We start from the raw sequence: 57,671 nt of genomic DNA, 5'->3' as shown, positions 1-57,671 counted from the left end.
ATGCCGAACGAGGTCCGCCCGCTCGCGGAGGCGATCAACGACCTGCTCACGCGGCTCGACCGCTCGTTCACGCTGCAGCGGCACTTCATCGCCGATGCCGCGCACGAGTTGCGCACGCCGATCATGGGGCTGTCGATCCAGTCGCAGCTGCTGCGGCGCGCGGCGACCGCGGAGGAACGCGAACATATCCTCGCGCAGATCCATGCGGGCACGACACGCCTCGGCCATCTCGCCGAGCAGTTGCTGACGCTCGCGCGCCTCGAACCCGATGCGCAGGCGGCCGCATCGGCGTCGGCGCCCGTCGATCTCGCCGCGCTGTGCCGGTCGGTGGTGTCGGACCGCGCGCGCGTCGCCGACGCGCATCGGATCGATCTCGGCGCGATCGTCGCCGCGCCCGTGATGGCGGCAGGCAACGCCGACACGCTGCGCGTGCTGCTGAACAACCTCGTCGACAATGCGATCCGCTATGCGGGCGACGGCTCGCGTGTCGACGTGTCCGCGCGCATCGACGGCACGACGCCCGTGCTCGAAGTCGCCGACGACGGCCCCGGGATTCCGGAAGCCGAACGCACGGACGTGTGGGAACGCTTCTATCGCGGCGAAGGGGCGCAAGCCGTCACGTCGTCGGGCAGCGGGCTCGGGCTGTCGATCGTCAAGCGGATCGCCGAACAGCATCGCGCGACGGTTGCACTCGGCACCACGCAAGGCGGACGCGGGCTGACCGTCACGGTGCGGTTTCCCGCACCGGCCTGATGCACGCGTGACCGCCGGCTTTTCCACAGATTATGTTGGCAAGCTTGTGGACAACCTTCCATTAACGGCACCAAGCCCTTGATCGAAAAGGGATTGTCCGGGCTGCGCGGCAAATGCGCCAGGTGGCCGCAAACCGGTGCGTGATGCACCGCGCCCGGTCAGCCACGCACCCTGCGCGACTCAATTGTCGTCAACGATCTGTTCGACCCGCAGGCCGGTCGAGGTTTCGAGAATGCTGGCGTGCTGCGCCACGCGGCAATACAGACGCCCTTTCGGATAGTCGTCCGGCTTCGGGCGCGTGCGATCCTCGACGTGAACGACGACGGTCCCGTCGCTCGGGAAGGCACCGACATGCTCGCCCATGTAATAGAGCTGACCGTTCAACTGGTAATAGCCCTGCCCGAGGTACCAGAACGAATCCTTTCCCGTTGCGATCGGCTTGTCGCGGAGATAGATCGCCTCCCCCTTCCTGACGATCGGGAAGAACAACAAGCCGATTTGCGATTCGATGATCGTGTAGTGATTGGCACGGATGTCGTCGATCACCTTGTCGCGGAGTTCGTCGCTCATGTGCTGGGCCTTGCCGAAATACGCGGTCCGATAGTTGGCCGGGATGCACGCATGGGCACTCGTGCCGCATACCGCCGCCAGCAACGACACGGCGATCATCTTCCTGATCGTTCTCACTGATTTCTCTCCAGGTTCCTTGTTGTTGGCCAGCAATCCGTCGCAACCGATGCTTTCGGTGCCGGATCGCGCCCCAAGTGTACCGATCCACCGTCGTGTGGCGACGTTCACCCATCAACTTGACAACCAGTTGTCCATTACGTAAAGTAGTTGTCAATTTACGATGCGAGTGGGACATGACGAAATCCGCGAAGTTGACCGCCGTCGCGCTGTCCGTATTCCGGTTGAACGGGCTGCTGATCGAATGGGGCAACACTTTTTCCGGGCCACATGGCCTGACCAGTGCGCGCTGGCAGGTGCTGGGCGCGATCTCGATGGCGCCGGACGCGCCGAACATCCCGCAGATTGCCGATGCAATGGGTATCACGCGGCAAGCGGTGCTGAAACAGATCAACGTGCTGACCGAAGAAGGGCTGGTCCTGTCCTTGCCCAACCCGGCGCACAAGCGCTCGCCCCTTTATGCGCTGACGCCGCGCGGCGAAGCGGCCTATCAGGCCGTGGTCGAGCAGTGGCAACGGCATGTCCGCGACATCGCCGGCGAATTCAGTTCGGCCGACGTCGATGCCGCCATTCGCGTGCTGTCGGCGATGTCCAGCGCACATGGCCAGGACGGCCACGCGTAACCACCCGCCAGCCCGCTACCTCACCAGGAGTTCCCGTGCCTCACTTCAAGCCGATGGATCCGGCCTTTCCGATCCAGCAACAGATAACGATCGACGCGGAGCCGGTCGTTCTCGTCAACGTGTTCACGCTGGAACCCGCGGACGAAGCCGATTTTCTCGCCGTATGGAAGGACGACGCGGAATTCATGAAGCGGAAGCCGGGCTTCATCTCGACCCAGCTTCATCGCGCGCTCGGCGACAGTCCGACCTACCTGAACTACGCGATCTGGGAATCGACCGGAACGTTTCGCGCGGCCTTCACGCATCCGGAGTTCGTCGCCAAGCTGTCGGCCTATCCGTCGTCCGCGGTCGCCAGCCCGCACCTGTTCCGGAAAGTCGGCGTCGCCGGTATCTGCACCGCGTAAGTGCGCGTGCGGGACGTGGCAGCGCGTGGCATCCACCGGTGCCGCACCGACCCATCGCGAACGCGGACTTCTCCACAGAAAATGTTGGCAAGCTTGTGGATATCCTGCGCACCGCGTCGCTAAACCCTTGATCCGATGGACTTAGGCACGCGTGATGCAGACGAGGCCCGGGCGGCGGCCGTCACGCGTGTCGCGTCGCCCCAGTTCGCATCACGACGCCACGGCGATGCACGCCGCGACCGCCCCACGCGGGTCGGTCGGCTGCCGCGCCACTTACCCACAGATTGTGTTGGCAAGCTTGTGGATATCCTGCGCAAGCATGCGCTAACCCGTTGATCGGCCTGCCATTCATGCGTGGCGCCACCGTTTCGGCAACGCGCGGCGCAAGCGTGTGCGGAAGCGGACGACCCGGCGCTACGACACCATCCGCCCGCGCCTTGACGCCCGTGCACGTCACGCATCAAGATCATGCGAGCCGCACGCGGCCGCGCATCGTCGGCGTCGCGGCCGGCCTGACGGGACGGCCGCTGCGCCGGCGCCGCACCACGACACATCACTCCGAGGAAGACCATGGAACACTTCACCGCGTGGCAGTTGCTCGTCTCGCTCGTGCTCGTCGCCATCGTCGTGTATCCGTACGTTCGCATCGTCCGGCGCACCGGACATTCGGGCTGGTGGATCCTGACGATGTTCGTCCCGGTCCTGAACTTCATCATGCTGTGGGTGTTCGCGTTTGCGCGCTGGCCCACGGTCGACGATCGGCAGCGCTGAACGTCGCGGCGACGGCCCGCGGGCTTGTCCACAGATTTTGTTGGCAAGCATGTGGATAGCCTGCGCATACCGCGACCAAGCGCTTGATCCGAAAGACTTTGTCCGCGCCGCTTCGAATGCGGCACACGGCCGGTCAATCGCCGGTTGCGTGCCCTTCCGTGCCGTGACGAGTCGCCCGCCGCGCCGGCCTGCACGCTTGTCCACAGATTTTGTTGGCAAGCATGTGGATAGCCTGCGCATACCGCAGCCAAGCGCTTGATCCGAAAGACTTTGTCCGCGCCGCTTCAAACGCGGCACGGCGGCTCGCGCCACGGCAAACGCGGCAGCACGCTGGCTTGTCCACAATTTTTGTTGGCAAGCATGTGGATATCCTGAGCATGCGTGACCTAAGTCGTTGATCGCACAACGTTTGGTCATGCGGATCACGACTGCGGCACGGCGTGCAGGCGGATCGCGCCGCGCACGCCGTACCGCCCGGCTCAGCCGAGCGTCTGCGCGACGATGCGGGCGACCGACGCGATCACCGCGTCCTTCGCCCGCGCATCGGCTTGCGCCTGCGTGTAGTACACGACCAGCACGATCGGTGCGCCCGACGCCGGCCAGATCACGCCGGCATCGTTCGTCGTCCCGTAGTCGCCGGTGCCCGTCTTGTCGCCCACCTGCCACCCGGCCGGCACGCCCGCGCGGATCCGCTTGTCGCCGACCTTGTTGCCGCGCAGCCAGGTAACGAGCTGCGCACGCTGCGCGGCCGGCAGTGCCTCGCCGAGCGTGAGCGCACGCATGCTCGCGGCCATCGCAGCGGGCGTCGTCGTGTCGCGCGGGTCGCCCGGCAGCGCGGTATTCAGTTCGGTCTCCCATCGATCGAGCCGGAATGTGTCGTCGCCGATCGAGCGCGCGAACGCGGTCACGGCGGACGGGCCGCCGATCAGCTTCATCAGCAGGTTCGCGGCCGAGTTGTCGCTGTACTGGATCGCGGCCTCGCACAGCGCGGCGACCGTCATGCCCGCGCCGACATGCTTCTCCGACACCGGCGAATAGTTGACGAGGTCGGCCTTCGTGTAGGTCACGCGCTGTTGCAGCAGGCCCGGGCGATCGACGCTCTGTGCAAGCACCGCCGCACTCAGCATCGCCTTGAACGTACTGCAGAACGGAAAGCGCTCGCCCGAGCGATGCTCGATGATCCGGCCGCTCGCGGTATCGATCGCGCACACGCCGAGACGGCCGCCCGCGTCGCGCTCGAGATCGGCAATCGCCTCCGCGGCTGCCGCCGGCGCCACGGCGTCCGCGGCAGCAGCCGCTGCCGAATTGGCCTCGCCCGGCACGGCGGCTCGCGACGCGCACGCGGTGACGGTGAGAACGAGCGGCGCCGTCGCGGCGGCCAGCAACAGGGTTCGACGTTTCGATGAGTAGGTCATGTCGGTTGTCTCGTGGTGGAATGGAGGCGAATCGATGTTGAAAACGGCCGGCCGCCGAGACAGCACTATCGGGACTTTACGGTTGACTGACAAGCAACGATAATTGAGCGCTGACAAAAGAAAATCTTATGACCAAGCTCCGCCCTCATCTTCCGCTCAATGCGTTGCGCGCGTTCGAATCGTCGGCGCGCCACCTGAACTTCACACGCGCCGGCCTCGAGCTGAGCGTGACCCAGGCCGCGGTCAGCCAGCAGGTGCGCTCGCTCGAGGAGCGGCTCGGCTGTACGCTGTTTACGCGGTTGCCGCGCGGCCTCGGGCTCACCGACGAGGGCCGTGCGCTGCTGCCCGTGCTGAGCGACGCGTTCAGCCGCATCGAGACGGTGCTCAAGCAGTTCGACGGCGGGCGCTTCCGCGAGGTGCTGACGCTCGGTGTCGTCGGCACCTTTGCCCTAGGCTGGCTAATGCCACGGCTGAAGCAGTTCGGCGATACGCACCCGTTCGTCGAGCTGCGGCTGCGCACCAACAACAACGTCGTCGATCTCGCCGCCGAGGGCCTCGACTTCGCGATCCGCTTCGGAGAAGGCAACTGGCCGGCGACGCGCAACGAGCGCTTGCTCGACGCGCCGCTCACCGCGCTGTGCGCGCCGGAGATCGCGCGGCGCCTCGCGCAGCCGGCCGATCTCGCGAACGAAACGCTGCTGCGCTCGTACCGCACCGACGAATGGCACGGCTGGTTCGACGCCGCGCAGCTCGAGCCGTGGGCGGCCAACGGGCCTGTGTTCGATTCGTCGCGGCTGATGATCGAGGCCGCGATGCAGGGTGCGGGGGTCGCGCTCGCGCCGGCCTGCATGTTCGCGCGCGAACTGCAGCTCGGCCTGCTCGCGCGGCCGCTCGACATCGACGTGTGTGCGGGCGGTTACTGGATCACGTCGCTGAAATCGAAACCGCTGACACCCGCGATGACGCTGTTTCGCGACTGGATCGTGGCCGAAGCGGCCGGCACGATGCCGGGCGCGTAACGCGCGCGCTTGTCCACAGAAAGTGTTGGCAAGGATGTGGATATCCTGGGCACCCGGCACCTAAGCCATTGATCGTGCACGAATTTACTTTCCGACACACACATCGGGCAGCCTTTGCGCACGGGCTTCGCACGCCTGTCGCATTCGGGCCCGATACTCAACCAATGCGACGCAATCGATTGCGAGTTGTCCACAGAATATGTTGGCAAGCCTGTGGATATCCCTCAGATCCGGCGCGTAACATATTGATACACAAGGGGATTCAATATCCGGACCTTGACCGGTCAATGGTGTGGCACCGGAAAGGCATTCGCACCGCACTCCGGACAATCTCCAGGCACGCGCCGCGCGCGTGATCGAAGGCCGGGCGGTTCTCCACAGATTGTGTTGGCAAGCTTGTGGATATCCTGCGCACCGGCCACCTAACTCATTGAGCGCACGGGGTTTTGTGCTTCATCTGCAGAATCGGGCAGCGCCGGCGCAGCGCGTGCGGCTGGCGCCGGCGCAAGCCGTGCCTCAATGCCGATCGAGCCCGCCGCGCAGTTCGCTGGCCTTGTCGCGCAGCGCTTCGTAACCCGAGCGCGCATGCTCGGGCAGGTCGGGATCGCCGATCAGTGCGCCGAGCGTTTCGATCAGGCTGAACAAAATGCCCTTCGCCGCGCCGACCGCGATGCTCTGCGATTCGATCGACTTGTGCAGGTGGTCGACCGCCGCTTCGAGATTCTCGAGCTTGTGCTCGCCGTCGTCGGGCCGGTTGTCGGTCGTCATCGTCTACCTCCGCCATCGTTCAAGGGTCATGTCACGATTCTATGCCGCTGCGCGCGAACGTGGCGCGACATCGCGCAACGTTCGCGCAGCACGGCGCTACAGCACCGCGACCACCTTCACGCGGCCGGGCTGCTCCGCCGCCGCGACGACCTGGCCGTCGACCCGGCGGAACGTCAGCGACACGGTTTCGTCGCCGACGCGCAGCGCGTCGATCCGCAGCCAGTCGACGCCTTCCGGCAGCGCCGGGCGCTCGACGCGCACCTCGTGGCGAGACGCGTCGATGCTCACGCCGAGGCACGCCTGCAGCATCATGAACGGCGCACCGGCCGCCCATGCCTGCGGCAGGCAGGCCACCGGATACGCGGTCGGCGGTTCGCCGCGCCGGCGCGGGAACCCGCAGAACAGCTCCGGCAAGCGCATCTCGAAACTCACCGCCGCCTCGAACAGCGCGCGCAGCAGGTTCACCGCAGCCGTCTTGTCGCCGTAGCGCGCGAGCCCACGTGCGATGAGCGCATTGTCGTGCGGCCATACCGAGCCATTGTGATAGGCCATCGGGTTGAAGCGCGGCTGGCCGGCCGCGAGCGTGCGGATGCCCCACCCCGTCTGGAACAGCGCCGAGCCGAGCACACCGGCCACCGCCGCGCCGCGCTCGGCGTCGGGCAGCCCGAACGCGAGCAGGTGCCCCGCGTTCGACGCGAACACACGACACAAATCGCCATGGCCGTCGAGCGCGATCCCGTAGAAATCGCCTTCCGGCATCCAGAACAGCGCGTCGACCTGTTCACGCAGCGTCTTCGCGCGCAGGGCGTAGCGCGTCGCATCGGCCGCGTGGCCGCGCCGGTGCGAGCACGCCGACATCGCATCGAGCGCGGCGCACGCATAGGCCTGCACTTCGACGAGCGCGATCGGCCCGTCGGGGAAGCGACCGTCCGCATGGAACACCGAATCGTGGCTGTCCTTCCAGCCCTGGTTCGCGAGGCCGCGCTCCGACGTGCGCTGGTAATCGAGGAGTCCGTACGGATTGCGGTCGCACTTGTCGATCACCCATTGCGCGGCGCGTTCGAGCGCGGGCCACAGCTCGTCGATCAACGCGTCGTCGCCGGTACGTTCGACATAGGCGCCGGCCAGCACGATGAACAGCGGCGTCGTGTCGACACCGCCGTAGTACAGCGCGAACGGTACTTCGCCCGTCGCGGCCATCTCGCTGCGGCGGAACTCGTGCATGATCTTGCCGGGCTCCGCGTCGCGGAACGCGGACGTTTCGCGCGCCTGGTGCTCGGCAAGAAACCGCAGCACGCCGCGCGCGAGCGACGGCTGCAGCCACAGCATCTGCAGCGACGTGATCACGGCGTCGCGGCCGAACGGCGTCGAGAACCACGGAATGCCGGCATATGGGTACGGCCCCGTGTCGAGCTGCGTCGTGAGGAGCCCGAGATCCGCGAGCGAGCGGTCGAGCCACGCGTCGAACAGCGGATTGCCGGTGTTCACGCGCGCCATCGATTCGCGCCGCGCGCGCATCTCGCGATGCACGCCGACGAGCGCGGTGCGCAGCGCGACGCGACCGCATCCGGGCCCTTCGACATGCACCGGGCCGAGCGTCGCATCGACGGTCAGGTAGATCGACACGCAGGCCTGCGCGGCGATCGTCAGCGTGTAGTCGGCGCGATCGACCGACAACGCGTCGGGCGCCGGCGAGAAATGCACGGTCACGTTGCGCTCGACGCTGTCGAGGCCGTCGTAACGCAGCCGCACCGCGCCTGCGTCGACGCGCGGAGCCACGACCGTGCCGCGCTTCGGGCGCTGCGTGCCGCGCACCTCGAACATGTCCTTGAAATCGGCCGCGAACGACAGCGACAGCGGCACCTCGGCTTCGCTCGCACCGTAGTTCGTCAGCGTCAGCGCTTCATAAAGCACGTCGCCCGCGAGCACGCGCATCCGCTCGATATGGATCACGCCCTCGGGTGTCTCGTGGCCGCCGAGCGGCGGCAACGGGCGGTTGGTCAGGTGCGCGGTGAACGACGCGTTGTCGGCGCTCGTCGCGCCCGACAGCAGCGACGGCGCGCGGCCGCCGAACGTCAGGCGCCATTTCGACAGTACGCGCATGTCGTCGACGAACAGGCCGTCGTCATGCCCGCCGATGTCGCCGAGCGCGTCGCTGACCACGAACGCGTCGCCGGATTTCAGTACGTACTGGTTGTTGCGCGCGAGGGCCTGCGGATCGGCTTCGGGCGCGATGAAGGCGGGACCCGACGCGGCGGTCGGGGCAGCAGGCGCGACTTGCGGCGCCTGCGTCGTGGCGGCTTCGGCGTGATTCGGCATCGATGCTCCTGTGTCGAGGCGCAACGCGCGGCGCGCGTCGCGTATTTCGCACAGGATAGGCCAGAACGGGGTACGTGCGCAGCGACGAAAAAGACGCGACGCCCCGCGACGTTACCGTCGCCGCCGGGCATCGCGCACAGGCACATCACGTGCAGCTCAGAACTTCCACAGGATGTTGCCGAGGATTGCGTTGTCGCGCACGCCGCTGCCGTACTGGCCGCTGTACGTGAGGCCGAGCGTCAGGCGCTTCGTGATGTTCGCGTCGATACCGGCTTCGAGCACCGCGCTGTCGCGAGCAATCGGCACACCCGACACCTGGAACGACGTGCCGCCGTTCGCGAACGTGAACGCCGACGACGGCCTCACGTTGCCAAACGCATGCCGCCAGCCGACCGTCCCGCGCGCGGTGAACGTGCCGCTCGCGATCGAGCCGAGCTGCGACGCCGCGCGCAAACCGAGGGTCGAGAAGCCGACGTGGGTGGTCTCGCCGCCGGCACGCAGCGCGGCCGCGCCACCTGTTTCCGTATAGCCGTCGGTATGCAGGTTCACATACGCGAGGCCAGCGAACGGTTCGATCGCCACGGGCCCGACCGGCAGCGCGTAGCCTACTTCGCCGAACACCTGCGCCGAATTCGCGTCGTAGCCGGCCGAATCGTGATCCGAGAATCCCGCGAAGCCCGGATTGCGATCGCTGTTGATCCGGTACCACGTGTACGACGCGCCACCGCGCACACCGAGCGCACCGTACTGCGCGCCGCCGTACAGCGACAGGTAGTAGCTGTTCACCGCCGCCGACGAGCTCTGGTCATTGTCGAGCGAGCCATGCGTGACGCCCGCGGCCAGACCCGCACGCCACTTGTCGTTGAGCGCCATGTCGGCGCCGGCGATGAAGCCCGTCATGCTGCGGTTGATCGTCGACGCGTTGCCGTCGCCGGTGAGCCGGCTGCGGCCGCCGAACGCCTGCCCCCAGACGACCGGTTGATAAGGCGTGCCGCCGTAGCAACCCTCGCGCGAACCGATCCGGCGTTCCGGCGGCAGTGTCGGGTCGACCGCGCCGGCCGTGTTGTCGCCGCACAGCGCGGCGCCGCCCGACGACAGCGCGGCGAGCGGGCCCGACCCGGGCGCGAGGCCCTGGCGGACGCGATCGGTCACCGCGTCGCGCACATAGCGGCTATCGAGCAGCAGCATGCTCTTCATGCTGGCCTGCAGTTCGCCGTCGAGCATCCCGTACGCGCGGCGTGCGGTGGGCGCGTCGGTCGTCAGCACCGCGTCGTACAGCGGGTTGCCGGCGCCGAGCCCGCCGAGCGCGGTCGCGACCGACCGCTGGTTTGGCGTCGTCGCGACGTCCGGCAGCGACGTGCCGTTTTCGACGAGTCGCAGGTACACGTGATTCGGGTCGTAGCTGAGCGTCGGCATCAGGAACGCGTAGTTCGCGTTCACCTGGCTGAACGCGCCCTGCACGCCCGATGCCGCCGTCACGATCGTGTAGGTCGTGCTCGGCTGGTAGCCGCTCTGGTTCGCGATCACCTGCACGGTGCCGCCGTTCAGCGTCGCCGTGCCGCCCGCCGCGAGGCTGCCGCTTTGCTGCGGCGAGGCCGCGACCTGGAACGTCGAACCCGGCTGGAACGTGACATTGCCGCCCACGTTCAGCGCCGCGCCCGGCTGCGACGCGGCCGCCGTCGCACCGCCCTGCACCACGAGGCCGCCGATCGTGCCGGTGCCCGTGACCGTCGCACCGTTCTGCACGGTCACGGTCGACTGGCCGAGCGCCCCGTTCACGGCGAGCGTGCCCGCGCTGACCGTGGTCGGGCCGCTCAAGGTGCTGGCGCCCGTCAACGTCAGTTGCCCGCTGCCGGCCTGCGTCAGCGAGCCCGCGCCGGACAGCACGCTTGCAATCGTCACGTTGCCGGATTGATTGACGATCAGCGCGCCGTTGTCGACGACATTGCCGGCGACGCTGCCCGACGTGCCGCCGTTGCCGAGTTGCAGCGCGCTACCGGCCGCGATCGTGGTGCCGCCCGTGTAGGTATTCGCGCCCGTCAGCGTCTGAACACCCGTGCCGGCGATCGTCACACCGCCCGCGCCGCCGATCGCGCCGCCGAACGTGCCGTTGCCGCTGCCGTTCAACGTCAGCGCATTCGCGCCGAGATTGACGGTCGCGCCGGTCGCGCCGTTCAACGTGCCGATCGTCTGCGCGCCCGACGCACCACTGACATCGAACGTCGCACCCGTGCCCGCGAGATTCACCGCGCCCGTCGACGCGAGGCCGCCACCCGCGCCGAGCGCCAGCGTGCTGCCGCCGTTGATGGTCGTGCCGCCGGTGTAGGTGTTCGCGCCCGTCAGCGTTTGCGTGCCGCTACCGGCAACCGTCACGCCGCCCGCACCGCCGATCGTCCCGCCGAACGCCGCGTTGCCGCTGCCGTTCAGCGTCAGCGCATTCGTGCCCAGGTTCACGCTGGTGCCGATGCCGCCGGACAGCGCACCAATCGTCTGTGCGCCCGTCGCACCCCCGACGTTGAACGTCGCACCCGTGCCGGCGAGATTCACCGCGCTGCCCGACGCGAGGCTGCCGCCCGCACCCAGCGCGAGCGTGCTGCCGGTACCGATCGTCGTGCCACCCGTGTACGTATTCGCGCCGGTCAGCGTTTGCGTACCGGTGCCCGCGAACGTCACACCGCCCGTGCCGCCGATCGCACCGCCGAACGTGCTGCCGCTGCCGTTCAGCGTCAGTGCGTTCGCGCCGAGAGTCACGTTCGTACCGGCGCCGCCGGACAGCGTGCCGAGCGTCTGCGCGCCCGATGCACCGCTCAGGTTGAACGTCGCGCCCGTGCCGGCGAGATTCACCGCGCTGCCCGCTGCGAGGCTGCCACCCGCACCCAGCGCCAGCGTGCTGCCGCCGTTGATGGTCGTGCCACCCGTGTAGGTGTTCGCACCCGTCAGCGTTTGTGTCCCCGTGCCCGCGAACGTCACGCCGCCCGTGCCGCCGATCGCACCGCCGAAAGTGCCGCCGCTGCCGTTCAACGTCAGCGCGTTCGCGCCGAGGTTCACGTTCGTGCCGGTCGCGCCGGTCAGCGTGCCGAGCGTCTGCGCGCCGGTCGCGCCGCCCAGGTTGAGCGTCGCGCCCGTGCCGGCGAGATTCACCGCGCTGCCCGACGCGAGACTGCCGCCGGCACCCAGCGCGAGTGTGCTGCCGCCGTTGATCGTCGTGCCACCCGTGTAGGTATTCGCGCCCGTCAGCGTTTGCGTGCCGGCACCTGCGAACGTCACACCACCCGTGCCGCCGATCGCGCCGCCGAACGTGTTGTTGCCGCTGCCGTTCAACGTCAGCGCGTTCGCGCCGAGGTTCACGTTCGTGCCGGTCGCGCCGGTCAGCGTACCGAGCGTCTGCGCGCCCGTCGCGCCACTGAGGTTGAACGTCGCGCCCGTGCCGGCGAGATTCACCGCGCTGCCCGATGCGAGGCTGCCGCCCGCGCCCAGCGCGAGTGTGCTGCCGCCGTTGATCGTCGTGCCGCCCGTGTACGTATTCGCACCGGTCAGTGTCTGCGTGCCGGTGCCCGCGAACGTCACGCCACTGGTGCCGGCGATCACGCCGCCAAACGTGCCGTTGGTGCTGCCGTTCAACGTCAGCGCATTCGCACCGAGGTTCACGTTCGTGCCGGTGGCGCCACTCAGCGTGCCGAGCATCTGTGCGCCCGATGCACCGCTCAGGTTGAACGTCGCGCCCGTGCCGGCAAGGTTCACGGCACTGCCGGACGCCAGGCTGCCGCCTGCGCCCAGCGCGAGCGTGCTGCCGCCGTTGATCGTCGTGCCACCGGTATAGGTGTTCGCGCCGGTCAGCGTTTGCGTCCCGGTGCCCCCGAACGTCACGCTGCCCGTACCGCTGATCGCACCGCCGAACGTGCCGCTGGCGGTTCCGCTCAGCGTCAGTCCGTTCGCGCCAAGATCCACGTTCGTGCCGGCCGCGCCGTTCAGCGTGCCGATCGTCTGCGCGCCCGACGCACCGCTCAGGTTGAACGTTGCGCCTGCTCCGGCAAGGTTCACGGAACCGCCGGACGCCAGGCTGCCACCCGCACCCAGCGCCAGCGTGCTGCCGCCGTTGATGGTCGTGCCACCCGTGTAGGTGTTCGCACCCGTCAGCGTTTGCGTGCCGGCACCTGCGAACGTCACGCCGCCCGTGCCGCCAATCGCACCGGCGAACGTACCGTTGGTGCTGCCGTTCAGCGTCAGCGCGTTCGCGCCGAGGTTCACGTTCGTGCCGCCGATGCCGCTCAGCGTGCCGAGCGTCTGCGCGCCCGATGCGCCGCTCACGTCGAACGTCGCACCCGTGCCTGCAAGATTCACTGCGCTACCCGAAGCCAGGCTGCCGCCCGCGACGAGCGCAAGCGTGCTGCCGCCGTTGATCGTCGTGCCGCCCGTGTACGTGTTCGCACCCGTCAGCGTCTGCGTGCCGGTACCCGCGTACGTCACGCTGCCCGTGCCGCCGATCGCGCCGCCGAACGTGCCGCTGGCGGTCCCGCTCAGCGTCAGCCCGTTCGCGCCAAGATCCACGTTCGTACTGGCCGCGCCGTTCAACGCGCCGATCGTCTGCGCGCCCGATGCGCCGCTCAGGTTGAACGTCGCGCCGGCGCCAGCGAGATTCACCGCCCCTGTCGAGGCCAGGCTACCGCCCGCACCGAGCGCCAGCGTACCGCCGGCGCCGATTGTCGTACCGCCCGTGTAGGTGTTCGTGCCCGTCAGCGTTTGCGTGCCGGTACCCGCGAACGTCACGCCAGCCGTACCGTCGATCGTCCCGCCGAACGTATGGTTGCCGTTGCCGCTCAACGTCAGCGCGTTCGCGCCGAGGTTCACGTTCGTGCCGGCCGCACCGCTCAGCGCGCCGATCGTCTGCGCGCCCGATGCGCCGCCCAGGTTGAACGTCGCGCCCGCAGCGGCGAGGTTCACCGTCCCGGTCGCCGCGAGACTGCCGCCCGAGCCGAGCGCCAGCGTGCTGCCGCCGTTGATCGTCGTGCCGCCCGTGTACGTATTCGCGCCGGTCAGCGTCTGCGTGCCCGTGCCGGCCACGGTCAGGCCGCCGGTGCCGCCGATCGTGCCGCCGAAATTGCCGCTGGCCGTCCCGCTCAGCGTCAGGCCGTTCGCGCCGAGGTTCACGGCCGCACCGGCGACGCCGCTCAGTGCGCCGATCGTCTGCGCGCCCGTCGCACCGCTCAGGTCGAATGTCGCGCCCGCGCCGGCCACGTTCACCGCGCCCGTCGCCGCGAGGCTGCCGCCGGCACCGAGCGCCAGCGTGCCGGCATTGATCGTCGTGCCGCCCGTGTAAGCGTTCGCCCCCGTCAACGTCGTGGTCGCCGCACCGTCCTTCACCAGCCCGCCCGCGCCGGTGATGCCACCGTTCAGCGTGAGCGCGTTGCTGCCGCCGAGCGTCAGCGTCGCGCCCGCGCCGAGATTGACCGCGTTGTTGACCGACAGGCTCGCGGTGGTGTCGAGCGTCGCCGCGCCGCCGACGTTCAGCGCGCCGGAACCGAGCGCCCCGCCGTTGCCGAGCACGACGCCGCCGCTGTTCAGATTCGTGCCGCCCGTATAGACGTTCGCGCCCGTCAGCGTCTGCGTGCCGGTGCCGGCCAGCGTCAGGCTGCCCGCCCCGCCAATCACGCCGCCGAAGGTGCCGCTGGCGGTGCCGCCGAGCGTCAGCCCGTTGCCGCCCATGTTGACGTTCGTCCCGGCGACACCCGACAGCGCGCCGATCGTCTGCGCGCTCGTCGCGCCGCTCAGGTCGAGCGCCGCGCCCGCGTTGGCCAGGTTCACCGCACCGGTCGCCGCCAGGCTGCCGCCCGCGCCCACCGCCAGCGTGCCGGCATTGATCGTCGTGCCGCCCGTGTAGGTGTTCGTGCCCGTCAGCGTCGTGGTCGCCGCGCCGTTCTTCACGAGACCGCCCGCGCCGGCAATGCCGCCGCTCAGGGTGAGCGCATTGCTGCCGCCAAGCGTCAGCGTCGAGCCGTTACCAAGATTGACCGCGTTGGCGACCGACAGGCTTGCGTTCGTGTCGAGCGTGGCCGCGCCTGCGACGTTCAGCGCGCCCGTGCCGAGCGCCGCATTGTTGCCGAGCACCACGCTGCTGCCGCCGTTCAGGTTGGTGCCGCCCGAGTAGGTGCTCGCGCCGTTCAGCGTCTGCGTACCGGTACCGGCCAGCGTCAGGCTGCCGGTACCGGCGATCGCGCCGCTGAAGGCGCCACTGGCGGTTCCGCCCAGTGTCAGCCCGTTGTTGCCCAGCGCGACATTCGTCCCGCCCACCCCCGACAGCGCGCCGATCGACTGGGCACCGGCCGCACCGCTCAGGTCGAGCGCGGCGCCCGCGCCGGCCAGGTTCACCGCACCGGTCGCCGCCAGGCTGCCGGCCCCGCTGATCGCCAGCGTGCCCGCGTTGATCGTCGTGCCGCCCGTGTAGGTGTTCGCGGCCGTCAACGTCGTGGTCGCCGCGCCGTCCTTCACGAGGCCGCCCACGCCGGTGATGCCGCCGTTCAGCGTGAGCGCATTGCTGCCGCCCAGTGTCAGCGTCGAACCGGTCGCGAGGTTGACCGCGTTGTTGACCGACAGGTTCGTGCTCGTGTCGAGCGTCGCCGCGCCGCCGACGGTCAACGCGCCCGTGCCGAGTGCTGCGTTGTTGCCGAGCACGAGGCCGCCGGCATTCAGCGCCGTGCCACCGCTGTAGTTGTTCGCACCGGACAGCGTCACGGTCGCCGCGCCGTTCTTCACGAGACCGCCGCCGCCCGAGACCGTGCCGCTCAGGCCCAGATTGGTGGTGCCGCCGAGCGTCAGCGTCGTGCCGGTGGCGATGTTGACATTGTTCGCGAGCGACGCGTTGGTGGTCGCATCGAGCGACGCCGAGCCGTTGACGTTCATCGCGCCCGTGCCGAGCGCCGTATTGCTGCCGACCACGAGGGTGCCGCCGTTCAAGTTCGTGCCGCCCGAGTACGTGTTCGCGCCCGTCAGCGTTTGCGTGCCGGTGCCGGCCAGCGTGACGCTGCCCGCGCCGCCGATCGAGCCGGCGTACGTCGCATTGACGCTGCCGTTCAGCGTCAGCGAATTGCCGCCGAGGTTCACGCTGGTACCGGCCGAGCCCGCCAGCGCACCGATCGCCTGCGCACCCGATGCGTTGCTCAGGTCGAACGTCGCGCCGGCGCCGGTCAGGCTCACCGTGCCGGTCGAGGCCAGGCTGCCGCCCGCGCCCAGCGCGAGCGTGCCGCTGTTGATCGTCGTGTTGCCGGTGTAGGTATTCGTGCCGGTCAGCGTCAGCGTCGCCGCGCCGTTCTTCACGAGGCCGCCGTTGCCGTTGATGGCGCCGGCCAGCCCGAGGTTGTTGCTGCCGCCGACCGTCAGCGTCGAATTGTTGGCAAGATTGACCGTATTGCCGAGCGTCGTGTTCGTACTCGTGTCGAGCGAGGCCGAGCCGTTGACGTTCAGCGCACCGCTGCCGAGCGACGCGTTGTTGCCGACGACGATGCCGCCGTCGTTCAGGTTCGTGCCGCCCGTGTAGCTGTTCGCGCCCGTCAACGTCAGCGTGCCGCCGTCGTTCTTCGTCAGCGCGCCGCCGCCCGTCACCGTGCCCGACAGCGTGAGCCCGGTCGCCCCCTGCACCGTCAAACCGCCGCCGCCGAGGGTCACGGTGTTGCCGACATTGAGCCCGGCCACACCCGCCTGCAGCGCCGCGCCATTGGCCGTGACGTTGCCGGTGCCGAGCGACGCGTTGTTGCCGATGATCGCGACACCGCCGTTCAGCGTCGCGTCCTGCGCGGTGGACGCACCGTTGATCGTCCAGTTGCCGCTGTTGACGTCGAGGTGATTGAAGTTGACGTAGTTGTTGACCGCGATCGTGCCGTTCGCGCTGGCGCCCTGCTGCAGGTTGAGCGTGTTGTTGCCGCCCGCGCCGCCGTCGACGATACCCGTCGCCGCCACGTTCAGCGTAACCGGGCCGACCGTGATGTTGAACGCGCCGCCGGTGCCGCCCGCCGAGTTGACCGACGAGCCCGTCACGGCATTGAACGTGTTGGTGCTGTTCGCGCCCATCGACACGCCGCCATTGATCGTGCCCGAGTTGGTAAACGTATTGCCCTGCCCGGGCGTGCCGTTCGAGCCGAACGCGACGCGGCCGTTGATCGTTCCGCTGTTCGACATGTTGACCGCGGCGCCGCCGTATGCGGCGACCACGGGCGAATCCGCGCCGACGAGGGTCGCACCGACCAGCGGGTTGGACCCGATCGTGCCGGTGTTCGTGATGTTCGACGTGCCGCCCGTGCCGTTCTGGACCGACAGCGCCATGCCCGTCACGCCGCTGATCGCCACGCCGGTCGAGCCGTTCATCGTGCCGTTGTTAGTGACGGTGGTATTCGCGCTCGCCGATGCATTGCCGACGACCGCGCCGCTCGACAGCACGCCGAGCCCGCTACCAAGCGCGGAAGGGTCGATCGTGCCGTTGTTGGTCAGCGTGACGCCGTTGCCCGTCAGCGACATCGCGGTGCCGCCGACGCCGAGCAGCACGCCGACGCTCGCACCGGGATTGACGGTGGCGTTGATGTTGTTCGCGCTGTTCGAATAGCTCGGCGCAAGCGGATTGGCGACGCCGGAGCAGGTCACCGTCGTGCCTGCCGCGCTGCAGATCGCATGCGCAGGCACGATACCCGCGCCGGAAAGTGCCAGGAAAACGCCCGTGGGTAACAGCAGTCTCGGAAACGGCTCACCGGCTTTTTTCGAACGCGCAAGGTTCATGCTTTCCCTCGTTTTTGGCTTTGGTTTTGGTATTGGTATTGCGGCCGCACCGGACGGCGCGCAGCAGAAAATCACGGACAAAAGCGTCCGCCCCGGCAATCGCGATGCGACGTCGGTTTATTCAAGGATGGTTTTTTAATCAGCCCGGGATCGGGATTGCAGACGCAAGACTAGTCGAACGACATGATGGCGGCCCCTGTTTTTTCTGCAGCGACTTTCTGGTTGATTTGATTACTGCCCTGCTTTTATCAGACAAGGCTATATCAAACTCAAACCGTTTTCCAGTCGATATTTATCCATCGGCTCAAGGGTTGGCGAGCATGTATTTTTTACTTGGCAAAAGGCGTCCGGCGACGAGACTCCGCAAGTTTTTCGTCTTTTTGATTTGATTTTTCGCAAAAACAACGGAATCACCGTATCCGTGAAAACGCTGATGCGCAGTCTTGATTCAAGGTATATGAATCCCGCAGTGCAATATTTTAACTCTCACAAATCGCCGACACGAATAATCAGCACCCACTTAATAATTGGATTAAACCCGGATTTTCGAATGCCTTACGAATTTACTTCGATTTACGCCTTGCATCGAAACTGCAATGCGAATCGTTATCGCTTGCCCAATGTCGAAGACATTCGGGCTGCGGGCAGGAAACGGCCGAAACCGAAAGGAAAAAAAGAACCACGCGCACGCGGAAGCATTCGCCCCGCGGCGTGTTACGAAAACAGGCTCATCAGATAAAGCATCGGCCGGAACGAAACAGGCCGCGCATCGGGGTTCACCCACAACCGCACCGCATACACCGCGTAGGCCGGCACTTCGCGCCAGCTCGAATAGACATCGCGCAACTGGAAACGGCCCGGATACGCGGCGGAGATGTTCGCCCTTGCGATGCCGACGCGCTCGAATGCGAGGCGCGCTCGCGCGAGGTGGTAGTACTGGCTGACGATCAGCACGCGCGACACGTTGTGCGCCTGCAGGTACGCGAGCGTGTGCTGCGCCGTCGCGAGCGTGTTGTCGCCCTGGTCGTCGACGGCGATCCGGTCGGCCGGCACGCCGTGCGCCACCAGATAGTCGCGCATCGCGGTCGCCTCGTTGAGCCCGGGGCCGTCAATCGCGCCGCTGACCAGGAACGCCGGGCACTGCCCCGAGCGGTAGCAGCGCACGCCGACATCGAGCCTGGCGGCGAGCACCGGCTTCGGCGCACCGGTCTCGTCGAGCGCGTTGCCGAAGATCACGGCGACATCGGCCGGCTCGCTCGGCATCCGCATCCCGTACGTGACGAGCGCAACGGCTGCGACGATCCAGAGGCAGGCAACGACGGCCAGCAGGCGGCCCGTTCGGGCAACGAAGCCCCGTTTGGTGTGGTTTTTCAAGGTTTTCGGTCTCTCTCAGGTCGTCGGGCTCGTCGTGCGTTTCGGCTTGCCCGGCCCCGCACGGGCGCGTAACGCTAGCACGGTGCGCGTTCAGGTGTCCACGCGACGGGCCAATGCCGGACGGCGGCCCGCCTTGGCGGCAAGTCGACCGGAGATGCGTGCCCGGCGCAGCGGGCAGGCAATACGGTGGTTTGCGGAGATCTACGGAGATCGAAACAATGTAAACGGCCGCGCCGCGATGCACGGCCCGGCAGGGCCCGAATCAGTCGACCGGGCACATCGCGAGCCGCCCCATCGCCTCGCCGGCGCCGCGCACCGCGCAGGTGGCCGGTTCGTCGGCGATCCGGGCGACCAGTCCCGTCTCGTCGTGCAGCAGGCGTTCGAGACCGGCGAGCAGCGCGCCGCCGCCCGTCAGCACCACACCGCGATGCGCGATGTCGGTCACGAGCTCGGCCGGTGCGTTTTCCAGCACCGACTTCACCGCGCCGATCACCTGCTTGAGCGGCGCGGCCAGCGCATCCGCGACGTCGTGGTTGGACAGCTCGACCGAGCGCGGCAGGCCGTCGCCGATGCTGCGCCCGACCGCGCGCGTCGACGTGCGCGGCACCGCGCTGGTGGCCGAGCCGATCGTCTTCTTCACGTGCTCGGCCGTCTGCTCGCCGAGCAGCACGCCATACAGGTTGCGGACATGGTTGACGATCGCCGCGTCGAACTGGCTGCCGCCGACGCGGATCGCCTCGCGGTAGACGATCCCGCCGAGCGCGATCACCGCGACTTCGGTCGTGCCGCCACCGATGTCGATGACCATCGAGCCGACCGGCTCCGTTACCGGCAGACCGGCGCCGAGCCCGGCCGCGAGCGACTCCTCGATCAGTTCGACGTCCGATACACCGGCCGCGAATGCGGCCTCGCGGATCGCGCGGCGCTCGACGGCCGTCGCGTCGGACGGCACGCACAGCGTGACCTCGACACGGCGGCCGAAGCGCGAGCGCGTGCGCGACATGTCGATGAAGCTGCGGATCATCTGCTCGGCCGCGTGCGCGTCGGCGATCACGCCATGGCGCATCGGCCGCACGGCTTCGAGATGCCCCGGTTCGCGGCCGAGCAGCGCCTTCGCGAGCTCGCCGACCGCCTCGAGCGTCGGCCGCGCGTCGGTCGCGCCGCCCTTGCGGAAGCAGACGACCGACGGCTGGTTCAGCACCACGCCGCGCTCGTGCGTATAAATCCGCGTACTCGCCGTTCCAGGGTCGATCGCAACGGGTTGCGCAAACAACTTTCCGAACAGCGGTGTCGACATATCAAACCTTTGTGAACGAACGGGCCGGGACAGCCGCGTCGCATTTTTTGCGGCGCGTCCATGCCGCCCCATCACGAGCTTAGCGGCAAATCGTTCCGATACTTTAGGCAATTCCGATGATTTTTTCGCGACGCAATTGTCAAATGTACCGCTCCGGACGCATCCGGCTACGCAACGGCCTCTCGCATTGCCTCTGTAAAACACGGTAATCTCTCGGTCTTGCCTGCTCCCTGCAGGCCTCAGACGCCCGATCACGCCAGGTATTTCCACCATGACAGCGACCGTTTCCTCCCGCTGGGCGCGGGTGCGCCCGCTCTGCACGACGCTCGTCGCCGTCTGGTGCTGCACGGTCGCCGCGCAGCCGCTGCCGGCCACCGCACCCGCCGCCGCAACAGCCGCCGCCCCGGCCGACACCGCAGCCGCCTCCGCGCCGGCTGCCGCGCCCGCTGCGCCGGCGAACGCCTGCACGGCCGACGGCGGCCCGGCCGGCCGCCCGTCGATCGGCCTCGTGCTGTCCGGCGGCGGTGCGCGCGGCTACGCACACCTCGGTGTCCTGAAGGTGCTGGAAGACAACCGCATCCCGATCGACTGCATCGCGGGCACCAGCATGGGCGCCGTCGTCGGCGGCCTGTACGCGAGCGGGATGGCGGCCGACGAGATGCAAAAACGGCTGTCGGAGGTCAACCTCGCGGATATCGCGTTCGACGTGACCGAGCGCGCGGACCTGCCGCAAACCAGCCGGGAAGACGAACGGCTGTACATCAACGGGCTGACGCTCGGGTTCGGCAAGAAAGGCGTGAAGGCGCCGGTCGGCCTCGTGCAGGGCAACCGGCTGCAGGCGCTGCTCGCGAACTGGACGGCCGCCGTGCCGACCAACCAGCCGTTCGACCACCTGCCGATCCCGTACCGTGCGGTCGCGACCGACCTACAGACGGGCCAGATGGTCGTGCTCGACCACGGCTCGCTGCCGCTCGCGGTCCGCGCGAGCATGGCGATGCCCGGCCTGTTCGCCCCGGCCGAGATCAACGGGCGCGCGCTCGTGGACGGCGGGCTCGTCAGCAACCTGCCCGTCGACACCGCGCGGCAGATGGGCGCGCACGTCGTGATCGCAGTCGACATCGGCTCGCAACTGCGCCCGCTCGACGCGCTTGCGTCGCCCGCCGACGTGATGCAGCAGATGGTCGGCATCCTGATCCGCCAGAACGTGACCGCCCAGCGCAAGCAGCTCGACGCACAGGACGTGCTGCTCACGCCGGACCTCGGCGGGCTCGCGTTTACCGATTTCCAGAACGCGAAGCAGGCGATCGCCGCCGGCGCGGCCGCCGCGACCGCCGCGCTGCCGACGCTGAAGCGATTCGCGCTCACGCCGGAGCAGTACGCGGCCTACCGGTCCGCGCATGCGCAGCCGCTGCCGCCGCCGATCCGGATCACGCGCATCGACATCAAGACCAGCGGCGGCGTGCCGAAGCGCGTCGTCAGCAACGCGCTGCACGTGAAGCCCGGCGATACCTACGATCCGCAGACCGTCAGCCAGGATCTGCTCGGCCTCACGACGGGTGGCAATTTCGAGAGCGTCACGCAGCAGATCGTGAGCCGCGGCGACGACAACGTGCTCGAGATCAACGCGCGCGAGAAGTACTGGGGGCCGAATTTCCTGCTGTTCGGGCTCGGCATGTCGAGCAGCTCGACCGACGAGGGCGGTTTCCGCCTGCACGTCGGCTACCGGCGGCCGTGGCTCACCGAATCGGGGCTCGAATTCCGCGCGGACACGACGATCGGCAGCGACCTGCAGTCGGCGCGCATCGAATTCCGCCAGCCGCTGTCGATGGCCTACGGCGTCTACCTGTCGCCCTACGCGGAGTACCAGCGTCGCTACGCGAACCTGTACGACGACACCGGCGACGTGAAGATCACGCAGTACCTGATGCAGACGGCGCGTGCCGGCATCGATTTCGGCCTGCCGATCGCGCGGCTCGGCGATTTCCGGATCGGTATCGGTTACGTGACCGGGCACGGCTCGCCGACGTACAACCTGCCGTTCGACGACGGCAGCGGCCAGAACCTGCTGTGGCCGAGCTTCACCTCCCAGGCGCTGACCGCGCGCGCACGCCTCGTCATCGACCAGCTCGACGATCCGCTGTTTCCGCGCAAGGGCTATTTCACCGAACTGCGCGTCGAGCGCTCGCTGGTGTCGCGCAACGGGGGCTCGGCGAGCCAATTCGACGACAGCATCAACAACGCGCCCTACACCGAGATCTACGGCAAGGCGATGGTGGCGCAGCAGTTCGGCCGCCACAGCGTCAGCGCGACGATCGAAGGCGGCAAGAGCATCGGCGGCACCAACCTGATCAACGCGTTCAACTTCACGCTCGGCGGCTTCCAGCACCTGTCCGCGTATGCGGCCGACCAGCTGAACGGCAACGAGCTCGCGTACGGTCAGATCACCTACATGAACCAGTTGATGACGTTCAACGCGTCGCCGATCAAGGCGCTGTCGGTCGGCGCCAGCGCGGAAGTCGGCAACGTGTGGTCGAGCGGGCAGCAGATCGGCGGCGGCGCGCTCAAGCAGAGCTATACGTTCTTCACGAGCCTGTCGACCGCGTTCGGGCCCGTCTACATCGGCGTGGCGCTCGCGCCGGGCGGCCGTCGCAACTTCTACCTGCAGCTCGGCCGCACGTACTGAGCATGCGCGGATGCCGTTTCGGCGGCATCCGTGTTGCCGTGTTGCCGTGTTGCCTTCGCAGTCCCGATTAGAAATCCCCGGCCATCGCCACCGCCCGCGCCTGTGCGCGCTCGATACTGTCGTGCGCCCTCGCATTCCGCGTGCAAGCGCGCCGCCATCGCGGCGATCGGGGATCGAACCTCATGTACGGATGGGCTAGACCGGCCAGCTGATTTCGAAGCGCGCGCCGCAGAGTTCGACCGGATCGACGACCGCGATCCGGCCGTTGTGCGCATGGAGCACCTGCCGCGTGATCGACAGGCCGAGCCCGTAGCCGCCGGTGCGGCGGTCGAGGCGCACGAAGGCATCGAAGATCCGCTCGCGCTCGCTCTCGGGCACGCCGGGGCCGTCGTCCTCGACGAAGATCCCGATGTTGCCGTGCACGAGCGAGATCCCGACGACGATCCGCGATCTCGCGTACTTGCTCGCGTTGCGCAACAGGTTGCGCATCGCGTACGACATCAACCGCCGGTCCATCTTCACGCGCAGGTCCGATGCGATCGCGATGCGCGACTCGATCGCGCGCTCCGGATACAGCAGCTGCGCGTCGTTAATCTGGTGTTCGAACCACGCGACGGGCGCGGTCATCTCGAGGTTCGACTGCAGCGAGCTGTACTCGAGCCGCGCGAACGTCAGGCTCATGTCGATCAATTCCTCGAGTTCCGTCACGTCCTGCGCGATGCTCTCGAGCGCGCCCTGGTATTCGGCGGCCGACGCCGGTTCGCGCAGCATTTCGAGCGCGAAGCGCACGCGCGCGAGCGGCGTACGCAACTCGTGCGAGATGCCGTTCGTCAGGTCGCGCTGCGCGGCGATCAAGCGCTCCATGCGCATCGCGAGCGCATTCAGCGTGCGCGCGAGCGGGCCGATGATCACGCTGTGCGATTCGCGCGCACGCGTGTTGAAGCGCCCGCCCGTGAAGTCGATCGCGCGCTCGCGCACCATCACGAGATCCGACCAGACGGGCCGCATCCACCGGTACGCCGCCAATGCGGGCGCGGCGAACACGAACGCAAGCACGATATAGATATCGCCCGGCAGCGAATCGAACGCATGCCACACGACCTGCGGCGACAATTCGACGCACAGCGCGAGCGCCGGCACGAGTGCGGTCAGCAGGACGAGGCCAAGCAGGTGCAGGTAGGTGCGCACATAGAGGCGCGACCAGCTCGGAATGCGGTCGGCGCGCGTGTCGGTCCACGCGCGGCGGAAATGCAGCCAGCGCCATTTGACGTAGCGCAGTGTCGGCAGTGGCGGTGCATCGGGGTGCGAACGGGTTCGTCGGATCATCGCGGCTCCCGGCCGGCGGGTGGAATGCCCGCGCGGAACGTGACGACGTCGCCCGAAGGCCGCGTCATTCCCACGCGTGCTTGCTGAATTGATAACCCTTGCTGCGGATCGTCTTGATCCGCTGCGGGTTGCTCGCGTCGTCGCGCAGCTTGCGGCGCAGCTTCGAGATGCGCCCGTCGATCGTGCGGTCGAGGCCGTCGAATTCGACGCCGCGCAGCTGCAGCATCAGGTCGTCGCGGCTGACGACTTCGCCCGCATGGCACACGAGCGCCCACAGCAGGTCGAATTCGGCCGACGTCAGGTCGGGCGTGCTGCCGTCGGGCAGCACGACGGTGCGGTCGGTACGGTCGATCGAGAACTTGCCGAACGCGTAGCGCTCCGGCTGCGGCGCGGCGCTCTCGGTCGCGCGCGCGGGCGCGCGGCGCAGCTGCGCCTTGATCCGCGCGAGCAGGATGCGCGGCTCGACCGGCTTGTGCACATAGTCGTCCGCGCCGAACTCGAGGCCAAGCAGCTCGTCGAAGGGCTCGTCGCGCGCCGTCACCATGATGATCACGCCGTCGTACTGCTTGCGCGCCTCGCGGCAGATTTCGAAGCCGTCCTTGCCCGGCAGGTTCACGTCGAGGATGACGAGATCGGGACGAAGGGACAGGATCGCCGGCACCGCGGCGTCGCCGTGCAGCACAGTGTCGACTTCATAGTCGTTCTTGCGCAGGTAGCCGGCGATCAGCGTGGACAGGCGGGTGTCGTCTTCGACGAGCAGGATACGAAAAGACATGGGCAGCGGTCGGATCATCAGGTAGGCCGCGGCGGCGCCGGCCGGTGCCGGACGCCGGCCATCGGCCGAAACGTACCGCATGATACTGCGACCGCCGCTTGCCCGTTTGACGGTCTTGAAAATAAGGGCGCGATACCATCCGCGCTTGACGAATCGGCGCCGGGACGGTTCCATACGGGCTCGCCGGAATCCGGGCCGCGCCTCTACCCTGCCTCACGTGATGAATTACCAGACGATCCTCGAACGCATCCACACCGAACTCGCCCCCTGGATTGGCCAGGGACGGGTTGCCGACTACATTCCCGAACTCGCGAAAGTGCCTGCCGACAAGTTCGGGATGGCCGTCGTGACGCTCGACGGGAACGTTTACACGGTCGGCGACGCGCACGAGCGTTTCTCGATCCAGAGCATCTCGAAGCTGTTCGCGTGCACGCTCGCGTTCCAGTTGCTGGGCGACGACCTGTGGGAACGGGTCGGCCGCGAGCCGTCCGGCAACGCGTTCAATTCGCTGGTCCAGCTCGAGAGCGAACGCGGCAAACCGCGCAATCCGTTCATCAACGCGGGCGCGCTGGTCGTCACCGATGTGCTGTGCCGTCGCTTCGTGAAGGCCGAAACGGCGCTCGTCGAGTTCGTCCGGCGGATGATCGGCACGAACGACATCGACTACGATTCGCGCGTCGCGCAGTCGGAGTTGCAGCATGCCGAGCGCAACCGCGCGATGGCGCATTTCATGGCGAGCTTCGGCAACATGCAGATGCCGCCCGACACGGTGATCGACGCGTATTGCCGCCAGTGCGCGATCACGATGAACTGCGTCGAACTTGCCAGCGCCGCGCTGTTCCTCGCGAACGGCGGCGTCGCGCCGGTGACGGGCGAGCGGATCGTCGATTCGAGTTCGGCGAAGCGGCTGTCGGCGCTGATGCTGACCTGCGGCACTTACGATGCAGCCGGCGATTTCGTGTATCGCGTCGGGCTGCCGGCGAAGAGCGGCGTCGGCGGCGGGATCGTTGCGGTGCTGCCGGGGGAGATGGCCGTGTGCGTGTGGGCGCCGGGGCTGGATGCGAACGGGAACTCGCTGGCCGGCACGTTGGCGCTGGAGTGGTTGACGACTTATACCGGAAGGTCGATTTTTTGAGGTGGGGAAGTTTGGCGTGCTTAATCTGGTGTGACGGCGGCAGGTGAATATCGGTACACTCGGCAGGCGATCCCAAAGAGACATTCACAAGTTTATAAAAATACCAAAAGATGAAAATATTCCTCGCCGCCGCATTAGGGGTTTTATTGTGTTCCCAAACGTCACCGACCTTTGCGGATAGTGACAACGGGAAAAAGATCTTCCTGGCGAGATGTGCCATGTGTCACGGAGCAGATGCCAGAGGAACAGGGCCATTGGCCAACAAAAGCAGCCCGCCCACCCCCGACCTGACGACGCCCGCCTTCAAAAAACGACTCAGCGACTATCCGGGCGTCATCGTTTCATCAATCATACTTCGCCCGAATGGCGACCTGATTCCAAAAACTTTGCGAGAAAACGGTATAAAACTACCGCCCCACCCCTGGTCGGTTAAAGATTTTCGCGATTTGAATCAATATCTGAGCAGCCTGATTTTAAAAAATTGAAGACTTGCGTGTTGCCGGCCGCGCTCACGGATATTCTCACGATGCATTCAAATTTGCTTACGCTGACTCGTGGTGTTCAAGCGGGTGTGCAGATCCGGCCGCGCTGGCCCGCACGACATATCCGCGTGGAGGCCCGCGTGCTGGAGAAACTGCAGGTGATCCGGTCCGAGTTGCCCGCGGAAATCAATCTGATCCTGACACGCGGCTACGAGCCGCGAGCATCCGGCCTGGGCTTTGCACGTCGCGGGTTTCGCGCATTGGGCATCGGCATGTTCCGCTTGCTCTATCCCGCCAGAGGCGACGAACTGGCCGATATTTTCGGCAGCAACGGACACGATGTCGACGGAACGCATATCGACGTTTCATTCAGTCTGAACGGGCGGCGCATACGGATGTTGCCGCTGGGCGTATTCACGCCGCCTTTCTGGCAGCGGCGCCGCGTGCGGCGATGCGCGTCGGCCCTCGCGCAAATCCAGGCCGCGCTGATGCAGCACGGGTTTCAAATTCACCGCAACGCAACGGAAAGCCTGCAGATTCATTGTGATCTGCTGCACTAGCGGAGATGATCGTCGGCACCACCGCAAACGTTCCGCAAAACAATCGAACGATCGACCTTCCGTGAATCGGGCGCTCGAAAACTCAAGCACCACCTTCGAGTGCAGGAGCCGAGCGCTCCAGCTCCTGCCGCTCCGCTACCTGTACCCGAAAAGCAAGCGCCAGCCCGATCACACGATCACGCAGCCGCGATATGAGAATTGAACACGATTGCCGATGCAAGTTCGAGCGACGTCGGCTCTTCGAATTCCTTTTCCATGAAGTCGAACATGGCAGGCGAAACCTCGAACGAAAACGTCTCGCCCTTTTCTGAATTCCTCGCCAAAACACGACCGCGGCGGATGTCATGCGGTGCGGTGACAAAGTGCAATTCACTCGAAATACCGGCGCCCCTGGCTCGATCGACAAACGCCGAACGGTTTCGCGCCTTCATGAAACCGAGATCGAGAATGACGTTCCCGCCATTTTTCGCGATCTGCTCCGCAGTGCGCCAGATTTGACTCTCGCAGCGCTGCACTCGCTCCATGAGCCAGCTCAATTGAAGCGGCTCCGGAAGATCCGGCCCGTACAGCTGTGCCATCCACTCGTCGATCGAGAAACGCGTCGCGCCGGACGAGGCTGCGAGCGTACGCGCGTAAGTCGACTTGCCGGCACCTTGCGGCCCAAAAACGATATGTACCGCCCCCATGAAATCCTCTTTCTCCAGGTCGAGCGCCAAAGTGGCGCCTGGCTATTGTGTCCGGCGTTGTCGAGGCAGCACGGCCCGACCGCCGGATGTCGTTGATTTCGATGCCGCCGTCCAACCATCCGCGTCGACTCCGGATTCGAGCCGTCGCCGAACATGGCGAAGCGATCGGTCTTCCGAAACGATCAGCCCCGACGCAAACCCAATGAGGCATGCGTCGCTTGAACGCAAACGCCCTGCGCGCTCATTCAGCTTGCGCGAAGTTCAACTCGACGCCGTTGCCGCACGGATCGTTGAAGAAAATCCGCACCCGGCCCATGAGCGGAACGTACTCGCGCGTGAATGCCACGTTGGCGTCGGTCAGGTGACGCGCCATTTCGCCGGCATCCGCGCAGAAAACGCGACGTGATCGAACGTATCGGCAACGTTCGGCGGACGCGACTCGTCCGGCAGCGCTTCCGTCAGATGCAGCACGTCCCGCTTACCCGCATACAACCCATACCCGAAGCGCATGAGCGGCGGGCGAAACCCTTCATGCAGGCCGACGATGTCGACATGGAAATCGCGGAGCACATCGCGTGTCGATCGATCCGCCCGCGGATTGTAGTGATTGAATCCGGCAACTGGCATGACGTGTCGCTCGTGTTGGCGCAACGTGACATGAAATGGCATCGCCGCTCCGGACACGATCCACGCGAAACCGGCCAACCGGCAGCGGCGAACGGTTGCAGCCGACCATCAACATCGGCGTCGCGCTACCGCGACCGACCGTTGGTCGATCACGCGCTCGCCAGTACATTGCGGCCGTGCGTAAACCTGGCGTCGCCATGACGAAAACTGCCGCGCGACGCAGCAAAATGCCCCTACGAAAATCGCATCGGCAGCCGACCCGATTTTCCGGTACAAATCGGGGACGCTGAAATTCCCCGCGGGCTATCGGAGACCCTCGCTCATGACTCGGCAAAACGCACCGGATATCGCATCGACACCCCGCACGAACCCCGGCGACGACCCATCCGCCCCGATTCCCGCCATCGTGCCGTCAAGCACGGCGCTACTCGTCATGCACTACCAGACCGATATCCTCGGCCTCTTTCCGTCGGTCGCGCCCGGGCTGCTCGCCAATACGCGCCGACTCTGCGATGCGGCGCGGGCAAGCAGCATCGGCGTCTGGTTCGCGAACCTCCGGTTCAGCCCCGGCTATCCGGAAGTCAGCCCGCGCAACAAGAACGGCCAGGGGATCAAACAGCTCGGCCTCTTCATCGACGACGGCACGTCGCCGGAGCTCGGCCGGCAGGCCGACGAGCCGCTGATCGTCGCGCACCGCGCCAGCGTGTTCTTCGGCACCGATCTGCAAGCGCGGCTGGTTGAGCAAGGCGTCGATTCGCTGATCATGGTCGGTATCGCATCGACGGGCGTGATGCTGTCGTCGATCGCCCACGCGAGCGACGCGGACTTCCGCCTGTATACGGTCAAGGACTGCTGCTACGACCCGGACCCGGTGGTTCACGAGCACCTGTTCTCCACCGCCTTCGAATCGCGCACGACGGTGCTGTCGCTCGAGGACGCGTTGCGGCTGCTCGCGTAAGCGCACGCGCACACGAGCCGAGCCGCAGCGCGACGCACTGAAACCGGCCCGGCTGCCGTGGTCGGGCATTCCACCGAAGGTGCAACGGGCGACGGCGTGCGCGATGACGCACGCGCCGCCCCCCTCCCCGTTACTTCGCGATGTACACGCCCGACGTCGGGCACGTGCCCTGCGTGTTGCCGTCCGTCACGAGCGACGCCGTGCTCGGGAACTGCGCGGCCGCGTTCGTCTTCACCGCGATCCAGGCTTCGGTGAAGTAGCTCACGCCGTTCGTCTTCGTGCACTTCAGCGACACCGCGCTGCGCGTATTGCTGCCGAATGCGCCTTCGAATGCGGACAGCAACTGGTTGCGCGTAACCGTCTTGCCCGCGTTCGCCTGCAGGAATGCGTTGAACGACGTATTGCCGAGCCGGCTGATCATGCCCGACGCCTGGTTCCAGTAAGCATCGGGCGTCGCCGAATTCGAGCAGGTGCCGTGTTTGAACCATTCGTGCTTGTCGAGACACGACGCGACGCCCGGCATGTACGTCGACAGCGTGTTGCGGGTCGCGCTGCTGATCGGGTAGGCGTCCATGCTGCACCACTGGTGCGCGTTGTCGAGGTCGATGTCGTTCTGCGGCACGCTGCAGTAGAACGGCTGGTTGCCGTCATAGCGGTTCGGCCACAGGCCATGCAGCGACAGGCTCGTCGCCGCATACGAGCCGGCGAGGTTCGTGCATTCCGGCGTGTCGTGCGACGCGCAGAAGCCGGGCTCCCACGATGCGGCGAGCAACAGGTAGTCGTAGCTGGTCTGCGCGGCGGCGTGCAGCGACACGGAAGCGACGGCGAGTGCGGCAGCGGCGCGGGCGAGCGTCTTGAGCATGGCGTGTTTCCTCGGAAAAGGCATGCGGTCGCGGGATGCGCCGCACGGTTGTCGAATGTCTGCCCGCGATTGTTGCCGTCGCAACGTGGCACGAATATGAAGGTGGACGAAAGAATTCGCGGGTCGCCCGGACACTCGGCAAGCCGATACGGGTCAGGCCGGGCACGATCGCGCGCGGCTGACCGTCCCGCCGCGCGCCGGGCACCGCACTAGCGATCCCGGCACGTCAACGGCCGCGCGACACGCATCCGCGGCAAGCGGGCACTCACGACCCCGTGCCGAGTTGCGTGCACGCGCGGGCGGACGCTTCGGGGCCTTCGAGCGCGAGAATCTGCCACACCCCGATGCTGACGCGCTGGCGCGCGGCCGTCGACGCATCGGCCAGCAACGCCTCGACGCGCGGTGCGGCATCGGGCGCCTTCTGCTGCAGCGCCGCGTGATGCCGCGCGCGCGACGCCGGCTCGGATTCGTACACGTCGCAGAGGCGCACCATGCCAGCGAGCCCGGCCACGTCGTCGTCCTTGTCGATCGCGCCCGGCTCGACGGGCGCGAGCCCCTTGCGCTCTTCCGGCGGCAGCTTGTTGCGCGCGCCTTCGTCGATCGCCGTGGCGGACGCCGGCGGCAAGCCGCCGATCGCCGCGACGATCCGGCTGCCCGCGGCGATCATGTCGCCCTGGCACTCGATCTTCTCGGCGGCCGCGACGTTCGAGCAGAACGATACCGACGTCCGGTACACGTCGTTGCTCATGCGCGGCACTTCGTCCGTGCTCGCCTGCGCGAGGCCGGTGCTGGCCAGCACGAGCGCAGCGGGAATCAGGATACGGAAAGCTCTCGTCTCGTTCATTGTCGTCGTCTGTGGGTTGTTATGGCGGGCACACTCGCCGGGCCGCACGGTGGCGCCCCCTGTAACGCCGGGCCCTCGTCCGGCGCCACGCGATCACTTCATCGACGCCGCCTCCGATCCGCCGGGCGACAGCGCCGCGCTGTCCTGCTCGCGCCACGCGCGGCGCGACGCCATGATCGCCTTCACCGCCGAGCGCGCGACCTTCCACCACGCGAACGGCCGCGGATCGGCGAGCATGCTGAGCGCGCGCGCATAGTCGAGCGTGAGGCCGGGCGTCCACGCCATCGTCACCGCGCGCTTGCGGATCTGCGCGGCCACCCACAGCTCGGGCGTCAGCAACAGCCGCACGAACGCGCCCCACCCGGCCCGCGTGCCCTTCAGCCGCCACACCGCGCCGTCGAGCGCGGCTTCGAGCGCATTCGACACGGTGCTCGAGCAGTTGCGGTGCGTGAGGTTGTACGTGACGTCCTGCCGGTACGACGACCAGAATGCGCCGAGCTTCGCAGGATCGTAGTTGCGGATGCGCACGCGCACGGTCGACGGACACCACGCGTTCGACTCGGTCGCGTAGTCGGGCTGGAACAGGCCCGGCACGTCGTTCTCGCGCGTCGCACGCAGGATGCGCGTGAATTCATCCGGAGAACGATCGATTTCGACGCCCGGATACAGGCTGATATAGATACCTTCGGGCGACTCCAGCGCCGCATGCCCGGTCGAGATCACGCCGTTGACGTCCACCGCCGCGATATAGCGGTCGATCACCGGATAGCGCTGTGCTTCCGCCTTCGACGTGCCGGTCGGCGTCCACACATGCACGGTGAGCGCATGCTCGCCGTCGGCCGGCGGGCCGTCCCATTCGGATTGCGCGAACCGCGGCCGGTCGCGCGCATCGTCGAGATCGGGCACGAGCGCGGGCGCGGGCGAGGTCGCAAACGCGGGATTGCGCGTCAGCCGCCGCACGCGCGCGGCGAGGCTCAGCATGTGCATCCCGCCGAACATCAGCAGCAGGCCGAGGCAGTACGGCACGGTGCCGACGTAATGCGTCGGGTACGGCTGGAAGAAGAAGACCGCCAGCAGGATCTCGATGACACCCCACGCGAACGCGACGTTCCAGCGGCGGTAGCGCACCATCCACGCGGACGTGCACTGCAGCAGCCCGTCGACGAGGAACAGCGTGCCGAAGATCATCGACAGCAGGAAATGGCCGTGGTGATGGCCGGCGAACACGAGCCCCGCGGCCACCACGACCACGATGCCCTTCACGTAGCGCAGGATGCGCTGCCCGCCGACGCCGCTGCCGGCCACCGCGAGCGTCGCGAGCCCCTCGATCAGGAACAGCCACGCGAACAGCTCGATCGGGAAATGCAGCGCACCGTCGAGCGCGTCGACGAAAATGCCGACGCCTGCTGCCACCCACACCCAGCCGAGCACGGTCAGGCCGCGCCAGCGGGTTCGCAAGTATTCGATGCCCAGCAACAGCAACACCAGTCGTACCATCGCGCCCTCGTGTCGTTTTTCGGGATACGCACGGCCTTGCGTTCCCGGTCATGTCGGCCAGGCGTCGTGCGAGGCGGCGGCCGGAAGGCGATCATCGTTGCCGGCGCGTCATGCCTCGACATGACCGATGGCGGCCGGCACGTGCCGCTCTGGCCGAATAATAAGATATGGCGGAGCCGGTTGAAAGCAGGACGAAAACGTTTTCGCCCGGGCGCGGGTCGGTCCGGCCGGCCGCTGCCATGGCAGATTTCCCGTTCGACAACCTGCCGCGGATACGCGAGAATCCAGCTTCCGAGGGCGAAAGCCACTAAACCGAACCGCACAGACGGGACAACAAGAAATGAGCACATTCATCACGCGCCGGCGCCTGCTGTTCGCTGGCATGGCCGCGAGCAGCCTCGCGCTGTCGGGCTGCTTCACGCCGAAGCTGTACAAGGACGACGCATACCGCGAATACGTCACGAGCTTCATGATCACCCAGGACGGCAAGAAGCTGGTCGTTCTCGGCACCGACTACCACTACATCTTCGATCTGCCGGCGCAATTGCGGCCGGTACTGTTGTCCGGCTACCGGAAATCGCTGCATACGACGTTTGCCGACTTCCACGCGCGCGGCGGCAGCATCACCGGGCACTACCGGATCGTCTTGCCGAAGGACGCGCCGGACGACGCCCGCCAGGCCGCGAGCACCGACGGATTCACCGCCGAGCCGGCCGGCCTCGTGCTCGAAGGCGACATCGAAGGCAAGCGCTATTCGACGGAAGGTTTCGCCGAGAAGGACAAGGGCGCCGCGCAACCGTTCAACCAGCGGTACTCGGTGTACATCAGGGAATCGCCGTCCGTCGTCGGCATGGGCCTGCGGATCCTCGCCACGCCAATCACGGTGGCCGCCGATGGCGTGCTCGTGCTGGGCGGCATCGTGCTCGTACCGTTCGCGGCCATCGCGATCGAGGCAAACGGCGGCCTCAAGATCATGTAACGGTGCAAGCGTCGCCGTCGTTGCGCCGGTGACGGCAGACCACGGCGCGCGAGCGCAACCCACGACCGCAACCGGAGCGCCGCCATGACCGCGTCACCGCTACACACGCCGCCGCTCGGCCCGCAGCTCAAGCGCTGGCGCGCGCTGCACCGCGTCAAGCAAAGCCATGCGGCCGAATTGTTCGGCGTCGCGCAGTCGACGATCTCGCGCTGGGAAGCCGGCCGCCAGCAGATGTCGCCCGACGAACGCGCGACGGCCGAGCGGTTGCTCGCCGCCCACCTCGATTCCGCCGGCGATCACGCGCTCGCGCGGCTGATCGCGGGCAGCGCGGGCTGCATGCATCTCGTGTGCGATCTCACGCACCGCCTGCTTGCCTGTTCGCCGGCGCGCGCAGCCGAATTCTCGCAACCGCTTTCGATGCTGCTCGGTACATCGCTGTGGCGCTTCGCGACGCCGGAGATCGTCCGCATGGAAGCCGCGCTCGACCCGCTCGGCTGGCATGACCGCGCGGGGCCGCCGAGCGTCGAGTTCGACACGGGCGCGAACGCGTCGCGCGTCGTGCCGATCCGCGGCAGCCGGTGCCGGTGGACCCGAATGACGCTGTCAGACGGTTCGGCCGCGCGGCTCGTCGAGACGCTTTAGCGCGCACCGCGCATATTTCATGCGTGGACGAACCGTGCGCGGCCGGCGTACGCTGGTCGGCTCATCGCAAGGACGCCGACCATGAACCCCGATACGATCCACGCGCGGCTCGATTTCCTGCGCGAAGCCGAACGCCTGAAGGACGTGCTGCGCAGCGGCCACACGTCGGGCGGCCGCCCCGAAAGCACGGCCGAGCACAGCTGGCGGTTGTGCCTGATGGCGCTCGTGTTCGCGGACGCGCTGCCCGGCGTCGACACGCTGAAGCTGCTGAAGCTGTGCGTCGTCCACGATCTCGGCGAGGCGCTGCATGGCGACATCCCCGCGATCGAGCAGGCCGCGCACCCCGACAAGAGCGCGCACGAACGCGACGACCTGCTGACGCTGACCGCATCGCTCGACCGCGCACGGCGCGACGAGATCGTCGCGCTGTGGGACGAATACGAAGCAGCGGCGTCGCCGGAAGCGCGCGCGGCGAAGGCGCTCGACAAACTCGAAACGATCCTGCAGCACAACCAGGGCAGCAATCCGCCCGATTTCGACTACGCATTCAATCTCGACTACGGCCGCCGCCATACCGACGCCGCGCCGCTGTTCAGCGCGATCCGCGCCATCGTCGACGCCGACACGCAGCGCAGGATCGACGCGAATCGGCAGCACGCGTAAGCTCGCGGTGTCGGGCGCGCGGCACCGCGCGCCCCGCTCGCACGAGGCCCGACGCATGACACAGAACATCTACGACGACCCGGCCTTCTTCGAAGGCTACAGCCGCCTGAACCGCTCGGTTCTCGGGCTCGACGGTGCGCCCGAGTGGCCCGCACTGCGTGCGTTGCTGCCCGACCTGCGCGGCCGCGGCGTGCTCGACCTTGGTTGCGGCTACGGCTGGTTCAGCCGCTGGGCGGCCGATCATGGCGCGGCCAGCGTACTCGGCGTCGACGTATCGGAGCGCATGCTCGAACGCGCGGCATCGACTGCCGCGCATCCGGCGATCACATACCGTCGCGCCGACCTCGAAACGCTCGCGTTGCCGGACGCGGCGTTCGATCTCGCCTACAGCTCGCTCGCGTTCCACTACATCGCGCATCTCGACACGCTGCTGCGCACGATCCATCGCGCGCTCGTGCCGGGCGGGCACCTCGTGTTCTCGATCGAGCATCCGATTTATACGGCACCGCGCCGGCCCGGCTTCATCGTCGACGCGCAAGGCATGCGATCCTGGCCGGTCGACGGGTACCAGCGCGAAGGCGAGCGCGTGACCGACTGGCTCGCGCCGGGCATCATCAAGCAGCATCGCACGCTCGGCACGCTCGTGAACCTGCTGATCGGCAACGGCTTCACGCTCACGCACCTGGACGAATGGGGGCCGACGCCCGAGCAAGTCGACGCGATGCCCGCACTCGACGAGGAACGCGATCGTCCGATGATGGCGATCGTCGCCGCGCAGCGGTAACGACGAGCCCGCGCGCGACGCCTTCCGGAACCGCCATCACGACGCCGGCCGCCCCCACTCGCGTGCGGCATTCGCACAATTCAGCACAATTTCCACACGATTTGTCGCGAAATCCTCGCTTACCATGGGCGCCTGATTCGACTCGGCACGCCCGCGCGATGCGAACGCGGATGCTGTCGCGGGCACTACGCCCGGCATGCGACGCCGACCGGATCGTCCCGCTCGGCCGCACGCATCGCCGGCGCCGCTTCATCCTCGCAGTGTTCTCATGGCCCAGAAGACCCATCGCCGCCGGCGCATCGTGCTGGCTACCCTTGCCGTCGTCGCGATCGCCGCCGGCGTCACGCTGAAGGCCTGCGCGCCCGACAAGCATCCGCAGTACCTGTCCGCGCCCGTCACGCGCGGCGATCTCGAGAACGCGGTGCTCGCGACCGGCGCGCTGCAGGCCTTCAAGCAGGTCGACGTCGGCGCGCAGGTATCGGGGCAGTTGAAGACGCTGAAGGTCAAGCTCGGCGACAAGGTCACGAAGGGCCAGTGGCTCGCCGAAATCGACCCCGTGATCTCCGAAAACGCGCTGCGCCAGGCGCGCGCCAGCGAAGAGAGCCTGCGCGCACAGCAGCAATCGACCGCCGCGCAGGTGACGCAGGCCGAACTCGCGTTCCGGCGCCAGCAGGCAATGCTGCCCGACGATGCGACGTCGCGCGAGTCGTTCGAGGCCGCGCGCGCGACGCTCGACGTGCAGCGCGCGACACTCGCGTCGCTCGCCGCGCAGATCCGCTCGGCCCGCATCCAGATCGAAACGGCACAGGCCAACCTCGGCTACACACGCATCGTCGCGCCGATCGACGGCGAGGTCGTCGCGATCGTCACGCAGGAAGGCCAGACCGTGATCGCGCAGCAGCAGGCGCCGGTGATCCTGAAGCTCGCGAACCTCGACACGATGACCGTGAAGGCGCAGGTGTCGGAAGCCGACGTGATCCGCGTGAGCGCCGGCCAGACCGCGTATTTCACGATCCTCGGCGAACCGGACACGCGTCACTACGGCAGGCTGCGCGCGATCGAACCGGCGCCGCAAAACTACGCCGACGCGCAAAGCACGCTCGGCGGCGGCGCGGGCGGCAGTGCCAAACCGAACGCCGCGGTGTTCTACAACGCATTGTTCGACGTGCCGAATCCCGAGCACCAGCTGCGCATCTCGATGACCGCGCAGGTCAACATCGTACTCGGCAACGCACGCAACGCGCTCAGCATCCCGGCGGCCGCGCTCGGCGAGAAGCGCAAGGACGGCGCCTATGCGGTGCGCGTGCTGCGCGCCGACGGCAGCACGGAAACGCGCAACATCCGCATCGGCATCAACAACAACGTGCGCGTCGAAGTGCTGGCCGGCCTGAAGGACGGCGAGCGCGTCGTGATCGGCGAAGCCTCCGCCGACGACCACGCACCGCTGTCGGACGTGGTGTGACGATGAGCCAGCCCCTGCTGAAACTCTCGGCCGTCACGCGCCGCTTTCCGGCCGGCGACAAGGACGTCGTCGTCCTGAACAACGTCAACCTGTCGATCGACGCGGGCGAGATCGTCGCGATCGTCGGCGCGTCGGGCTCCGGCAAGTCGACGCTGATGAACATCCTCGGCTGCCTCGATCATCCGAGCGAAGGCATCTATACGGTCGGCGGGCGCGACACGCACATGCTCGACAGCGACGAGCTCGCGCAGCTGCGCCGCGAACACTTCGGCTTCGTGTTCCAGCGCTATCACCTGCTGCCGCACGTCGACGCGGTCGCGAACCTCGAAATGCCGGCGATCTATGCGGGCACCACGCGCTCGGCGCGGCACGCACGCGCACGCGAGCTGCTCGCGCGACTCGGGCTCGCGGATCGCGCGCACCATCGCCCCGGGCAGCTGTCCGGCGGCCAGCAGCAGCGCGTGAGCATCGCGCGCGCGCTGATGAACGGCGGCCAGGTGATCCTCGCCGACGAACCGACCGGCGCGCTCGACACGAAAAGCGGCCAGGACGTGATCCGCATCCTGCACGAGCTGAACGCGCTCGGCCATACGATCGTGATCGTCACGCACGACAAGGCCGTCGCGCGCCATGCGCGGCGCGTCATCGAGATCAGCGACGGCGAGATCGTCGCCGACCGGCCGAACCGCCAGTATGCCGAAGCACTCGCGGAAGCCGGCATCGATACGGCCGAAGCCACCGCTACGGCAGCCGGCGCGCCGCGCGCAACCGATCGCCGCGACGAACCACCGCCCGCCGGTGCCGATACCGATACCGGCCCGCGCGCCCCGCGCTTCGCGGCCGGCACGGGCCGCTTCGCCGAGGCATGCCGGATGGCGTGGATCGCGCTCGTATCGCACCGGCTGCGCACGGTGCTGACGATGCTCGGCATCATCATCGGCATCACGTCGGTCGTGTCGATCGTCGCGGTCGGCGAAGGCGCGAAGCGCTACATGCTCGACGAGATCGGCAGCATCGGCACCAACACGATCAACGTCTATCCGGGCACCGACTGGGGCGACAGCCGCGCGGACACGATCCAGACGCTCGTACCGGCCGACGTCGCCGCGCTCGCCGAGCAACCGTACGTCGACAGCGCGACGCCCGAAACGTCGCGCACGCTGCTGCTGCGCTACCGCAACGTCGACGTCAACGCGCTCGTGAGCGGCGTCGGCGACCGCTTCTTCCAGGCGCGCGGGATGCGCTTCGCGTTCGGCGCCGCGTTCGACGAAGACGCGGTGCGCCGCCAGGCGCAGGTCGCCGTGATCGACCAGAACACGCGCCGCAAGCTGTTCGGCGCGACGCGCAACCCGATCGGCGACGTGATCCTCGTCGACAACGTGCCGTGCGTCGTGATCGGCGTGACGGCCGACAAGAAGAGCGCGTTCGGCAGCGTGAAAAGCCTGAACGTGTGGGTGCCGTACACGACCGCGAGCGGGCATCTGTTCGGCCAGCGCTATCTCGACAGCATCACCGTGCGCGTGCGCGACGGGCAGCCGAGCGCCGCCGCCGAGAAAAGCCTCGAGAAGCTGATGATCCAGCGCCACGGCCGCAAGGATTTCTTCACGTACAACATGGACAGCGTGGTCAAGACCGTCGAGAAGACCGGCCAGTCGCTGACGCTGCTGCTGTCGCTGATCGCCGTGATCTCGCTCGTCGTCGGCGGGATCGGCGTGATGAACATCATGCTGGTGTCGGTCACCGAGCGCACGCGCGAGATCGGCATCCGGATGGCGGTCGGCGCGCGCCAGTCCGACATCCTGCAACAGTTCCTCGTCGAAGCGGTACTCGTCTGCCTGCTCGGCGGCACGATCGGCATCGCGCTGTCGTTCGGGCTCGGCGCGCTGTTCTCGATGTTCTTCGCGCAGTGGAAGATGGTGTTCTCCGTCGGCGCGATCGTGACGGCGTTCGTCTGCTCGACGCTCACCGGTGTGATATTCGGCTTCATGCCCGCACGCAACGCGTCGCGGCTCAATCCGATCGATGCGCTCGCGCGCGACTGACGCAAGGCCCGCCATGACGCATTCCTCACCGCTTCGCCGCCTCGGCGCATTCGCCTGTGCGGCCGCGCTGCTCGCCGGCTGCGCGGGCATACGCCACGACCCGGTGCCGGCCGTCGCGATGCCCGCGAACTGGGCCGCGCCGGTCGCGGCCGACGCGCCGGCCACCACGCACGACTGGTGGCGCAGCTTCGGCGATCCGCAACTCGACGCACTGATCGACGACGCGCTGCGCGCCAACAACGACCTCGCGATCGCGGCGATCCGCGTGTATCGCGCGCAACTGCAAGCCGGGCTCGCCGATACGAACCTGACACCCAACGTGACGGCCGGCGCGAACGGCGCCGTGTCGCGCACGCTCGATACGCACCAGATGAGCCGGTCGAGCGGCATCAACGGTTCGCTCAGCTATGAAATCGACCTGTGGGGCCGGCTGGCCGCGCTGCGCGACGCCGCGCGCTGGGAAGCCGATGCGACGGCCGCCGATCTCGAAGCCGCCCGGCTGTCGCTGATCGGCACGACCGCGTCGCTGTACTGGCAGATCGGCTATCTGAACCGGCAGATCGCACTCGGCGACGCGAACATCGCGTATGCGGTGCGCACGCTCGCGGTCGTTCGGTCGCGGCACACGGCCGGCGCCGTATCGGGACTCGACCTCGCGCAAGCCGAACAAAGCCTCGCCGCGCAACGCGCCGCGCAGACGCAGCTGATCCAGCAGCGTACCGAGAACCGCCACGCGCTCGCCATCCTGTTCGACCGGCCGCCGCAGCAGCTTGCGGCCGAACCGCCGGCCCTGCCCGACGCGGCGCCGCCGGAAGTCGCGGCCGGCCTGCCCGCGAGCCTGCTCGGCCGGCGGCCCGACTTGCGCGCGGCGGAATTCCGGCTGCGCGAGTCGCTCGCGCAGGTCGACGCGACGCGCACGAGCTTCTACCCGACCTTCACGCTGACCGGCAGCGCCGGCACGACGAGCACGAGCCTCGAGCGCGTGCTGACGAATCCGGTCGGCACGCTCGGGCTCGGCCTCGCGCTGCCGTTCATCCAGTGGAACACGATGCAGTTGCAGATCAAGGTGTCGAAATCGCAGTACGAGGAAGCGGTGGTCGGGTTCCGCCAGCGGCTCTACACGGCGCTCGCGGAAGTCGAGAATGCGCTGTCGGCACGCGTGCAGCTCGAACGCGAAGCCGAGCAGCGCGCCCTGTCGCTGGCCCAGGCGCAGCGTGCCGAGCGGCTGGCCGCCGCGCGCTTCGCGGCCGGTGCGACCGCCGTGCAGCCGTGGCTCGACCAGCAGCAGGTGCTGAGGAGCGCGCAAAGCGCCGACGAACTGACGCGCCTGAACCGGCTCAACAACCAGATGACGCTGTACCGCGCGCTCGGCGGCGGGACGTCCTGACGGACAGTCGAATCCCGCAGGCGGGCCGGCCCCATCATTCGCACACGGCCGCCCCGCGCCGCGCGGGTGCGAACGCCACCGCGCTCGCGGTCGCCAGCACGGCCACACCGGCCGCGCCGTACACCATCACCCAGCCGAAGCCGTGTACGAGCGCCGCATGCAGCGCCGCACCGGTCGGATCGGCCTGCGCGAGCGCCGGCGCAATCGCGTGCAGCCCGTCGGTGCGACCCGACGCAATCTCCTGCGCAAGTCGGCGCAGCGCGGCATCGCCGATCGCGCCCGCCACCCCGCCCTTCAGGCTCGCGACGATCCCCGCGACCAGCACGAAGCCCATCGCCGCGATGTTCAGCGCGAGCGAGATCATCCGCGCACTCATGTCGATCCCCGACGCCATCCCGGCCCGCGAACTCGGCACGGCCCCCGTCGTCGTATTGGTGACGGGCGTGTTCGTCAACCCGAGCCCGATGCCCGCGATCACGCAGCCGGGCAGCATCGTCAGCCAGCTCGCATGCTCGGCCGCGCTGCCGAGCCGCATCAGCGCGAAGCCGGCCGCGATCGTGAACAGGCCGCCCGGAATCACGACGCCCGGCCCGTAGCGCAGCGCGAGCCGTTCGCCGAACGGCGGCGCGACCAGCGTCGGCAACGTGTACGCGAGCAATGCGAGGCCGGCCGTCACGCTGTCGTAGCCGAGCGCGACCTGGAACCAGATCGGCAGGTAGATCATGAACGGCCAGAAGCTGAAGTTCATCCCCATCGAGCCGAAGATCGCGCCGGTGAATGCACGGATCCGGAACACCGAGAAGTCGAACATCGGCCGCGCGCTGGCGCGCTCCGCAATGAAGAAGCCGGCCACCGCCAGCACGGTCGCACCGAGCACGCCCAGGCCGGCGGCACTGGCCAGCCCGAGTTCCGCGCTTTGCGTGATGTAGAACGCGAGGCCGAGCACCGCGAGCGACAACGTGACGATGCCCGCGACGTCGAGCGTGCCCGCATGCGGATCGCGCGACTCCTGCACTGCGCCGCCGATCAGCACGAGCGCGATGGCCGCGAGCGGCGCGTGGACGAGGAACACCCACGGCCAGCTCGCCAGCGCGACGATCGCGCCGCCGACGATCGGCCCGAAGCCGAGCCCGATGCCGAACACGATCCCCCAGATCCCGAACGCGCGGCCGCGCTCGCGGCCCTCGCGGAACTGGTGCGACAGTACGGCAATCTGGCAGATCAGCATCGCGCCACCGCTCGCGCCCTGCAGCAGCCGGCCCGCGACGAGCACCGGCACGTTCGGCGCGAGCCCGCACAGCAGCGACGTCGCACCGAACAGCACGGTGCCGATCACGTACACGCGCTTGCGGCCGAACCGATCGGCAAGCGTGCCGGCCGCCATCAGCACCGTCGTGCACGCGATCGTGTACGCGTTCATGATCCACTGCATGCCGTTGAAATCGCCATGCAGCACGTGTTCGAGCGTCGGCAGGATCACCGGCACGCTCGAGATTTCGAGGCCGAACATCAGCGACGTGAGACAGACGGCCGCGAGTGCGACCGCATTCCTGCGAGAGTCGGATAGCGTCATGCGTATTGCGCGGCGGCCCGGCGACAGGCCGCGCGCCTCCAGGTGAGTGAGATGCGCCGCGTGCGGCCGGCATCGCACGCTGGACGGGAATCGGTACTATAGTGAGAATTTCCATCCCCATTGACGCGTGCATTTCCACGAACTGGGGAATCTCAGGACTCAATCGACGCAACCCGTGATGACCGACAGACTCGACGGCGTAACGACCTTCGTTCAGGTAGTGGAATCGGGCAGCTTCGCGCTCGCGGCGGAGCGGCTCGACATGACGCGCTCGGCGGTCGGCAAGGCCATCGCGCGGCTCGAGAAACGGCTCGGCGCGCGGCTGCTGCAGCGCACGACGCGCAGCCAGAGCCTGACCGACGACGGCCAGGCGTATTACGACCGCTGCGTGCGCGCGCTGGCGGAACTGGAAGCGGCGGAAGCCGATCTCGATTGCGGCCGCAACGAGGCCCGCGGCAAGCTGCGGTTGAGCGTGCCGCTCGCGTTCGGGCACCACTGCGTGACGCCGATCGTGCTCGATCTCGCGCGCAATTACCCGCACCTTCGGATCGACGTGTCGATCACCGACCGCTTCGTCGATCTCGTCGAGGAAGGCATCGATCTCGCGGTACGGATCGGCACGCTCGCCGACAGCACGAGCCTCGCCGTGCGCCGGCTCGGCACGCAATACGGCAGCCTTGGCGCCGCGCCGTCGTATCTCGCGCGCTACGGAATGCCGAAAACGCTCGACGACCTGAAGCAGCACCGCACGATCGCGTATTCACGCTCGGGCGTGGTCCAACCGTGGGACTTGCGCGCGCCGGACGGCTCGACGGTGCGCATCGACATGCCGCATCAACTGAGTTTCGACGACGTGCAGGCGATCGCGGCGGCCGGCGCGTCGGGGTTCGGGATCGCCTGGGTGCCGAGCTGGCTGCTCGACCATTACGTCAAGCGCGGCGAAATGGTCGTCGTGCTCGATCGCTGCTTCGTCTGCGAAGGCGACATTCACGCGATCTGGCCGAAGACGCGCTACCTGCCGCGCAAGACGCGCTGCGTGATCGACGCGCTCGCACAGGCGATTCCGCCGATGATCGAGCGAGCGGACGAAGTGCGATGAGATGAGGGGAGTTGAAGCCGACGCGCCGCCGCACGGCGCGTCGGGCGATCACGCCGCGCCGAGATCGGCGAGCGGATGCGCGAACAGCTTCCACGGCGACGTCAGGAAATGCCGCACGCGTTCGGCGCGCACTTCGACGAGCGACGCGGGCGCCCAGCGCGGCTTGCGATCCTTGTCGACGAGATGCGCGCGCACGCCTTCGCAGAAGTCGCCTTCCTCGATCGCACGCGCCACGATGCCGAGTTCCATCCGGAACGATTCGGCCAGCGTCATCTGCCGGCCGCGCAACAACGCCTCGCGCGTCACGGAGAGCATCGTCGGCGAATGGCTCGCGAGCGCATCGAGCGTCGCCTGCAGCCATTGACGGTGCTCGCGCGACAGGTCCTCGCGCGCGAGTTCCTGCGTCAGCGTCGCGACGATCCGCTCGACGGTCGAGCGCCTGTCGAAGTGGCGGACGATCCACGGCATCTGGCTGTCGAGCGCCGCATGCGGCACCACGTTGCACGGCGGCTCGAACACCTTGCGCAGCAACGGCAACGCGTCGCCTTCCCACTTGACGCTTTCGATGCGCGTCTCGAACGTGTCGAGCCACGCGGACGGCACGCACAGATCCGCGAGCTTGGCGGTCAGCGCGTCGGCGCCCGACAGCATCGCGCCGGTCAGCCCGACGTACAGTTCGAGTTCGACCGGCATGCGCGACAGGAAATGCGTCGCGCCGACATCGGGCACGAGGCCGATGCGCGTCTCCGGCATCGCGATCTTGCTGCGCTCGGTCGCCACGCGCAGTGCGGCGCCTTGCGCGAGCCCCATGCCGCCGCCCATCGTCACGCCGTCCATCAGCGCGACCACCGGTTTCGGGAACGTGTGGATCGCGTAGTCGAGCCGGTATTCGTCGACGAAGAACGGCAGCCAGGTTTCGCGCTGCGCGACCATCCGGTACAGCGCACGCACGTCGCCGCCCGCGCAGAAGCCCTTCTCGCCCGCGCCGCGCAGCACGACCGCGACGATCTGGTCGTCGTGGCGGCAGCGCTCGAGGAGCTCGGCCAGCTCGCCGATCATCGCGTACGACAGCGCGTTGAGCGCGGCCGGACGGTTCAGCGTGATCAGCGCCACGCGATTCACCACGCGGAACAGCACCTCGGGCGCGTGCTCCGCGAACGCGTCGTGATTCGTGACCGGCGTGCTCATCGTTGCGGCTCTCCGTCGGTATTCCACTGCGGCGCGCGCTTGCCGAGGAACGCGGCTACACCCTCGCGCGGATCGTTCGTCTCGAACAGGTCGACGAAGCGTTCGCGTTCGACCGCGAGCGCCGCGCTGCGCGGCACGCCACGGCGCGCGAGGCCGATCAGCTCCTTGCTGTACGCGACCGCGTGCGGGCTCTGCCGCGCGACGTTGCGCGCGAGCGCCAGCGCCGCATCGCGTGCGGCGCCGCTTTCGACCACGTCCTCGACGAGGCCGATCCGCAGCGCGGTGGCCGCGTCGACGCGCGCGCCGGTCAGGATGATCTTCTTCGCCCAGCCTTCGCCGACGAGCCAGGGCAGCGTCTGCGTGCCGAGCCCGCACGGCAGCAGGCCGACCGACGGCTCGGGCAGCGCCATCTGCGCATGCGTCTCGGCGATCCGCAGGTCGCACGCGAGCGCGCATTCGAGCCCGCCGCCCATCGCATAGCCGTTGATCGCGGCGATCGTCACGACGCGCGCGTCATGCAGCGCCTCGAACGCCGCGCCGAAGCGCGACGCCATCGCGCGCGCGACCGCGCGGTCGCCGTCGGCGAACGTGTTGAGATCGGCGCCCGCGCTGAAGAACTTCGGGCCGTCGCCGGTGATCACCAGTGCGCGCACGCGCGGGTTCGCATTCAGTTCCGCGACGGTTGCCTGCAACTGCTGCAGCCCGTCGGCGGTAAAGGCGTTCGCGGGCGGACGCTTGAGCGTCGCGCACGCGATCGCACCGTCGTCGACGTAGTCCAGTTCGATCATCACGCGTCCTTCTTCGTTGCCGGTTGGTACAGGCGGATCACCGCCGAGAAATCGAGTTGCCCGTCGCCGCGGCTGCTCATCGTCTGGTACAGCTGCTGCGCGAGCGCGCCGAGATAGACGGGCTGGCGCGCCTGCTTCGCCGCGTCGTTCGCGAGGCCGAGATCCTTCAGCATCAGGTCGGTGCCGAAGCCGCCCGAGTAGCCGCGCGACGACGGCGCGGTCCCGATCACGCCCGGATACGGGTTGTAGGTGTCCGAGCTCCAGCAGCGGCCCGTCGACGTGTTGACGATGCCGGCCAGCACCTTCGGGTCGATGCCGAGCGCGACGCCGAGCGACATCGCCTCCGACACGGCCGCCATCGAGATGCCGAGCACGAGGTTGTTGCAGACCTTCGCGACCTGCCCCATGCCCGTCGCGCCGCAGTGGACGATGTTCTTGCCCATGCCGGCGAGCACGGGCTTCACGCGCTCGAAATCCGCATCGCTGCCGCCGACCATGAAGGTCAAGGTGCCGGCCGCCGCACCGCCGGTGCCGCCCGACACCGGCGCATCGACGAACGCGCCGCCGTGCTCGCGCACCAGCGCGCCGAACGCCTGTGCGCTGGCCGGGTCGATCGTGCTCGAATCGATCACGGTCGCGCCCGCGCCGAGGCCCGCCAGCACGCCGTTTTCGCCCGACAGCACCGAGCGCACGTGCGGTGCGGCCGGCAGCATCGTGATGACGAACGTCGCACCCGATGCGGCATCGCGCGGCGACGCGGCCACCTGCGCGCCGGCGTCCTGCAGCGCGCGCAACGCATCGGCGCTCAGGTCGAACGCATGCACTTCGTGGCCTGCTTTCAGCAGGTTCAGCGCCATCGGCGCGCCCATATGACCGAGGCCGATAAATCCGATTTTCATTTTGGAGTCCTCCGCCGCTCAATGCAGCCGGATCGTCGTGTTAACCGGGCCGGCCGTCGTGTCGTCGTCGAACCAGCGCGCGGTAACCGTCTTCGTCTGCGTGTAGAACTGCACGACCTGCTTGCCGTACGGGCCGAGATCGCCGAGCTTCGAGCCGCGCGAACCGGTGAAGCTGAAGAACGGCACCGGCACCGGGATCGGGATGTTGATGCCGACCTGGCCGATGTCGATCTCGCTCTGGAACTTGCGCGCCGCCGCGCCGCTTTGCGTGAACAGGCCCACGCCGTTGCCGAACGGATTCGCGTTGACGAGCGCGATCGCTTCGTCGAGCGTTCCGGCTTCGAGCACGACGAGCACCGGACCGAAGATTTCGTGCGTGTAGATCGACATGCCGGTCTTCACGCCCGAGAAGATCGTCGGGCCGATGAAGTTGCCGCTTTCGTAGCCGGCCACCTTCACGTCGCGGCCGTCGAGTTCGAGCTTCGCGCCTTCGTTCACACCCGCTTCGATCAGCGAGAGGATGCGCTCCTTCGCGGTCTTCGATACGACCGGGCCGACGTCGGTGCCGGCTTCCGCGCCCGCATTCACCTTCAACAGCTTCGCCTTGGCGACGAGATCGGGCAGCCAGTCGCGCGCTTCGCCAACCAGCACCGCAACCGACGTCGCCATGCAGCGCTGCCCTGCCGCGCCGAAGCCGGCGCCGACGAGTGCATTGATCGTCTGCTCGCGGTTCGCATCGGGCAACACCACCGCATGATTCTTCGCGCCCATCATCGACTGCACGCGCTTGCCGTGCGCGCTGCCGAGGTTGTACACGTGCGTGCCGACGGCCGTCGAGCCGACGAACGAGATGGCCTTCACGAGCGGATGCGTGCAGATCGCATCGACGACTTCCTTGCCGCCATGCACGACGTTCAATACGCCTTTCGGTACGCCTGCCTCGATCGCGAGCTCGACGAGCTCCATCGTCGACATCGGGTCCTGTTCCGACGGCTTCAGCACGAACGTGTTGCCGCAGACGATCGCCATCGGGAACATCCACAGCGGAATCATCGCGGGAAAATTGAACGGCGTGATGCCCGCGCACACGCCGAGCGGCTGGCGCAGCGTGTAGGTGTCGACGCCGCCCGCGACGTTCTCCGCGAATTCGCCGAGCTGCAGCGAACCGATGGAGCACGCGTGCTCGACCACTTCGAGGCCGCGGAAGATGTCGCCTTCGGCATCGGGAATCGTCTTGCCCTGTTCGGCCGTCAGCGTCTTCGCGATGCGCTGCTGGTTCGTGCGCACGAGATCCTGAAACTTCAGCATGATGCGCATGCGTGCGGCGATCGGCGTGTTCTTCCACGTCGCGTACGCGGTGTGCGCGGCCTGCACGGCCGCGTCGACTTCCGCGACGGTCGCGAACGGCACGCGTGCGAGCACCTGTTGCGTCGCCGGGTTGACGATGTCGCGCCACTCGTTCGTGGCGGACTCGACGAAGGCGCCGTCGATCAGCAGCTTGACCGTCGGCACGTCTTTCGAATTCGCGTTCATCGATCCACTCTCCTTGCAGAGGGCCGCGAAGCGCGATATCGCCGCGCGGCCGGTTCAGTTCGGCTGCGGGCGGCGGCCGCGACAAGCGGCGCGCTCGGCCCGCGGTCACGTCATTTCAGTTCGGCGGCAAAATCTTCTTCCCAGTATTCGCCGGGCATGCGCGCGCTCGCGTCGTCGCCACGCTCGATCTCGCGGCGGCGCAACTCGACGCGGCGGATCTTCCCCGAGATCGTCTTCGGCAGATCGGCGAACTGCAGGCGGCGGATGCGCTTGTACGACGCGAGCTTCTCGCGCGAGAAACGGAAGATCTCCAGCGCCAGCTCGGGGCTTTCCTCGTAGCCCTGCCGCAGCGTGATGAAGGTCTTCGGCACCGACAGCCGCACGGGGTCGGGGCTCGGCACGACGGCCGCCTCGGCGATCGCCGGATGCTCGATCAGCACGCTCTCGAGTTCGAACGGACTCAGCCGGTAGTCGGACGACTTGAACACGTCGTCCGCGCGGCCGATATACACGTAGTAGCCGTCGTCGCCGCGCATCGCGATGTCCGACGTGCGGTAGTGGCCGTCGCGCATCGCATGGGCCGTCGCATCGGGATTGTTCGCGTAGCCGGTCATCAGCCCGACCGGGCGCGTGACGTCGGGGCCGATCGGCAGCGCGACTTCACCTTCGGTCACGGGCGCGCCGTCCGGGTCGAGCAGCGCGATCCGGTAGCCGGGCAGCGGCCGCCCCATCGAGCCCGCGACCACCGGCTGGCCCGGCGAGTTGCCGATCAGGCAGGTCGTCTCGGTCTGGCCGTAGCCGTCGCGAATCGCGATGTTCCACGCCTTCTTCACACGCTCGATGATCTCGGGATTCAGTGGCTCGCCCGCGCCGACGATCTCGCGCAGCTTCACGTCGAACGACGCGAGCGGCTGCTGCACGAGCATGCGCCACACGGTCGGCGGCGCACACAGCGTCGTGACCTGGTATTTGACGAGCGCATCGAGCACGACCTTCGGCTCGAAACGCGCGTAGTTGAATGCGAACACGCACGCCTGCGCATTCCACGGCGCGAAGAAGCAGCTCCACGCGTGCTTCGCCCAGCCCGGCGAGCTGATGTTCCAGTGGATGTCGCCCGGCTGCAGGCCGACCCAGTACATCGTCGACAGATGCCCGACCGGATAGGTGCGGTGCGTATGCTCGACGAGCTTCGGCTTCGACGTCGTGCCCGACGTGAAGTACAGCAGCATCGGATCGTTCGCGTGCGTGACGGCGTCCGGCTCGAATTCGGCGCTGGCCGCATAGCCGTCGTTCATCGCGAGCCAGCCCGCGCGCGGCGCACCCGCGACGATCTTCTGCGCGAGGCCGAGGTCGGGCTGTTCGAATTTGGCGGTTTCGTTCTCGTCGACGATCACGTATTTCGCGCCGCCGATCTGCACGCGGTCGCGCACGTCGTCGGGCGACAGTTGCGTGGTGGCAGGCAGCACGATCGCGCCGAGCTTCATCGCGGCGAGCATCGCGTCCCACAGCTCGACACGGTTCGGCAGCATCAGCAGGATGCGGTCGCCGCGCACGACGCCGATCGAACGCAGCCAGTTCGCGATCCGCGACGAACGCTCGGACATCTGCGCGAACGAATACGGATCGCCCGTACCGGTCGCCGCGTCGACGATCCACAGCGCGGGCTGGTCGTTGCCGCGCGCCATCGGGTCGAAGTAGTCGAGCGCCCAGTTGAACGCATCGAGCACCGGCCATTCGAAATCGCGGTACGCGGTTTCGTAGTCGGTGCGATGGCGCAGCAGAAAGTCGCGTGCGTTCAGGAATGCCTGTACCGTCATCGTTTCCTCCGGTCTCCATGTCTCGCGGTCAACCAGCGCATGCGCTGCAGCCCATGCGCGGTTTCCCCTGGTGCGGCGCACGGTCACGTCGTTGCGTGCCGCGTTCGCCGCGCTGCCCTCGTGCCTTGCGTGATGTTTCGACCGGGGCGACCGTCGCGGCTCAAAGCTGCCGTGCGATCACCATCCGCTGCACTTCGCTGGTGCCTTCGTAAATCTGCGTGATGCGTGCGTCGCGATAGTGACGCTCGACCTCGTAATCGACCAGGTAGCCGTAGCCGCCGTGGATCTGGATCGCATCCGAACACACGCGCTCGGCCATCTCGGACGCGAACAGCTTCGCCTGCGACGCTTCCGACAGGCACGGCAAGCCGGCCGTGCGCAGCTTCGCCGCGTGATGCACGAGCAGGCGCGCGGCGTTGATCTGCACGGCCATGTCGGCGAGCTTCTGCTGGATCGCCTGGTGCTCGGCGATCGGCTTGCCGAACTGCACGCGCTCGCCCGCATAACGGCGCGCCTTGTCGAACGCCGCGCGCGCGATGCCAAGCGCCTGCGCGGCGATGCCGATACGGCCGCCCTCGAGGTTCGACAGCGCGATCTTCAGCCCTTCGCCGCGATTGCCGAGCAGGTTCTCTTCCGGAATCGCGCAGTTCTCGAACGTGATCGGGCACGTATCCGACGCGCGGATACCCATCTTCTTCTCGGGCTTGCCGACGATGAAGCCCGGCGTGTCGGTCGGCACCAGGAACGCGGAAATGCCGCGCTTGCCGGCTTCCGGGTCGGTCATGGCAAAAACGATCGCCACCCCGGCGCGCTGGCCGTTGGTCACGAACTGCTTCGCGCCGTTCAGCACCCATTTGCCGTCGCGCAGTTCCGCACGCGTGCGCAGGTTGTTCGCCTCGGAACCGGCGTGCGGCTCGGTCAGGCAGAACGCGCCGATCACGCGGCCGGCCGCCATGTCGGCCAGCCAGCGATCCTTTTGCGCCGGCGTGCCGAAACCGAGGATCGGCCCGCAGCCGACCGAGTTGTGCACGCTCATCATCGTCGCGCACGCGGCGTCGCCGGCGGCGACCTCTTCCATCGCCAGCGCGTAGGCCACGTAGTCCGTATACGAGCCGCCCAGCTCCTGCGGCACGATCATCCCGAGCAGGCCGAGTTCGCCGAGCTGCGCGACGATCGCGTCGGGCAGGTGCGCGTCGTGGTCCCACTGCGCAGCGTTCGGCGCCAGCATCTCGGTCGCAAAGGCGCGCGCGGCATCGCGGATCATCCGCTGGTCTTCGGTATAAAGCTCGTCCATGGTGCTGCTGTCTCCCGCGGCCGCCGGGCGCGACCGTCCTTGCGTTTCGATGCAACAAGTGTAGGCAAGCCGGCGCGACTGTTCGATGCTCGCGTCGCTCATTTACACTGAGCGTTTTTGCCACACCGGCGGCACGGATGAAGCAGGAAGACAAGGGAACCGTCGCGATCAGCCTCGTCGCTTACAGCGTCGCGCTCGCCACGCGACGCGGCGTTGCGGCCGAGCCGCTGCTCGCGCAGGCCGGCATCGCACCCGCGCTGCTCGAGCAGCCGCGCGCACGCGTGAGCGCGCAGCAGTACGGCGCGTTGTGGAACGCGATCGCGCGCACGATGGACGACGAGTTTTTCGGGCAGGATCGCCACCCGATGCGCAGCGGCAGCTTCATCGCGATGAGCCAGTCCGCGCTAACCGCGCGCGACGGGCTGCACGCGATGGCGCGCGCGGTGAATTTCATGCATTGCGTGCTCGACGACCTGCACGCGGAGCTCGACGCGAACCCGCAGCGCGTGCGGTTGCGCTTCGTGCACCGCAACAACGGCGCGACGCCCGCGATGTTCACGTACGCGACCTATTTCATCATCGTGTACGGGCTGACCTGCTGGCTGATCGGGCGCCGCATTCCGCTGCTGCATGCGAGCTTCCGCTGCGACACGCCGCCCGCCGACCACGAGTACCCGTCGATGTTCTGCGACGACATGCGGTTCAACGAACCCGATTCGTATGTCGATTTCGATCCCGAATTCGCGACGCTGCCGGTCGTGCAGAACACGAAGACGCTGAAGACGTTCCTGCGCAACGCGCCGGCCAGCTTCATCGTCAAGTACCGCAACCCGAATGCGCTCGCGCAGCGGGTGCGCGCGGTGCTGCGCGGGATGCCGCCCGCCGCGTGGCCGGGCGCGGGCGGGATGGCCGCGCGGCTGCACGTGGCCGAGGCCACGCTGCGCCGCAAGCTGCACCAGGAAGGCCAGGCCTACCAGTCGATCAAGGACACGCTGCGGCGTGACCTCGCGTTCGAGGCGCTGGCCGACCCCGCGCGCACGATCGCCGACGTCGCGGCCGCAACCGGTTTCGCGGAACCCAGCGCGTTCTACCGCGCGTTTCGCAAATGGAGCGGGCGCAGCCCGGCCGATTATCGCGACGAAGTGCTCGCGCGCGGCGGCGGCGCGGTCTGACTCTGCGCCACGCGGCCACGGTTTCGCGCTTTCCGCCGAAACCGCCTAATCTTTAAGCATCGGGCCCACGCCCTTTCCGCGAGCCGGACGGCGCGCGGCCGCGCGCCGCCCGGACGTCCCGATGCGCTTTCACCGTCATGAGCCGCCGCCGGCGCCTGCCGCGCCCGACGGCCGCCCCCGTCACCCGCTGTCCGCGCGGGTCGCGCGCGCCGCGCTGTTCGCGGCGCTGCTCGTCGTGTGCGCCGCAGTCGCCGCACCGTCTCCTGTCGACGCGCCCGCTGCCGCTCGCCCGGTCATCGTGATCCCGATCAACGGCGCAATCGGCCCGGCCAGCGCCGATTTCATCGTGCGCTCGCTCGACCGTGCCGCCCGCGAGCACGCACCGCTCGCGATCCTGCAACTCGACACGCCCGGCGGCCTCGATACATCGATGCGGCAGATCATCAAGGCGATCCTCGGCTCGCCGGTGCCGGTGGCCGCGTTCGTCGCGCCGGGTGGCGCACGGGCCGCGAGCGCGGGCACCTACATCGTCTATGCGAGCCACTTCGCGGCGATGGCGCCCGGCACCAATCTCGGCGCGGCGTCGCCCGTGCAGATCGGCGTCGGCGGCGCCGCGCCGCCGGGCGCGAACCCCGCTGCGCCACGGCCGCCCGCGGCCGGGACGTCGGGTGCCTCGGGTGCCTCGGGTGCGTCGGGTGCGTCGGGCGCGTCGCCGGCCGCGCTGCCGACCGACACGCAATCGACCGAGATCCGCAAGGCGATGCAGGACGCGTCGGCCTATATCCGCGGCCTCGCGCAGTTGCGCGGGCGCAATGCCGAATGGGCCGAGCGCGCGGTGCGCGAAGCCGTCAGCCTGTCGGCCAGCGAGGCGCGCGCGCAGCACGTGGTCGACCTGATCGCACAGGATCCGGCCGATCTCGCGCGCCAGCTCGACGGCCGCAGCGCGACGACCACCGCCGGCACGGTGCGGCTGGCGACCGCGCATACGCCGCTCGTCGTGGTCGAACCCGACTGGCGCAGCCACTTTCTGTTGATCATCACCGATCCGAACGTCGCGCTGATCCTGCTGACGATCGGCATCTACGGTCTTTTCTTCGAGTTCGCGAACCCCGGCTTCGTACTGCCGGGCGTCGCCGGCACGATCTGCCTGCTGGTCGGGTTGTTCGCGATGCAGCTGCTGCCGGTCAGCTATGCGGGCCTCGGCCTCGTGCTGCTCGGCCTCGGTTGCCTCGTCGCCGAGGCATTCCTGCCGACCTTCGGCGTGCTCGGCTTTGGCGGGATCGTGTCGTTCACGATCGGCGCGCTGATGCTGATCGACACCGACGTGCCCGGCTACGGGATTCCATGGCCCGTGATCGCGAGCCTCGCGCTCGGCGGCGGGCTGCTCGTCGCGGGCGTGTCGAGCGTCGCGCTGCGCGCGCGGCGCCGCCCGGTCGTAACGGGCGCCGAGGCAATGCTCGGCAGCATCGGCGAGGTGCTCGACGACGGCCTGCAGGCCGACCAGACGCACGGCGCGGCCGGCGCTGCGCCATCGGCCGCCGGCTGGGCGCGCGTGTGCGGCGAGCGCTGGCGCGTGGCGAGCAGCGCGCCGCTCGCCGCGGGCTGCCGCGTGCGCGTCACCGGGCGCCACGGGCTGCTGCTCACCGTCGCTCCGCTCTACGACATACCGGCGCAAGAACAACATCAAGGAGAGCCGTCATGATCGGCTACACGTTCGGCTTCAGCAGTGTCCTGATCGTCTTCGTCGTGGTGCTCGTCGCGTCGTCGATCCGCATCTTCCGCGAGTACGAGCGCGGCGTGGTGTTCATGCTCGGCCGGTTCTGGAAGGTGAAGGGGCCGGGGCTCGTGCTGATCATCCCGATCGTCCAGCAGGTCGTGCGGATCGACCTGCGCACCGTCGTGTTCGACGTGCCCGCGCAGGACGTGATCACGCGCGATAACGTGTCGGTGAAGGTCAATGCGGTCGTGTATTTCCGCGTGGTCGATCCGGAGAAGGCCGTGATCCAGGTGGCGCGCTTCTTCGAGGCGACGAGCCAGCTCGCGCAGACGACGCTGCGCGCGGTGCTCGGCAAGCACGAACTCGACGCACTGCTCGCCGAGCGCGAGCAGTTAAATGCCGACATCCAGAAAACGCTCGACGCACAGACCGATGCATGGGGGATCAAGGTATCGACGGTCGAGATCAAGCACGTCGACCTGAACGAAACGATGATCCGCGCGATCGCGCGGCAGGCCGAAGCCGAACGCGAGCGACGCGCGAAGGTGATTCACGCGGAAGGCGAACTGCAGGCGTCGGAGAAGCTGCTGCAGGCCGCGCAGCGGCTCGCGCTGCAACCGCAGGCGATGCAGCTGCGCTATTTGCAGACGCTGACGACGATCGCCGCGGACAAGAACTCGACGATCGTGTTTCCGCTGCCGGTCGATCTGCTGGGGGCGTTGCTGGAGCGGCTGGGCGCGCCGCGCGAGCGCTGAAACGCGCATGTTCCGGCCCGCGCGGCGGCGCCGTCGATCCCGCCGGATGCCGGGCCGCCAAGGCCCGGCACGCGACACACGTCAAGCAAGCAGCTTGCGCTCGGTCTTGCCGTACTTGATCGACTTCTCGTCCGGAATCATCAGGCCCGTGTGCTCATCGCGGCCCTGCAGCAGGAAACGCGCGTCCTGCTGGCCGATCTGCTCGGCCGCGAGCTTGCTGTCCGCGCCGATCTCGCCCTTCTTCATCCGGTTGACGATCACGCCGGCCGCGGTGTCCTTGAAGTCGCGCAGCATCCACGCGTCGCCGTCGCTGTCGCCGAACACCAGCAGCGGCCCGTAGCCCTTCTTCGATTCGAGCACGTTGCGGATGCCCACCGTCTTGCCGGGCCCCCAGTTGAAATGCCAGCCGGCCGGATAGGTGCTCGTGTACTTGCCGTCCCGCATGTCGAGGCGCAGACCGATCACGTTCTCCGGCGGCACGCCGTAGCCGTAGTTCGGATTGCCGGCGAACACGCGCACGACATCGTCGAGCGACGCAGTGCTCACGTACACGTCGATGCCGTTCGCGCGCAGCGTGTGCATCACCGCGCGGATCTCCTCATGAATGCGAATGCCGTGGAAATGCGTGTCGGCCACCACGCCGGCCTTGCCCGGCAGCGTCTTCGGGCTTTCATAGCGGACCTTGCGCAGCGCGTCGCCGATCCCGTAGTTGTCCGACGCTTCCGCCATCGCCTGCAGCTCGGCGGTCGTCATGTTCTTGTAGAAGTAGATGATCCACTTGTAGCCGACTTCGAGCGGGTGCGTGTCGCAGATCGCGTCGTACATGAAGTACAGCTTCGCGCGGAAATCCTTGAACTGGTCGGTCTCGCGAATCTCGTCGAGGCTCTTCTCGCCGCCGAAACCCTTGTAGTTCGCGTAGAGCCAGCGGTAGTCGGATTCGACGTCGGCGGCGAGATCCTCCATCGTCACCGGCTTGCCGTCGACGGTCGTGTAATCCTTCATGAACGCGCCCTTCGGCACGTCCTTCCACATCACGGCGACGAATTCGTCCGGCGTCAGCTTGTACTGAAGATGGTTGATCTGGTACATCAGCAACGCCTCTTCGCAGTCGTTCATGATGCACGTGTTGTCCCAGTCGAACACCGCGTACGGGCGGCGCTTTTCGTCGTAGCGCGCGCTCGCGACGCCATGCCGGTCGAGCACCGCCTGCAGGCGCGCGGCGTTGAACGGCGACCAGCGGCCCGGGTCCAGCGCGTCCGGCGCGGTTGCGCTCTTCGCATCGGCGGTGCCGGTCTTGAGCATCAGCGACGTCGCGGCGGTCGCCGCGGCAAGGGTGTTCATGAACTGGCGGCGTTGCATGGTCTCTCTCCGTGGAAATGTCGAATCGGTTTCGGTCACTGCCCCGTGCGGCGCACTGGCGGCTCATCGCCGTCGCGAGGCCGGGGCGGCTTCGAATTGGGGGCGAATGATGTGACGAAATTATTTCGGCAATTTGACAGCGTCACGCCGCGACGCGACGGCGAGTTGATCCGGCGCGACATGCCGGGCGCCACCAGATGGCCGAACGGCCATCCGGGCCGACAACGGGCCCACCCGCGACATCGCCCGGAAACCTAGAGGTTCCCCTCCATTTCCCCCTTCCATTAGGACAAATCCTCACTTCCCGGCGCGCGTATCCGTCTATGATCGTTACATTACTCAATGACACATTAAATGCTGACTGAATAACCCGCGACGGCGATGCCGGCGGGCGCGTTCCGGATCAGCGCCCCAACGGAGACGCACCATGGCCGACCATCACCCGTTGCCGGAAGTCCACCTCGACGAACTGCCGCAATTCCGCGCGGTCCAGCAGCTGGCGTACCGCTGCGTCGAAACCGTCGGCGCAATGCTCTATCCCGGCATCACCGAGAAGGAAGCCGCTCGCCTCCTGACCGAATGGCTGCAGGACAACGGCGTGCACGACTGGCTGCACAAGCCGTTCGCGTGGTTCGGCGACCGCACGGCGTTCGAGGGCTTCTCGGGCCTCAAGCACATGGGCGGCTTCAATCTCGCGTTCTTCCCGAGCAACCGCCAGCTCGAAACCGACATGCCGGTGATCCTCGACGTCGCGCCGGTGCTCGACGGCATCGTCGCCGACGTCGGCTACGCGCACTGCCTGGGCCACAACCCGATCCTCGAACAGTTGCAGGACGACCTGATGGACCACCGCGAGATGATCGTGCGGCTCGTGAAGGCGCGCCGGCCGATGGCCGAGGTCGCGCAGGAAGTCGACGCGCTGTGCCGCCGCCAGGGTGTCGAGCCGCGCCACAAGGCCTATCCGTTCAAGGTGCTCGCGCATCGCGTCGCGAAGATCCACAAGCTGTCGAAGCCGCGCTTCGTCGCGCGCTTCGGGCTGAACGCGACGCGCAACCTGCTGCTCGACCAGGGCCGCGCGGCGAAGCAGCAAGGCTGGTCGCCGCTGTGGTCTATCGACCGCCGCTCCGAGCATGCGCCGGTGCCGGGCCTGTGGGCCGTCGAGCCGCATCTCGGCTTCGCCGGCGTCGGCGCGAAATTCGAAGAGCTGCTCGTCATCACCGAAGACGACGCGTACTGGCTCGACGAAGACCTCCCGCACGTGCGCCGCTGGCAGCATCGCCAGGCCGAGCGTGCGCAGGCCGTCGCGATCGTGCCGGCCGCCGCCTGACGCGAGCGCGCCCTTCCTCCCGAATCCCTGAACGACGGACTCACGATGCAGCCTCTTTCAGACGAAGCGCCGCTGGCCCTGTTCGAATCGGTTCATAGCGAAACGGCGGTCACCTCCGGCGACCTGACGCTCGCGGTCAAGACCTGGGGCGACCCGGCCCGCTCGCCGGTCGTGCTGGTGCACGGCTATCCCGACGACAGCAGCGTCTGGCAGCACGTCGCGCCGCTGCTCGCGCGCAAGCACTACGTGATCGCCTACGACGTGCGCGGCGCGGGCCTGTCCGGCGCGCCGAAGCGCACGGCCGACTACCACCTCGCGAAACTGACCGACGACTTCGTCGCGGTGATCGACGCGCTCTGCCCCGGCCGCGCCGTGCATCTGATCGCGCACGACTGGGGCTCGATCCAGGGCTGGGAATTCGTCACCGATGCGCGCCTCGCGGGCCGCATCGCGTCGTACACGTCGTGCTCGGGGCCGTGCCTCGACCATGTCGGCTTCTGGCTGCGCGAACGCGTGCTGCGCCCGACGCCCGCATCGCTCGCCAGGCTCGGCGGCCAGCTCGTGCG

Annotated in this window: 45 protein-coding genes and 1 pseudogene (2 of these 46 cut by a window edge); 24 read left to right on the top strand and 22 right to left on the bottom strand. The window is 67.7% G+C overall.

Going from position 1 to position 57,671, the window contains the following annotated elements:
• Positions 1-753: the 3' portion of an ATP-binding protein gene (locus tag U5809_RS17160; protein WP_282508772.1), read on the top strand. 624 nt of this gene lie to the left of the window's left edge; the window shows 753 of its 1,377 coding nt (coding positions 625-1,377); its start codon lies off the left edge, out of view; its stop codon occupies positions 751-753.
• 180 nt (positions 754-933) lie between these two features.
• Here the strand turns inward: U5809_RS17160 and U5809_RS17155 are convergent, their stop codons facing one another.
• A complete protein-coding gene (locus tag U5809_RS17155; protein WP_322087400.1) occupies positions 934-1,422 on the bottom strand; it encodes a hypothetical protein in 489 nt (162 codons plus the stop codon).
• 194 nt (positions 1,423-1,616) lie between these two features.
• Between U5809_RS17155 and U5809_RS17150 the strand changes: the two genes are divergently transcribed.
• The 3 genes from U5809_RS17150 (at position 1,617) to U5809_RS17140 (ending at position 3,238) form a co-directional block, all read left to right on the top strand.
• Positions 1,617-2,063, top strand: a complete 447-nt coding sequence (locus U5809_RS17150) for a MarR family winged helix-turn-helix transcriptional regulator (protein WP_322087419.1) — start codon at positions 1,617-1,619, stop codon at positions 2,061-2,063.
• A 35-nt stretch (positions 2,064-2,098) separates the two neighbouring features.
• Positions 2,099-2,467 (top strand): antibiotic biosynthesis monooxygenase family protein, encoded by a 369-nt coding sequence (locus U5809_RS17145; RefSeq protein WP_322087399.1) that lies wholly within the window; start codon positions 2,099-2,101, stop codon positions 2,465-2,467.
• Positions 2,468-3,037: 570 nt separating this feature from the next.
• Positions 3,038-3,238, top strand: a complete 201-nt coding sequence (locus tag U5809_RS17140) for a hypothetical protein (RefSeq protein ID WP_176050028.1) — start codon at positions 3,038-3,040, stop codon at positions 3,236-3,238.
• Positions 3,239-3,717: 479 nt separating this feature from the next.
• Here U5809_RS17140 and blaPEN-bcc read toward each other — a convergent pair whose 3' ends face one another.
• Entirely contained in the window at positions 3,718-4,653 is a 936-nt protein-coding gene (gene blaPEN-bcc, locus U5809_RS17135) for a PEN family class A beta-lactamase, Bcc-type (RefSeq protein ID WP_322087398.1), read from the bottom strand.
• Positions 4,654-4,781: 128 nt separating this feature from the next.
• On the opposite strand from blaPEN-bcc, the gene penR reads away from it, so the two are divergent.
• Complete coding sequence (penR, locus tag U5809_RS17130) at positions 4,782-5,672, top strand: beta-lactamase transcriptional regulator PenR (protein ID WP_322087397.1); 891 nt, start codon at positions 4,782-4,784, stop codon at positions 5,670-5,672.
• Positions 5,673-6,188: 516 nt separating this feature from the next.
• Here the strand turns inward: penR and U5809_RS17125 are convergent.
• The 3 genes from U5809_RS17125 to U5809_RS17115 all read right to left on the bottom strand — a co-directional run bounded on the left by U5809_RS17125 (position 6,189) and on the right by U5809_RS17115 (position 17,519).
• A complete protein-coding gene (locus tag U5809_RS17125) occupies positions 6,189-6,440 on the bottom strand; it encodes a hypothetical protein (RefSeq protein ID WP_006482135.1) in 252 nt (83 codons plus the stop codon).
• Positions 6,441-6,536: 96 nt separating this feature from the next.
• Complete coding sequence (locus tag U5809_RS17120) at positions 6,537-8,759, bottom strand: amylo-alpha-1,6-glucosidase (protein WP_322087396.1); 2,223 nt, start codon at positions 8,757-8,759, stop codon at positions 6,537-6,539.
• A gap of 156 nt (positions 8,760-8,915) precedes the next feature.
• Positions 8,916-17,519 carry an autotransporter-associated beta strand repeat-containing protein gene (locus tag U5809_RS17115; protein WP_322087395.1) on the bottom strand — a complete coding sequence of 2,868 codons (8,604 nt, stop codon included), beginning with the start codon at positions 17,517-17,519 and terminating at the stop codon, positions 8,916-8,918.
• Between U5809_RS17115 and U5809_RS17110 the strand changes: the two genes are divergently transcribed.
• Positions 17,461-17,658 (top strand): hypothetical protein, encoded by a 198-nt coding sequence (locus U5809_RS17110; protein WP_322087394.1) that lies wholly within the window; start codon positions 17,461-17,463, stop codon positions 17,656-17,658. The two genes, U5809_RS17115 and U5809_RS17110, sit on opposite strands and share 59 nt — an antisense overlap.
• 575 nt (positions 17,659-18,233) lie before the next feature.
• Here U5809_RS17110 and U5809_RS17105 read toward each other — a convergent pair.
• Both U5809_RS17105 and U5809_RS17100 read right to left on the bottom strand, forming a co-directional pair.
• Entirely contained in the window at positions 18,234-18,893 is a 660-nt protein-coding gene (locus U5809_RS17105; protein WP_322087393.1) for a YdcF family protein, read from the bottom strand.
• A 262-nt stretch (positions 18,894-19,155) separates the two neighbouring features.
• Positions 19,156-20,190, bottom strand: a complete 1,035-nt coding sequence (locus U5809_RS17100) for a rod shape-determining protein (RefSeq protein ID WP_282508762.1) — start codon at positions 20,188-20,190, stop codon at positions 19,156-19,158.
• Between the two features lie 271 nt (positions 20,191-20,461).
• Here U5809_RS17100 and U5809_RS17095 point away from each other — a divergent pair, with 271 nt between their 5' ends.
• Entirely contained in the window at positions 20,462-22,873 is a 2,412-nt protein-coding gene (locus U5809_RS17095; RefSeq protein ID WP_322087392.1) for a patatin-like phospholipase family protein, read from the top strand.
• Between the two features lie 195 nt (positions 22,874-23,068).
• Here the strand turns inward: U5809_RS17095 and U5809_RS17090 are convergent, their stop codons facing one another.
• Together U5809_RS17090 and U5809_RS17085 are read right to left on the bottom strand one after the other, a co-directional pair.
• A complete protein-coding gene (locus tag U5809_RS17090) occupies positions 23,069-24,199 on the bottom strand; it encodes an ATP-binding protein (protein ID WP_322087391.1) in 1,131 nt (376 codons plus the stop codon).
• A 64-nt stretch (positions 24,200-24,263) separates the two neighbouring features.
• Complete coding sequence (locus tag U5809_RS17085) at positions 24,264-24,974, bottom strand: response regulator (protein WP_176048243.1); 711 nt, start codon at positions 24,972-24,974, stop codon at positions 24,264-24,266.
• A 220-nt stretch (positions 24,975-25,194) separates the two neighbouring features.
• Here U5809_RS17085 and U5809_RS17080 point away from each other — a divergent pair, with 220 nt between their 5' ends.
• The 3 genes from U5809_RS17080 (at position 25,195) to U5809_RS17070 (ending at position 27,151) form a co-directional block, all read left to right on the top strand.
• Positions 25,195-26,109, top strand: coding sequence for a glutaminase (locus tag U5809_RS17080; RefSeq protein ID WP_176048244.1), 915 nt, complete (start codon positions 25,195-25,197; stop codon positions 26,107-26,109).
• A gap of 110 nt (positions 26,110-26,219) precedes the next feature.
• Entirely contained in the window at positions 26,220-26,594 is a 375-nt protein-coding gene (locus tag U5809_RS17075; protein WP_322087390.1) for a cytochrome c, read from the top strand.
• A 137-nt stretch (positions 26,595-26,731) separates the two neighbouring features.
• Complete coding sequence (locus tag U5809_RS17070) at positions 26,732-27,151, top strand: hypothetical protein (protein WP_322087389.1); 420 nt, start codon at positions 26,732-26,734, stop codon at positions 27,149-27,151.
• Positions 27,152-27,327: 176 nt separating this feature from the next.
• Here U5809_RS17070 and U5809_RS17065 read toward each other — a convergent pair whose 3' ends face one another.
• Positions 27,328-27,867, bottom strand: a complete 540-nt coding sequence (locus tag U5809_RS17065) for an ATP-binding protein (protein WP_322087388.1) — start codon at positions 27,865-27,867, stop codon at positions 27,328-27,330.
• 211 nt (positions 27,868-28,078) lie between these two features.
• Positions 28,079-28,464: pseudogene (locus U5809_RS17060) on the bottom strand (VOC family protein).
• Positions 28,465-28,786: 322 nt separating this feature from the next.
• Here U5809_RS17060 and U5809_RS17055 point away from each other — a divergent pair.
• On the top strand, positions 28,787-29,422 hold the full coding sequence (locus U5809_RS17055; RefSeq protein ID WP_322087387.1) for an isochorismatase family cysteine hydrolase: 636 nt from the start codon (positions 28,787-28,789) through the stop codon (positions 29,420-29,422).
• A 130-nt stretch (positions 29,423-29,552) separates the two neighbouring features.
• Here U5809_RS17055 and U5809_RS17050 read toward each other — a convergent pair whose 3' ends face one another.
• The 3 genes from U5809_RS17050 to U5809_RS17040 all read right to left on the bottom strand — a co-directional run bounded on the left by U5809_RS17050 (position 29,553) and on the right by U5809_RS17040 (position 32,625).
• Entirely contained in the window at positions 29,553-30,284 is a 732-nt protein-coding gene (locus tag U5809_RS17050; RefSeq protein ID WP_322087386.1) for a ribonuclease T2, read from the bottom strand.
• Positions 30,285-30,549: 265 nt separating this feature from the next.
• Entirely contained in the window at positions 30,550-31,128 is a 579-nt protein-coding gene (locus U5809_RS17045; RefSeq protein WP_176048247.1) for a hypothetical protein, read from the bottom strand.
• 93 nt (positions 31,129-31,221) lie between these two features.
• The gene (locus tag U5809_RS17040; protein ID WP_322087385.1) at positions 31,222-32,625 is read right to left on the bottom strand and encodes a DUF308 domain-containing protein; all 1,404 of its coding nucleotides are present in this window, start codon (positions 32,623-32,625) and stop codon (positions 31,222-31,224) included.
• 340 nt (positions 32,626-32,965) lie between these two features.
• Here U5809_RS17040 and U5809_RS17035 point away from each other — a divergent pair, with 340 nt between their 5' ends.
• The 7 genes from U5809_RS17035 to U5809_RS17005 all read left to right on the top strand — a co-directional run bounded on the left by U5809_RS17035 (position 32,966) and on the right by U5809_RS17005 (position 40,584).
• On the top strand, positions 32,966-33,604 hold the full coding sequence (locus U5809_RS17035; RefSeq protein WP_322087384.1) for a hypothetical protein: 639 nt from the start codon (positions 32,966-32,968) through the stop codon (positions 33,602-33,604).
• Between the two features lie 84 nt (positions 33,605-33,688).
• Entirely contained in the window at positions 33,689-34,246 is a 558-nt protein-coding gene (locus U5809_RS17030) for a helix-turn-helix transcriptional regulator (protein ID WP_322087383.1), read from the top strand.
• A gap of 81 nt (positions 34,247-34,327) precedes the next feature.
• Positions 34,328-34,909, top strand: a complete 582-nt coding sequence (locus U5809_RS17025; protein WP_322087382.1) for an HD domain-containing protein — start codon at positions 34,328-34,330, stop codon at positions 34,907-34,909.
• 55 nt (positions 34,910-34,964) lie between these two features.
• A complete protein-coding gene (locus U5809_RS17020; protein WP_322087381.1) occupies positions 34,965-35,693 on the top strand; it encodes a class I SAM-dependent methyltransferase in 729 nt (242 codons plus the stop codon).
• A 268-nt stretch (positions 35,694-35,961) separates the two neighbouring features.
• Positions 35,962-37,155, top strand: coding sequence for an efflux RND transporter periplasmic adaptor subunit (locus tag U5809_RS17015; RefSeq protein ID WP_322087380.1), 1,194 nt, complete (start codon positions 35,962-35,964; stop codon positions 37,153-37,155).
• Between the two features lie 2 nt (positions 37,156-37,157).
• On the top strand, positions 37,158-39,197 hold the full coding sequence (locus U5809_RS17010; RefSeq protein WP_322087379.1) for a MacB family efflux pump subunit: 2,040 nt from the start codon (positions 37,158-37,160) through the stop codon (positions 39,195-39,197).
• Positions 39,198-39,210: 13 nt separating this feature from the next.
• Positions 39,211-40,584 (top strand): efflux transporter outer membrane subunit, encoded by a 1,374-nt coding sequence (locus U5809_RS17005; RefSeq protein ID WP_322087378.1) that lies wholly within the window; start codon positions 39,211-39,213, stop codon positions 40,582-40,584.
• A 34-nt stretch (positions 40,585-40,618) separates the two neighbouring features.
• Here U5809_RS17005 and U5809_RS17000 read toward each other — a convergent pair whose 3' ends face one another.
• Positions 40,619-42,157, bottom strand: coding sequence for an MFS transporter (locus U5809_RS17000; RefSeq protein ID WP_322087377.1), 1,539 nt, complete (start codon positions 42,155-42,157; stop codon positions 40,619-40,621).
• Positions 42,158-42,335: 178 nt separating this feature from the next.
• Here U5809_RS17000 and U5809_RS16995 point away from each other — a divergent pair, with 178 nt between their 5' ends.
• The gene (locus U5809_RS16995; protein WP_322087376.1) at positions 42,336-43,256 is read left to right on the top strand and encodes a LysR family transcriptional regulator; all 921 of its coding nucleotides are present in this window, start codon (positions 42,336-42,338) and stop codon (positions 43,254-43,256) included.
• A 48-nt stretch (positions 43,257-43,304) separates the two neighbouring features.
• Here the strand turns inward: U5809_RS16995 and U5809_RS16990 are convergent, their stop codons facing one another.
• The 6 genes from U5809_RS16990 to U5809_RS16965 form a co-directional block, all read right to left on the bottom strand.
• Entirely contained in the window at positions 43,305-44,444 is a 1,140-nt protein-coding gene (locus U5809_RS16990; protein WP_322087375.1) for an enoyl-CoA hydratase/isomerase family protein, read from the bottom strand.
• Complete coding sequence (locus tag U5809_RS16985; protein WP_176048534.1) at positions 44,441-45,232, bottom strand: enoyl-CoA hydratase; 792 nt, start codon at positions 45,230-45,232, stop codon at positions 44,441-44,443. The genes U5809_RS16990 and U5809_RS16985 overlap by 4 nt, the downstream gene beginning before the upstream one ends.
• Positions 45,232-46,131: a 3-hydroxyisobutyrate dehydrogenase gene (mmsB, locus tag U5809_RS16980; RefSeq protein WP_322087374.1), complete on the bottom strand. Its 900-nt coding sequence runs from the start codon at positions 46,129-46,131 to the stop codon at positions 45,232-45,234. Before mmsB ends, U5809_RS16985 begins: the two co-directional genes overlap by 1 nt.
• A gap of 18 nt (positions 46,132-46,149) precedes the next feature.
• A complete protein-coding gene (locus U5809_RS16975) occupies positions 46,150-47,664 on the bottom strand; it encodes a CoA-acylating methylmalonate-semialdehyde dehydrogenase (protein ID WP_282508739.1) in 1,515 nt (504 codons plus the stop codon).
• A 110-nt stretch (positions 47,665-47,774) separates the two neighbouring features.
• On the bottom strand, positions 47,775-49,481 hold the full coding sequence (locus U5809_RS16970; protein ID WP_322087373.1) for an AMP-binding protein: 1,707 nt from the start codon (positions 49,479-49,481) through the stop codon (positions 47,775-47,777).
• Positions 49,482-49,641: 160 nt separating this feature from the next.
• Complete coding sequence (locus tag U5809_RS16965) at positions 49,642-50,775, bottom strand: acyl-CoA dehydrogenase family protein (RefSeq protein WP_023477775.1); 1,134 nt, start codon at positions 50,773-50,775, stop codon at positions 49,642-49,644.
• A gap of 137 nt (positions 50,776-50,912) precedes the next feature.
• On the opposite strand from U5809_RS16965, the gene U5809_RS16960 reads away from it, so the two are divergent.
• The 3 genes from U5809_RS16960 (at position 50,913) to U5809_RS16950 (ending at position 54,419) form a co-directional block, all read left to right on the top strand.
• On the top strand, positions 50,913-51,947 hold the full coding sequence (locus tag U5809_RS16960; protein WP_322087372.1) for an AraC family transcriptional regulator: 1,035 nt from the start codon (positions 50,913-50,915) through the stop codon (positions 51,945-51,947).
• Positions 51,948-52,068: 121 nt separating this feature from the next.
• Positions 52,069-53,649 carry a nodulation protein NfeD gene (locus U5809_RS16955; protein WP_322087371.1) on the top strand — a complete coding sequence of 527 codons (1,581 nt, stop codon included), beginning with the start codon at positions 52,069-52,071 and terminating at the stop codon, positions 53,647-53,649.
• Positions 53,646-54,419, top strand: coding sequence for a slipin family protein (locus U5809_RS16950; RefSeq protein WP_322087370.1), 774 nt, complete (start codon positions 53,646-53,648; stop codon positions 54,417-54,419). Before U5809_RS16955 ends, U5809_RS16950 begins: the two co-directional genes overlap by 4 nt.
• Before the next feature lie 81 nt (positions 54,420-54,500).
• On the opposite strand, the gene U5809_RS16945 is transcribed toward U5809_RS16950, so the two are convergent.
• Positions 54,501-55,778, bottom strand: coding sequence for a haloacid dehalogenase-like hydrolase (locus U5809_RS16945; RefSeq protein ID WP_322087369.1), 1,278 nt, complete (start codon positions 55,776-55,778; stop codon positions 54,501-54,503).
• Between the two features lie 427 nt (positions 55,779-56,205).
• Between U5809_RS16945 and U5809_RS16940 the strand changes: the two genes are divergently transcribed.
• Together U5809_RS16940 and U5809_RS16935 are read left to right on the top strand one after the other, a co-directional pair.
• Positions 56,206-57,105 (top strand): M24 family metallopeptidase, encoded by a 900-nt coding sequence (locus U5809_RS16940; protein WP_322087368.1) that lies wholly within the window; start codon positions 56,206-56,208, stop codon positions 57,103-57,105.
• Between the two features lie 45 nt (positions 57,106-57,150).
• Positions 57,151-57,671, top strand: partial view of an SDR family oxidoreductase gene (locus U5809_RS16935; RefSeq protein ID WP_322087367.1) — the start only. The gene runs 1,267 nt beyond the window's last position; 521 of the gene's 1,788 nt are visible here — the first part of the coding sequence; it begins with the start codon at positions 57,151-57,153; the stop codon falls past the right edge of the window.

The sequence above is a fragment of the Burkholderia sp. BCC1999 genome, assembly GCF_905339975.1.
Classification (GTDB): domain Bacteria; phylum Pseudomonadota; class Gammaproteobacteria; order Burkholderiales; family Burkholderiaceae; genus Burkholderia.
Note: the sequence above shows the minus strand (reverse complement) of the source record. Positions and strands in the feature narration are given on the sequence as shown.

Excerpts from the sequence above, each read along its gene's own strand:
- U5809_RS17155 (WP_322087400.1), bottom strand. The coding sequence starts at position 1,422 with ATGATCGCCGTGTCGTTGCTGGCGGCGGTATGCGGCACGAGTGCCCAT.
- U5809_RS17150 (WP_322087419.1), top strand. The coding sequence starts at position 1,617 with ATGACGAAATCCGCGAAGTTGACCGCCGTCGCGCTGTCCGTATTCCGG.
- U5809_RS17140 (WP_176050028.1), top strand. The coding sequence starts at position 3,038 with ATGGAACACTTCACCGCGTGGCAGTTGCTCGTCTCGCTCGTGCTCGTC.
- blaPEN-bcc (WP_322087398.1), bottom strand. The coding sequence starts at position 4,653 with ATGACCTACTCATCGAAACGTCGAACCCTGTTGCTGGCCGCCGCGACG.
- penR (WP_322087397.1), top strand. The coding sequence starts at position 4,782 with ATGACCAAGCTCCGCCCTCATCTTCCGCTCAATGCGTTGCGCGCGTTC.
- U5809_RS17125 (WP_006482135.1), bottom strand. The coding sequence starts at position 6,440 with ATGACGACCGACAACCGGCCCGACGACGGCGAGCACAAGCTCGAGAAT.
- U5809_RS17120 (WP_322087396.1), bottom strand. The coding sequence starts at position 8,759 with ATGCCGAATCACGCCGAAGCCGCCACGACGCAGGCGCCGCAAGTCGCG.
- U5809_RS17115 (WP_322087395.1), bottom strand. The coding sequence starts at position 17,519 with ATGAACCTTGCGCGTTCGAAAAAAGCCGGTGAGCCGTTTCCGAGACTG.
- U5809_RS17100 (WP_282508762.1), bottom strand. The coding sequence starts at position 20,190 with ATGTCGACACCGCTGTTCGGAAAGTTGTTTGCGCAACCCGTTGCGATC.
- U5809_RS17095 (WP_322087392.1), top strand. The coding sequence starts at position 20,462 with ATGACAGCGACCGTTTCCTCCCGCTGGGCGCGGGTGCGCCCGCTCTGC.
- U5809_RS17090 (WP_322087391.1), bottom strand. The coding sequence starts at position 24,199 with ATGATCCGACGAACCCGTTCGCACCCCGATGCACCGCCACTGCCGACA.
- U5809_RS17085 (WP_176048243.1), bottom strand. The coding sequence starts at position 24,974 with ATGTCTTTTCGTATCCTGCTCGTCGAAGACGACACCCGCCTGTCCACG.
- U5809_RS17080 (WP_176048244.1), top strand. The coding sequence starts at position 25,195 with ATGAATTACCAGACGATCCTCGAACGCATCCACACCGAACTCGCCCCC.
- U5809_RS17075 (WP_322087390.1), top strand. The coding sequence starts at position 26,220 with ATGAAAATATTCCTCGCCGCCGCATTAGGGGTTTTATTGTGTTCCCAA.
- U5809_RS17055 (WP_322087387.1), top strand. The coding sequence starts at position 28,787 with ATGACTCGGCAAAACGCACCGGATATCGCATCGACACCCCGCACGAAC.
- U5809_RS17050 (WP_322087386.1), bottom strand. The coding sequence starts at position 30,284 with ATGCTCAAGACGCTCGCCCGCGCCGCTGCCGCACTCGCCGTCGCTTCC.
- U5809_RS17045 (WP_176048247.1), bottom strand. The coding sequence starts at position 31,128 with ATGAACGAGACGAGAGCTTTCCGTATCCTGATTCCCGCTGCGCTCGTG.
- U5809_RS17040 (WP_322087385.1), bottom strand. The coding sequence starts at position 32,625 with ATGGTACGACTGGTGTTGCTGTTGCTGGGCATCGAATACTTGCGAACC.
- U5809_RS17035 (WP_322087384.1), top strand. The coding sequence starts at position 32,966 with ATGAGCACATTCATCACGCGCCGGCGCCTGCTGTTCGCTGGCATGGCC.
- U5809_RS17030 (WP_322087383.1), top strand. The coding sequence starts at position 33,689 with ATGACCGCGTCACCGCTACACACGCCGCCGCTCGGCCCGCAGCTCAAG.
- U5809_RS17025 (WP_322087382.1), top strand. The coding sequence starts at position 34,328 with ATGAACCCCGATACGATCCACGCGCGGCTCGATTTCCTGCGCGAAGCC.
- U5809_RS17020 (WP_322087381.1), top strand. The coding sequence starts at position 34,965 with ATGACACAGAACATCTACGACGACCCGGCCTTCTTCGAAGGCTACAGC.
- U5809_RS17015 (WP_322087380.1), top strand. The coding sequence starts at position 35,962 with ATGGCCCAGAAGACCCATCGCCGCCGGCGCATCGTGCTGGCTACCCTT.
- U5809_RS17010 (WP_322087379.1), top strand. The coding sequence starts at position 37,158 with ATGAGCCAGCCCCTGCTGAAACTCTCGGCCGTCACGCGCCGCTTTCCG.
- U5809_RS17005 (WP_322087378.1), top strand. The coding sequence starts at position 39,211 with ATGACGCATTCCTCACCGCTTCGCCGCCTCGGCGCATTCGCCTGTGCG.
- U5809_RS17000 (WP_322087377.1), bottom strand. The coding sequence starts at position 42,157 with ATGACGCTATCCGACTCTCGCAGGAATGCGGTCGCACTCGCGGCCGTC.
- U5809_RS16995 (WP_322087376.1), top strand. The coding sequence starts at position 42,336 with ATGACCGACAGACTCGACGGCGTAACGACCTTCGTTCAGGTAGTGGAA.
- U5809_RS16990 (WP_322087375.1), bottom strand. The coding sequence starts at position 44,444 with ATGAGCACGCCGGTCACGAATCACGACGCGTTCGCGGAGCACGCGCCC.
- U5809_RS16985 (WP_176048534.1), bottom strand. The coding sequence starts at position 45,232 with ATGATCGAACTGGACTACGTCGACGACGGTGCGATCGCGTGCGCGACG.
- mmsB (WP_322087374.1), bottom strand. The coding sequence starts at position 46,131 with ATGAAAATCGGATTTATCGGCCTCGGTCATATGGGCGCGCCGATGGCG.
- U5809_RS16975 (WP_282508739.1), bottom strand. The coding sequence starts at position 47,664 with ATGAACGCGAATTCGAAAGACGTGCCGACGGTCAAGCTGCTGATCGAC.
- U5809_RS16970 (WP_322087373.1), bottom strand. The coding sequence starts at position 49,481 with ATGACGGTACAGGCATTCCTGAACGCACGCGACTTTCTGCTGCGCCAT.
- U5809_RS16965 (WP_023477775.1), bottom strand. The coding sequence starts at position 50,775 with ATGGACGAGCTTTATACCGAAGACCAGCGGATGATCCGCGATGCCGCG.
- U5809_RS16960 (WP_322087372.1), top strand. The coding sequence starts at position 50,913 with ATGAAGCAGGAAGACAAGGGAACCGTCGCGATCAGCCTCGTCGCTTAC.
- U5809_RS16955 (WP_322087371.1), top strand. The coding sequence starts at position 52,069 with ATGCGCTTTCACCGTCATGAGCCGCCGCCGGCGCCTGCCGCGCCCGAC.
- U5809_RS16950 (WP_322087370.1), top strand. The coding sequence starts at position 53,646 with ATGATCGGCTACACGTTCGGCTTCAGCAGTGTCCTGATCGTCTTCGTC.
- U5809_RS16945 (WP_322087369.1), bottom strand. The coding sequence starts at position 55,778 with ATGCAACGCCGCCAGTTCATGAACACCCTTGCCGCGGCGACCGCCGCG.
- U5809_RS16940 (WP_322087368.1), top strand. The coding sequence starts at position 56,206 with ATGGCCGACCATCACCCGTTGCCGGAAGTCCACCTCGACGAACTGCCG.